Annotated in this window: 46 protein-coding genes and 2 pseudogenes (1 of these 48 cut by a window edge); 22 read left to right on the top strand and 26 right to left on the bottom strand. The window is 73.2% G+C overall.

Annotation, left to right across the window (positions count from 1 at the left end; all coding sequences use genetic code 11):
- Positions 1–768: the 3' portion of a bifunctional DNA primase/polymerase gene (locus ACFVYX_RS25505; RefSeq protein ID WP_389683797.1), read on the top strand. 12 nt of this gene lie to the left of the window's left edge; only the last 768 of its 780 coding nucleotides appear in the window; the start codon falls outside the window, past its left edge; the stop codon is at positions 766–768.
- A gap of 57 nt (positions 769–825) precedes the next feature.
- Here ACFVYX_RS25505 and ACFVYX_RS25500 read toward each other — a convergent pair whose 3' ends face one another.
- The 6 genes and pseudogenes from ACFVYX_RS25500 to ACFVYX_RS25475 all read right to left on the bottom strand — a co-directional run bounded on the left by ACFVYX_RS25500 (position 826) and on the right by ACFVYX_RS25475 (position 7,024).
- A complete protein-coding gene (locus tag ACFVYX_RS25500; RefSeq protein WP_389683796.1) occupies positions 826–1,848 on the bottom strand; it encodes a hypothetical protein in 1,023 nt (340 codons plus the stop codon).
- Positions 1,849–1,881: 33 nt separating this feature from the next.
- A pseudogene (gene efeU, locus ACFVYX_RS25495) lies at positions 1,882–2,632 on the bottom strand (iron uptake transporter permease EfeU); the annotation flags it as partial.
- Positions 2,610–3,774, bottom strand: a pseudogene (gene efeB / locus ACFVYX_RS25490) (iron uptake transporter deferrochelatase/peroxidase subunit); the annotation flags it as partial. The pseudogenes efeB and efeU, both read right to left, overlap by 23 nt.
- Before the next feature lie 168 nt (positions 3,775–3,942).
- Positions 3,943–4,830, bottom strand: coding sequence for a heme ABC transporter ATP-binding protein (locus tag ACFVYX_RS25485; RefSeq protein ID WP_389683795.1), 888 nt, complete (start codon positions 4,828–4,830; stop codon positions 3,943–3,945).
- Positions 4,827–6,026 (bottom strand): iron chelate uptake ABC transporter family permease subunit, encoded by a 1,200-nt coding sequence (locus ACFVYX_RS25480; protein WP_389683794.1) that lies wholly within the window; start codon positions 6,024–6,026, stop codon positions 4,827–4,829. The genes ACFVYX_RS25485 and ACFVYX_RS25480 overlap by 4 nt, the downstream gene beginning before the upstream one ends.
- A complete protein-coding gene (locus ACFVYX_RS25475; RefSeq protein ID WP_389683793.1) occupies positions 6,023–7,024 on the bottom strand; it encodes a hemin ABC transporter substrate-binding protein in 1,002 nt (333 codons plus the stop codon). Before ACFVYX_RS25475 ends, ACFVYX_RS25480 begins: the two co-directional genes overlap by 4 nt.
- 114 nt (positions 7,025–7,138) lie before the next feature.
- Between ACFVYX_RS25475 and ACFVYX_RS25470 the strand changes: the two genes are divergently transcribed.
- The 3 genes from ACFVYX_RS25470 (at position 7,139) to ACFVYX_RS25460 (ending at position 11,004) form a co-directional block, all read left to right on the top strand.
- Entirely contained in the window at positions 7,139–8,548 is a 1,410-nt protein-coding gene (locus ACFVYX_RS25470) for an HtaA domain-containing protein (protein WP_389683792.1), read from the top strand.
- Between the two features lie 56 nt (positions 8,549–8,604).
- Positions 8,605–10,242 (top strand): HtaA domain-containing protein, encoded by a 1,638-nt coding sequence (locus ACFVYX_RS25465; RefSeq protein WP_389683791.1) that lies wholly within the window; start codon positions 8,605–8,607, stop codon positions 10,240–10,242.
- Between the two features lie 81 nt (positions 10,243–10,323).
- Complete coding sequence (locus ACFVYX_RS25460; RefSeq protein ID WP_389683790.1) at positions 10,324–11,004, top strand: PhzF family phenazine biosynthesis protein; 681 nt, start codon at positions 10,324–10,326, stop codon at positions 11,002–11,004.
- Positions 11,005–11,097: 93 nt separating this feature from the next.
- On the opposite strand, the gene ACFVYX_RS25455 is transcribed toward ACFVYX_RS25460, so the two are convergent.
- Entirely contained in the window at positions 11,098–11,748 is a 651-nt protein-coding gene (locus ACFVYX_RS25455; RefSeq protein ID WP_389683789.1) for a heme oxygenase (biliverdin-producing), read from the bottom strand.
- A gap of 114 nt (positions 11,749–11,862) precedes the next feature.
- The gene (gene map / locus ACFVYX_RS25450; protein WP_389683788.1) at positions 11,863–12,720 is read right to left on the bottom strand and encodes a type I methionyl aminopeptidase; all 858 of its coding nucleotides are present in this window, start codon (positions 12,718–12,720) and stop codon (positions 11,863–11,865) included.
- Between the two features lie 61 nt (positions 12,721–12,781).
- Here map and ACFVYX_RS25445 point away from each other — a divergent pair, with 61 nt between their 5' ends.
- Positions 12,782–13,012: a hypothetical protein gene (locus ACFVYX_RS25445; protein ID WP_389683787.1), complete on the top strand. Its 231-nt coding sequence runs from the start codon at positions 12,782–12,784 to the stop codon at positions 13,010–13,012.
- Positions 13,013–13,179: 167 nt separating this feature from the next.
- On the opposite strand, the gene ACFVYX_RS25440 is transcribed toward ACFVYX_RS25445, so the two are convergent.
- Positions 13,180–14,547: an MFS transporter gene (locus tag ACFVYX_RS25440; protein ID WP_389683786.1), complete on the bottom strand. Its 1,368-nt coding sequence runs from the start codon at positions 14,545–14,547 to the stop codon at positions 13,180–13,182.
- A gap of 86 nt (positions 14,548–14,633) precedes the next feature.
- Positions 14,634–15,236, bottom strand: coding sequence for a hypothetical protein (locus tag ACFVYX_RS25435; RefSeq protein ID WP_389683785.1), 603 nt, complete (start codon positions 15,234–15,236; stop codon positions 14,634–14,636).
- 103 nt (positions 15,237–15,339) lie between these two features.
- On the opposite strand from ACFVYX_RS25435, the gene npdG reads away from it, so the two are divergent.
- Together npdG and ACFVYX_RS25425 are read left to right on the top strand one after the other, a co-directional pair.
- Positions 15,340–16,038 (top strand): NADPH-dependent F420 reductase, encoded by a 699-nt coding sequence (gene npdG, locus ACFVYX_RS25430; protein WP_389683784.1) that lies wholly within the window; start codon positions 15,340–15,342, stop codon positions 16,036–16,038.
- A gap of 77 nt (positions 16,039–16,115) precedes the next feature.
- Positions 16,116–16,301, top strand: coding sequence for a hypothetical protein (locus tag ACFVYX_RS25425; RefSeq protein ID WP_389683783.1), 186 nt, complete (start codon positions 16,116–16,118; stop codon positions 16,299–16,301).
- On the opposite strand, the gene ACFVYX_RS25420 is transcribed toward ACFVYX_RS25425, so the two are convergent.
- Positions 16,298–17,092, bottom strand: a complete 795-nt coding sequence (locus ACFVYX_RS25420; protein WP_389683782.1) for a site-2 protease family protein — start codon at positions 17,090–17,092, stop codon at positions 16,298–16,300. The two genes, ACFVYX_RS25425 and ACFVYX_RS25420, sit on opposite strands and share 4 nt — an antisense overlap.
- Positions 17,093–17,231: 139 nt before the next feature.
- On the opposite strand from ACFVYX_RS25420, the gene ACFVYX_RS25415 reads away from it, so the two are divergent.
- Positions 17,232–21,017, top strand: a complete 3,786-nt coding sequence (locus ACFVYX_RS25415) for a BTAD domain-containing putative transcriptional regulator (protein WP_389683781.1) — start codon at positions 17,232–17,234, stop codon at positions 21,015–21,017.
- A 14-nt stretch (positions 21,018–21,031) separates the two neighbouring features.
- On the opposite strand, the gene ACFVYX_RS25410 is transcribed toward ACFVYX_RS25415, so the two are convergent.
- The 3 genes from ACFVYX_RS25410 to panB all read right to left on the bottom strand — a co-directional run bounded on the left by ACFVYX_RS25410 (position 21,032) and on the right by panB (position 23,847).
- Positions 21,032–21,886, bottom strand: a complete 855-nt coding sequence (locus ACFVYX_RS25410; protein ID WP_389683780.1) for an ABC transporter permease — start codon at positions 21,884–21,886, stop codon at positions 21,032–21,034.
- Positions 21,883–22,875, bottom strand: coding sequence for an ATP-binding cassette domain-containing protein (locus tag ACFVYX_RS25405; protein WP_389683779.1), 993 nt, complete (start codon positions 22,873–22,875; stop codon positions 21,883–21,885). Before ACFVYX_RS25405 ends, ACFVYX_RS25410 begins: the two co-directional genes overlap by 4 nt.
- Positions 22,876–22,983: 108 nt before the next feature.
- Positions 22,984–23,847, bottom strand: coding sequence for a 3-methyl-2-oxobutanoate hydroxymethyltransferase (gene panB, locus ACFVYX_RS25400; protein WP_389683778.1), 864 nt, complete (start codon positions 23,845–23,847; stop codon positions 22,984–22,986).
- A 486-nt stretch (positions 23,848–24,333) separates the two neighbouring features.
- Between panB and ACFVYX_RS25395 the strand changes: the two genes are divergently transcribed.
- The gene (locus ACFVYX_RS25395) at positions 24,334–25,356 is read left to right on the top strand and encodes an endonuclease/exonuclease/phosphatase family protein (RefSeq protein ID WP_389683777.1); all 1,023 of its coding nucleotides are present in this window, start codon (positions 24,334–24,336) and stop codon (positions 25,354–25,356) included.
- A 28-nt stretch (positions 25,357–25,384) separates the two neighbouring features.
- Here ACFVYX_RS25395 and ACFVYX_RS25390 read toward each other — a convergent pair whose 3' ends face one another.
- Complete coding sequence (locus ACFVYX_RS25390) at positions 25,385–26,569, bottom strand: alkene reductase (protein WP_389683776.1); 1,185 nt, start codon at positions 26,567–26,569, stop codon at positions 25,385–25,387.
- A gap of 131 nt (positions 26,570–26,700) precedes the next feature.
- Between ACFVYX_RS25390 and ACFVYX_RS25385 the strand changes: the two genes are divergently transcribed.
- Positions 26,701–30,075, top strand: coding sequence for a BTAD domain-containing putative transcriptional regulator (locus ACFVYX_RS25385; RefSeq protein ID WP_389683774.1), 3,375 nt, complete (start codon positions 26,701–26,703; stop codon positions 30,073–30,075).
- Positions 30,076–30,221: 146 nt separating this feature from the next.
- Here ACFVYX_RS25385 and ACFVYX_RS25380 read toward each other — a convergent pair whose 3' ends face one another.
- Positions 30,222–31,985, bottom strand: coding sequence for an NAD+ synthase (locus ACFVYX_RS25380; RefSeq protein WP_389683773.1), 1,764 nt, complete (start codon positions 31,983–31,985; stop codon positions 30,222–30,224).
- Positions 31,986–32,206: 221 nt separating this feature from the next.
- On the opposite strand from ACFVYX_RS25380, the gene ACFVYX_RS25375 reads away from it, so the two are divergent.
- Positions 32,207–33,025 carry a DUF998 domain-containing protein gene (locus tag ACFVYX_RS25375; RefSeq protein WP_389683772.1) on the top strand — a complete coding sequence of 273 codons (819 nt, stop codon included), beginning with the start codon at positions 32,207–32,209 and terminating at the stop codon, positions 33,023–33,025.
- Positions 33,022–33,831 (top strand): alpha/beta fold hydrolase, encoded by an 810-nt coding sequence (locus ACFVYX_RS25370; RefSeq protein WP_389683771.1) that lies wholly within the window; start codon positions 33,022–33,024, stop codon positions 33,829–33,831. Before ACFVYX_RS25375 ends, ACFVYX_RS25370 begins: the two co-directional genes overlap by 4 nt.
- Here the strand turns inward: ACFVYX_RS25370 and ACFVYX_RS25365 are convergent.
- From ACFVYX_RS25365 to ACFVYX_RS25350, 4 genes are all read right to left on the bottom strand, one after another.
- Positions 33,816–34,235, bottom strand: coding sequence for a CBS domain-containing protein (locus ACFVYX_RS25365; protein ID WP_389683770.1), 420 nt, complete (start codon positions 34,233–34,235; stop codon positions 33,816–33,818). The two genes, ACFVYX_RS25370 and ACFVYX_RS25365, sit on opposite strands and share 16 nt — an antisense overlap.
- 120 nt (positions 34,236–34,355) lie before the next feature.
- Positions 34,356–35,006 (bottom strand): DUF305 domain-containing protein, encoded by a 651-nt coding sequence (locus ACFVYX_RS25360; protein ID WP_389683902.1) that lies wholly within the window; start codon positions 35,004–35,006, stop codon positions 34,356–34,358.
- Positions 35,007–35,023: 17 nt separating this feature from the next.
- Positions 35,024–35,671, bottom strand: a complete 648-nt coding sequence (locus ACFVYX_RS25355) for a DUF3105 domain-containing protein (RefSeq protein ID WP_389683769.1) — start codon at positions 35,669–35,671, stop codon at positions 35,024–35,026.
- Between the two features lie 73 nt (positions 35,672–35,744).
- On the bottom strand, positions 35,745–36,170 hold the full coding sequence (locus ACFVYX_RS25350) for a hypothetical protein (protein WP_389683768.1): 426 nt from the start codon (positions 36,168–36,170) through the stop codon (positions 35,745–35,747).
- A gap of 293 nt (positions 36,171–36,463) precedes the next feature.
- On the opposite strand from ACFVYX_RS25350, the gene ACFVYX_RS25345 reads away from it, so the two are divergent.
- From ACFVYX_RS25345 to ACFVYX_RS25335, 3 genes are all read left to right on the top strand, one after another.
- Positions 36,464–37,825 carry a glutamine synthetase family protein gene (locus ACFVYX_RS25345; protein WP_384109592.1) on the top strand — a complete coding sequence of 454 codons (1,362 nt, stop codon included), beginning with the start codon at positions 36,464–36,466 and terminating at the stop codon, positions 37,823–37,825.
- 76 nt (positions 37,826–37,901) lie between these two features.
- The gene (locus ACFVYX_RS25340; protein WP_389683767.1) at positions 37,902–38,546 is read left to right on the top strand and encodes a hypothetical protein; all 645 of its coding nucleotides are present in this window, start codon (positions 37,902–37,904) and stop codon (positions 38,544–38,546) included.
- Between the two features lie 49 nt (positions 38,547–38,595).
- Positions 38,596–39,084, top strand: a complete 489-nt coding sequence (locus ACFVYX_RS25335) for a GNAT family N-acetyltransferase (RefSeq protein ID WP_389683766.1) — start codon at positions 38,596–38,598, stop codon at positions 39,082–39,084.
- Positions 39,085–39,198: 114 nt separating this feature from the next.
- Here ACFVYX_RS25335 and ACFVYX_RS25330 read toward each other — a convergent pair whose 3' ends face one another.
- The 3 genes from ACFVYX_RS25330 to ACFVYX_RS25320 all read right to left on the bottom strand — a co-directional run bounded on the left by ACFVYX_RS25330 (position 39,199) and on the right by ACFVYX_RS25320 (position 42,359).
- Positions 39,199–39,630 (bottom strand): VOC family protein, encoded by a 432-nt coding sequence (locus tag ACFVYX_RS25330; RefSeq protein WP_389683765.1) that lies wholly within the window; start codon positions 39,628–39,630, stop codon positions 39,199–39,201.
- 10 nt (positions 39,631–39,640) lie between these two features.
- The gene (locus ACFVYX_RS25325) at positions 39,641–40,141 is read right to left on the bottom strand and encodes a pyridoxamine 5'-phosphate oxidase family protein (protein WP_389683764.1); all 501 of its coding nucleotides are present in this window, start codon (positions 40,139–40,141) and stop codon (positions 39,641–39,643) included.
- 73 nt (positions 40,142–40,214) lie between these two features.
- Positions 40,215–42,359 carry a PIG-L family deacetylase gene (locus ACFVYX_RS25320; protein ID WP_389683762.1) on the bottom strand — a complete coding sequence of 715 codons (2,145 nt, stop codon included), beginning with the start codon at positions 42,357–42,359 and terminating at the stop codon, positions 40,215–40,217.
- A 247-nt stretch (positions 42,360–42,606) separates the two neighbouring features.
- Between ACFVYX_RS25320 and ACFVYX_RS25315 the strand changes: the two genes are divergently transcribed.
- Positions 42,607–45,594: a bifunctional [glutamine synthetase] adenylyltransferase/[glutamine synthetase]-adenylyl-L-tyrosine phosphorylase gene (locus ACFVYX_RS25315; protein WP_389683761.1), complete on the top strand. Its 2,988-nt coding sequence runs from the start codon at positions 42,607–42,609 to the stop codon at positions 45,592–45,594.
- On the opposite strand, the gene ACFVYX_RS25310 is transcribed toward ACFVYX_RS25315, so the two are convergent.
- The gene (locus tag ACFVYX_RS25310) at positions 45,582–46,208 is read right to left on the bottom strand and encodes a TetR/AcrR family transcriptional regulator (protein ID WP_389683760.1); all 627 of its coding nucleotides are present in this window, start codon (positions 46,206–46,208) and stop codon (positions 45,582–45,584) included. The genes ACFVYX_RS25315 and ACFVYX_RS25310 overlap by 13 nt on opposite strands.
- Positions 46,209–46,324: 116 nt before the next feature.
- Here ACFVYX_RS25310 and ACFVYX_RS25305 point away from each other — a divergent pair, with 116 nt between their 5' ends.
- Both ACFVYX_RS25305 and ACFVYX_RS25300 read left to right on the top strand, forming a co-directional pair.
- Positions 46,325–47,863, top strand: a complete 1,539-nt coding sequence (locus ACFVYX_RS25305) for an APC family permease (RefSeq protein WP_389683759.1) — start codon at positions 46,325–46,327, stop codon at positions 47,861–47,863.
- Complete coding sequence (locus ACFVYX_RS25300; protein WP_389683758.1) at positions 47,773–49,341, top strand: amidohydrolase; 1,569 nt, start codon at positions 47,773–47,775, stop codon at positions 49,339–49,341. Before ACFVYX_RS25305 ends, ACFVYX_RS25300 begins: the two co-directional genes overlap by 91 nt.
- Here ACFVYX_RS25300 and ACFVYX_RS25295 read toward each other — a convergent pair.
- On the bottom strand, positions 49,325–50,287 hold the full coding sequence (locus tag ACFVYX_RS25295) for a phosphatase PAP2 family protein (RefSeq protein WP_389683757.1): 963 nt from the start codon (positions 50,285–50,287) through the stop codon (positions 49,325–49,327). The two genes, ACFVYX_RS25300 and ACFVYX_RS25295, sit on opposite strands and share 17 nt — an antisense overlap.
- A gap of 109 nt (positions 50,288–50,396) precedes the next feature.
- The gene (locus tag ACFVYX_RS25290) at positions 50,397–51,431 is read right to left on the bottom strand and encodes a LacI family DNA-binding transcriptional regulator (protein WP_389683756.1); all 1,035 of its coding nucleotides are present in this window, start codon (positions 51,429–51,431) and stop codon (positions 50,397–50,399) included.
- Between the two features lie 348 nt (positions 51,432–51,779).
- On the opposite strand from ACFVYX_RS25290, the gene ACFVYX_RS25285 reads away from it, so the two are divergent.
- Genes ACFVYX_RS25285 through ACFVYX_RS25270 form a run of 4 tightly spaced genes read left to right on the top strand, consistent with a single transcriptional unit; the run spans position 51,780 to position 56,689 of the window.
- Positions 51,780–53,057 (top strand): extracellular solute-binding protein, encoded by a 1,278-nt coding sequence (locus tag ACFVYX_RS25285; protein ID WP_389683754.1) that lies wholly within the window; start codon positions 51,780–51,782, stop codon positions 53,055–53,057.
- A 19-nt stretch (positions 53,058–53,076) separates the two neighbouring features.
- On the top strand, positions 53,077–54,093 hold the full coding sequence (locus ACFVYX_RS25280; RefSeq protein WP_389683753.1) for a carbohydrate ABC transporter permease: 1,017 nt from the start codon (positions 53,077–53,079) through the stop codon (positions 54,091–54,093).
- Positions 54,087–54,959 carry a sugar ABC transporter permease gene (locus ACFVYX_RS25275; protein WP_389683901.1) on the top strand — a complete coding sequence of 291 codons (873 nt, stop codon included), beginning with the start codon at positions 54,087–54,089 and terminating at the stop codon, positions 54,957–54,959. The genes ACFVYX_RS25280 and ACFVYX_RS25275 overlap by 7 nt, the downstream gene beginning before the upstream one ends.
- A gap of 50 nt (positions 54,960–55,009) precedes the next feature.
- A complete protein-coding gene (locus tag ACFVYX_RS25270; protein ID WP_389683752.1) occupies positions 55,010–56,689 on the top strand; it encodes a glycoside hydrolase family 13 protein in 1,680 nt (559 codons plus the stop codon).
- Positions 56,690–56,797: the final 108 nt, after the last annotated feature.

Below are 56,797 nucleotides of genomic sequence, written 5' to 3'. Positions count from 1 at the left end.
ATCGGCCGCTACCGCGGCACGGAGAGCAAACTCGCACAGTGGCTGCGCAGGCGCCCGAAACGCACCGCGGCCGACGACGAGAACGACCGCGAGAAACTGCTCCTGGCCACCGCTGCCGCCGGGCTGCCCCTGGCCCCCGCCGCGTACCCCGTCGGCTACAGCTGCTCCTGTGAGCGGATCGGCTGTCCCACCCCCGCCCGTCACCCCGTCTCCTTCGCCTGGCAGACGCAGTCGACCACCGACCGCGCCCAGATCGAGCGCTGGGCGCGCAACGAGCCCGAGGCGAACTTCATCACCGCCACCGGCATGGTCCACGACGTCCTCGATGTGCCGCTGGCCGCCGGCCGCGCCGCCCTGGAGCGTCTCCTCGCCGAGGGCGTCGAGGTCGGGCCCGTCGCCGAGTCCGCCGACGTCGACACCCTCGGCGGCCGGATGCTCTTCTTCACCGCGACCCGCGGCACCCCCGAGGACGAGGACGAGTGGTGGCCCTGTGAGCTCGACTGCCACCCGGAGACCATGGACGAGCACCCGGGCCTCCGCTGGCACTGCCGCGGCAGCTACGTCCTCGTGCCGCCCGCCCGGCTCCCCGGGGACGAGAGCGCCCATCCGGTCGTCGCCTGGGTCCGCGGCCCCGAGCACCCGCTGCCCGACCCGCTGAACCTCCTGGAGACCCTCCAGGACGCCTGCGCCCGCCACGCGGCGGAGCGCGAGGCGGACGGGGACGGCGAGCACACGGCCCACGAGATCGCCTGGCCCCTGACCCGCTGACGGGGACCCCCTGGGGGCGGGGCCCTGAGGGACCCCCTGACGGCTGCCCCCGTGGTTCTACGAGCCCTCCGCGCCCACCACGCCCTGGAGCCGGCCCTTGACCGAGACGCCGTCGCGGTCCGTGCCCGCCGGCTTCACCAGCGCCGCCTGGCTGGACACCCACTCCTTGGTGACCGTGTTCTTGATCTCGCCGGTCAGCAGCGCCTTGACGCCAGGGGCGACCTTCGGCCGGTAGCCCGGCGCCGCCGTCTGCCGCTCGAAGAACCGGGTGGCGAAGAAGACGAGCGCGCCGCCGTCCTTCGTCCGCAGCCCGAGCGGCGCGAAGTCGCCCTGGTCGGTGGCGCGGTCGAGGTACTGGGTGGCGAGCCCCGGCCGCTTGGCCGCCTTCTGCCGCTGCTCCCGCCACAGCGTCGTGTGCGGGCCGGCCCCGAACTGTCCGGGCTTCCCGTCCTTCAGGAACGAGGCGTACTGCTCGCCGAGGTCCTCGGGTGCGACCGCCAGCGTCCCGGTGTCCGCGGCGACCGGCACCGCGTACCCCTCCTCCTCGGCGAACTCCGGCACCTCGGCCGGGTCGAGGACCACCAGGTGGGCGACCTCCCACAGCTGCTCGGGTCCGTTGCGTACGAAGACCAGGAGCCAGCGCCGCTCGGCGGCGCCCCGGTTGGAGTCGGCGTCCGCGAGGAACCAGCGCGGCCAGCCCGCCTTCCGGGGCAGCACGAACCGCGCGTCCGAGAGTTCGAGGGGCTTGTGGTCCGGGTTGCCGCCGGGGTCGGTGACCGCCCGTGCCCGCAGACCCGCCTGGTTGATCTCCCCGAGCGGGCCGGTCACCCGGCCCGCGTCCAGGGCCGGGTCGTGGGCCTTGTCGGCCCGGTTGTAGGCGTTCGTGAAGTCCGCGAGCGCCCTCGCCGCCTCGGCCTCCGTCGCCGGCGGCAGCAGGGCGAGCTCGCCGTGCACCGTCACACAGCCGCTCGCCGTCAGCGCCAGGACGGTCGCCGCCGCCGTGGCCGCGAGGAACCTCGCCGGCCGTGCCGCCGGCCGCTCAAGCGGTCTCGGCGCTCGCCTCAGCCTCAGCCTTCTCATCGGTCGCCTTCTGCCTCTTCACCCGCACGGACGGACCCGACCCTATCGGGGCCAGGAACAGCGCGAGCGCCGGGACCAGATACAGCGCCCACACCGTGACCTGAAGGACCGTCGGGTTCGGCTGGAAGTCGAAGACGCCCTTGAGGAGCGTGCCGTACCAGCTGTCCGGCGGGATCGTCGCCGAGATGTCGAAGGCCTTGTCCGCGAGGCCGTCGAGGAAGCGGGCCTCCTGGAGGTCGTGCACGCCGTACGCGAGGACGCCCGCCGCCACGACCAGCATCCCGCCGGTCCACGTGAAGAACCTCGCCAGGTTGATCCTCAGCGCCCCCCGGTAGAACAGCCAGCCGAGCAGCACCGCCGTGAGCAGCCCGAGGAGGACCCCGGCCAGCGGCGCGTACGTGCCGTCCGTGCCGCCCGAGGACGCCGCCCGTACCGACGCCCACACGAAGAGCGCCGTCTCCAGGCCCTCCCGGCCCACCGCGAGGAAGGCGGTGGCGACCAGCGCGCCCGTGCCCGTCTCCAGAGCCGCGTCGAGCCTTCCGTGCAGCTCGGCCCTCAGGTTCCTGGCCGTCCGCTTCATCCAGAAGACCATCCAGGTCACCAGGACCACCGCGAGGACCGACAGCGAGCCGCCGAGCAGCTCCTGCGCCTCGAAGGTCAGCTCCTGCGAGCCGAACTCCAGGCCCGCGCCGAAGGCGAGGGCGATGCCGACGGCCACACCGATGCCGATCCAGACCGGCTTCAGCGCGTCCCGCCGACCGGTCTTCACCAGGTAGGCGATGAGAGGTCTGCACCAGCATGAAGCCGGTCCGCACGTCCTTCTGGTACGCCAGGAAGAACAGGCCCGCGTCGAGCCGCCCGAGCCCGTTCGTGCCGTCGGTGAAGGAGTAGCCGCGCCGCAGGAGCGTCGCCCCGCCGAGGGTGTCCGGGTGGGCGAGCCGGACGTGCGCGTCCGGCTTCATCGCCTTCAGGAACGGCTCGTCGTGTTCCGCCGCCCTGCCGACCGGGGCGCCCTCGCGCTTGTCGCGGCCGAAGATGCCCTCCTGCTCGGCGAGCGGCGTACGGTCCCAGGTCTCGACGTTCATCCGGATGCGCCGGGCGGCGAGGTACGAGCCGCCGTCCATCCAGGCGGCCGCGCCCTCGGCGTCCTTCCCCGAGACCCACACGTGCTTCGCGAGCCGCTCGGTCTCGGTGCCCGCGATGTTGCGGGTGCCGTCCTTGAAGCCGAAGAGGTTACGCGGGGTCTGGGCGTCCGGGGTCGTCGACGACGTCCTGCCGAAGCCCAGCTGCGACCAGCGCACCGCGACCTTGCCGAATCCGATCCGCGCCAGGTTCCGGACGGCGTGCACGGCGACCTGCGGGTCGTCCGCGCACGCCTGGACGCACAGGTCGCCGCCGCTGCGCGCCGGATCCAGGTTGTCGCCCGGGAACCTGGCAGCTCCATCAGGGCCCCGGGCCGCTTGTCCTTCAGCCCGAAGCGCCCGTCGAAGAGCGTGGGCCGAAGCCGATCGTGAGGGTGAGACGGGACGGCTTCAGACCCAGGGCCTCGCCGGTGTCGTCGGGCGGTGCCTCCGGCAGCCCGCCGTAGGCGCCGCCGCCGACCTCGGCGCCGGCCGTCAGACGCTCGGCGGCCCGCGTCCAGTCCTTGAGGAGCTGGACGAGCTCGGCGCGGTCCTCCGTCTTCACGTCGAAGGCCGCGAAGTGCAGCCGGTCCTGCACGGCGGTGGCGATGCCGGCCTGGTGCGGCCCGTAGAAGGGCACGGCCCCGCCGCTGTCGGCGACCGGCGCGGTGGTGTCCCCGCCGCGGGTCAGCGCGACGGCGCCGCCGGCCGCGGCGGCACCGAGCGCGATCCCCGCGCCGCCCAGGGCGATGACCGTACGGCGGGAGGGCGCGGCGGCCCCGGCTTCCCGGTTGTCCTCGGACATGTCCCCGTCCATGGCTGTCCCGACTGCCCGACTGCCCGACTGCCCGACTGCCCGACTGCCCGACGGCTGCCGAGGCTTACCTGAGTCGTACCCGTCCGTCCAGTGATCCGGCTCTCACCTCGAACGGCCCGGACACGGCGAGGTCACAGGGAGTCCAGGGGGCTCTCATCACCTGGTCAAGGGCCGGTCAAGGGCGGCGATTCGTCCCGTTCCGTGGCGCACCGGTACGACGAGGGGAACCCCGGTCCGTGGATGCGGGAACACGTCCACCGGCTGCCGGTACACCCGGCTCAGCAACTCCGCCCCGAGCACCTCGGCGGGCGGGCCGGCCACCGCGAGCCGGCCGTCGTGCAGCACCCCGACCCGGTCGGCGTGGGCCGCCGCGAGCCCCAGGTCGTGGAGCACCACCACCACGGCGTCCCCGGCGGCCGCCCGTTCCCGGCAGACCCGCAGGACCAGTTCCTGGTGGCGCAGGTCCAGGGCCGCCGTCGGCTCGTCGAGCAGCAGAAGCCCGGCCCGCTGGGCGAGTACGCGGGCCAGCGCGACCCGGGCCCGCTCGCCGCCGGAGAGAGCGGAGAAGGGGCGCCCGGCGAAGGCCTCGACCTCGGTGGCCGCCATCGCCCCGGCGACGGCCGCCTCGTCCTCGTCCTCCCGCTCCGTGCCCGCCCAGGGCGCCCTGCCCATCCGTACGACCTCGGCGACGGGGAACGGGAAGGAGAGCGCGGCGTCCTGCGGCAGCACCGCCCGCCTCAGGGCGAGTTCACCGGGCGCCCAGTCGTCGGCCGCCCGTCCCCCGATCCGTACCTCCCCCGCGCTCGGGGCGAGATCGGCGGCGAGGGCGGCGAGCAGCGTCGACTTCCCGGCCCCGTTGGGGCCCACCAGGGCCAGCACCTCCCCGGCCCGTACCTCGATGCCGACCTCGTCGAGCACCACCCGGCGCCCCCGGGCGATCCCGACCCCGACGGCTTCGGCGACCACGTCGCCGGGGGCCGCGGGGGAGGGCAGCGCGCGGGGGCGCCGGTTCGGGAGCAGCCCTCTGAGCCGTACGGACGTCATGCCCAACCACCTTGCCTGCGACGGGTCCTGCGCAGCAGCCAGAAGAAGAACGGGCTGCCGAGGAGGGCGGTGAGGACGCCCAGGGGAAGTTCGGCAGGGGCCGCGACCGTACGGGCCGCGAGGTCTCCGGCCATGAGGACCACCGCGCCGCCGAGCGCGCTGCCCGGCACGAGGAAGCGGTGACCCGGTCCGTTCGCCATCCGCAGCAGATGCGGGACGAGCAGTCCGACGAAGGTGATGATCCCGGCCACCGCGACCGCCGCCGCCGTGAGCAGCGCCACCACCAGGATCAGGGCGGTCCGCAGCCGCTCCACGTCCACGCCCAGATGACGCGCGGGCCGCTCGCCGAGCGTGAGCAGGTCGAGCCGGCGGGCGTAGCGGGGAGCGACGGCGAGGCCGAGGAGCGCGCACGGCAGCACGGCGAGGACCTTGGGCCAGGTGGCCTGGGCGAGCGAACCGAGCTGCCAGAAGGTGATCTGGGTGACCTGCGCGTTGTCGGCGAAGAAGAGAAAGAGGCCGATGAGCGCGCCCGCGAAGGCGTTCACCGCGATCCCGGTGAGGATCAGCGTCACCACCTCCGTGCGGCCGCCCGAGCGGGACATCGCGTACACGAGGAGCACGGTCCCGAGCCCGGCGGCGAAGGCGCAGACGGACACCGTCCAGGTGCCGAGGAAGGTGAGGCCGAGCACGATGGCGCCGACCGCGCCGACGGCCGCGCCCGCCGAGATGCCGATGACGCCCGGCTCGGCGAGCGGGTTGCCGAAGACGCCCTGCATGAGGGCGCCCGCGCAGCCGAGCGAGGCGCCGACGAGGACGGCGAGGACGACCCGGGGGAGCCGGATGTTCCACAGGACGCTCTCGGCGGTGCGGTCGAGCGCGTGGCCGCCGAGCCCGGCACGGTGCCGCACGGAGGCGAGGACGTCACCGAGCGGGATGTCGTACGCCCCGATGCCGGCGGAGAGCAGGGCGAGCAGGAGCAGGGCGGCGAGGAGGCACACGGTGAGGGCGGGGGCGGTGCCACGCCGGGGGGCCGCTTCGGCGGGGGTGGACGCGCCCGTCGGTTCCTGCTCGGCGGGGGTGGGCGCGCCCGTCGGTTCCTGCTCGGCGGGGGTGGACGCGCCCGTCGGGTCCTGCTCGGCGGGGGCGGACGCGTCTCTCGGTTCCTGCTCCGCCGGGGCCTGGTGGACGGCCGTCACTTCCCCTCCCCGTACAACTGGGTGACCAGGGACTTCAGTACCTGGTCGGTGCGCGGGCCGTAGTTGAGGAGGACGCCGTCGTCGACGGTGACGACCCGGCGGTCGGCGCCCGCCGGGGTCTCGGCGACGCCCGGGACCTTCACCAGTCCGTCGATCCCGCCGACCGAGGCGAGACCCTTGCTCATCACGAGGATCGCGTCCGGCGCGGCCTTCGCCAGGGCCTCGCTGGTGACCGGGGTGAAGTCCTTCGTCAGGCCCGACTCCTTGCCCGCGTCGACCGCTCCCGCCGCTTCGAGGAGGGAGCTCGCGCCGGACTCGGCCCCGCCGAGCAGATAGACGGCGGCCGAACCGCGTACGTACAGGAAGGCCACGCGCGGCTTCTTCCCACGGGCCGGAATCCCCTTCCGGACGGCGTCGATCCGCTCCTGGGTGCGCTTCCCGAGCGCCGTGCCGGAGTCCGGTACGCCGAGGGCCGCGGCGACCGTGTCGATCCGGGCGCCGACGTCGGCGAGCGTCTTCGCGGGCTTCACGACGAGGAGCGGGACGCCCGCGTCCCGGATCTGGGCGAGAGCCTCGGCGGGCCCCGTGGTGCTCTCGGCGAGGACGAGGGTGGGCCGGAGCGAGAGCACGCTCTCGGCCGAGACGTCGTGGGCGCGGGTCACCACCGGGAGCTTCCCGGCCTGTTCGAAGGTGGTGGTGATGTCGCGGGCAGCGACCTTCGCGCCGAGGCCGAGCGTGAAGACGATCTCGCTGAGGGAGCCGCTGAGGGGCACGATCCGCTCGGTGGAGGTGACGGTGACCGTGCGTCCGTCGGCGGAGGGGACGGTGACGGGCAGTCGGGGCGTGGCCGGGGCGGAGAGCGGCTCGACCCGGTCGGGGGTGGCGGCCGTCGTGCGGGCCGGGGTGCTCGTACCTCCGTTTCCTTCACCGCAGCCGGTCGCCGCGAGGGCGAGGGCGAGCACTGCTGTCAGCGCTCCCGCGAGGCGAGTTCTGCGCACCGGACACCGTCCTGTCGTTCGTTCTGCCGCGTTCACGAGCCGGAAGGGTTCCGACCGAAGCTCGATGTAGCTTAGGTTAGCCTTACCTTACTGACCACCCCCTGGAGGGGTTCCATGACGCTGCCCAGACCCGCCCGCGCGCTCGCCGTCACCCTCTTCGCGACCCTGCTCGCCACCCTCGTCCCGGCCGGCACCGCCCACGCGGAGACCCGCACGGTGCAGGGCGGACGGCTCGACTGGGGCATCAAGTCCTCCTTCCAGAGCTATGTCACCGGGCCCATCGCGCAAGGGAGTTACGGCCTCACCCGCGGAGCCGCCACGGTCGGCGGCAGCCAGTTCCGCTTCCACTCCGCGCAGGGCTCGTACGACCCGGCGAGCGGAACCTTCGAAGCCGCCTTCTCCGGCGGCGTCCACTTCACCGGCCACCGCACGGCGGACGGCACGTACGAGCTGGACCTCACCATCAGCCGCCCCCGGGTCCTCGTCCAGGGCGGAGACGGCACCCTCTACGCCGACATGGCGAGCAAGGCCAGGGGCAGCGGCCGCACGACCGTCACCGCCCGCGTGCCGCTCGCCACCCTGGACCTCCGCGGCGTCGACATGCGGGGCGGAGGCAGCCCCGTCTCGCTCTCCGGTGTGCCCGCCACGCTCACCGCGCAGGGCGCCACCGCCTTCGCCGGCTACTACCCGGCCGGCACCGCCCTCGACCCCGTCAGCCTCACCGTCGACGTCAGGGCGCCGAAGAAGGCCGCGCCGACCGCACCGCCGGCCACCGAGCCCTCCACCGCACGTTCCGCCGGCGCGCCAGCGCCCACCGTGAGGGCCGCCGCCGTCGACTGGGGCGTCCGCCGCACCTTCCGCGAGTACGTCACCGGGGCCGTCTCCCAGGGGAGATGGACGCTCTCCGGCGGCGCCCAGGACGGCGGCGCGCTCTTCCGCTTCCCCGGCGGCAAGGGCACATACGACCCGAAGCGGGGGACCCTCGACGCGGCCTTCGCGGGCAGCGTCCGTTTCACCGGTGCCCACCTCGACCTCACGCTCGACCGGGTCACCGTGAAGGTGAGCGGCGGCACCGGCACCCTCGGCGCCGATGTCACGAGCGCGGGGAAGACCGAGAAGGCCGTTCCGCTGGTCACCTTCGCCGCACGGGATTTCACCCCGAAGAACGGCCTCGCCGCCGTCACCGAGGCCCCCGCCACCCTCACCGAGAGCGGCGCCAAGGCCTTCGGCGGGATGTACGGGGCGGGGGCCGCGATGGACCCGGTGTCCCTGGCCGTCACCGTCGGCACCGAGGCCCGGCTGCCCGCGCTCCCGGACCTCGGCAGCGATGCCACCGCGTCCACTGCCACGCCGTCCGCCGCCGCTTCGGAGGCCGCCCCGCGGTCCTCCGCCACGCCGGCGGCCATCTCCACCACCTCCTCCATCGGCACGTACCTCGCGATCGGCGCGGGCGTACTCGTCCTCACCGCGCTCGCGGCCCTCACCGCCGTACGCCGTCGCCGTACCGGCACCCCCACGCACTGAACACTCCCCGCGCGCACCCCTCTTCGCGCCCGCGTCCCCCTCAGGAGAACCCCGTCATGGCCACCACATCGCGCCGTTCCGTCACCCTGACCGCCGCCGTCGCCACGGCGGCCGCCCTCGGCACGGGCGCCCTCGCCCTCGCCCTCCCCGCAGCGGCCGACACCGCGGCGCCGCCCCCGGCGACGCTGAGCGACGGCACGCTGGACTGGGGCATCAAGCAGTCCTTCCGCTCCTACCTCGCCCAGCCCTTCGCCCACGGGAGGACCACGGTCGAAGGCGGCGCCACCCAGGCCGCGGGCAACGGCGTTTTCACGTTCGTCGAGGGCACGGGTACGTACGACACGACCACCCACGCCACCGCCAACTCCTTCAAGGGCGGAGTCCACTTCGAGGCCCACTCGGGCGCGCTCGACATCCGGATCTCCGACGTCAGGCTGTCGACGAGGGGCACGGCGGCGCCGTCAGGCGAGATCACCGCCGACGTCGTCACCAAGGAGAAGGACGGCTCCTTCCGCACCCGTGAGGACATCGCCCTCGCCGCGCTCGACATGACCGGCATCCGGCCGGGCCAGGGGGCAGGCGGCGCCATGGTCTTCAAGGACATACCGGCGAAGCTGACCAAGGACGGCGCGGCGGCGTTCGCGGGCTTCTACAAGGAGGGCGACGCGCTCGACGCGGCCACGCTCACGGTGAAGGCGGGCAGCAGGCCGACGACGGCACCCCCGGCGACCACGCCCCCGCCGACGGCGACCACGACCACCCGGCCCCCGACGGTGCCCTCGACTGCGCCTACGACGACTGCGCCCTCGACTGTGCCTACGACGACTTCGCCGACCGCTACCGCCACCGCCACCGCCCCCGTCACCACCGCCACCGCGCCGACGGCCGGCCCCTCCGGTGTTCTCGACGGCAAGCTGACCTGGGGGGTGAAGCAGAGCTGGCAGAAGTACGTCGGCGACATCTGCGGCGGCACGGTCACCCCCTCCGGCGGTGCGGAGAGGAACGGCTCGTCCTACGACTTCGGCTTCGCCAAGGCCGACCTCGACGCGGACGCCCGCAAGGTGGAGGCGGCTTTCAGCGGCCGGCTCGCCTTCGTCTGCGCCGCGCACGGCATCCACTGGACCATCGGCGATGTGAAGGTGAAGGCGGCGGGTGCCACCGGCACCCTGACCGCCGACGTCACCACCGCCACCGGCACCCGGGACGACGTGGCCCTCGTCGGCCTGGACCTCTCGAACGCCGACTGGACGGCCGAGCGGGGCGTCGTCACCCTCACGGACGTTCCGGCGAGGCTGACGGCGGACGGCTCCGCCACCTTCGTCGCCCCGGGCGGTCAGGGCGGGTACGCCCCCGGCACCGTCATGGACCCGGTGACCCTCACGCTCGCGGCCGGCCGGGACGCCACGCTGCCCCCGGCCTCCGGCGGCCCGTCCGCGACGGTGGGCTCCGGCGGAACCGGCACGGCCGGAGGCTCCTCCACCACGGGCGGAGGCTCCTCCACCACGGGCGGAGGCTCCTCCACCACGGGCGGCGCGGGGACGGTCGGCGGAACCGGTACGGCCGGGGGCTCCGGCGCCCTCGCCGCGACCGGCTCGGGCACCCCGACGGGCCTCCTGCTCGGCGCCTCCGGGCTGTTCGCCGCCGCGGGCGGGGCCGTCGTCATCGCCGCCCGCCGCCGCGCGATGGATTCCTGAGCCACCCGGACCACGGCAGGGCCGCACCCGATCGGCGGATGCGGCCCTGCCGCCATGTCGCGGAATGGTTCAATTTCTGCCATGAACACGACCGCCACTGACATCGCCACCGACATCGACGTCCTCCGGGTCTTCTGCGCGGGCGACGGCCGGTACGGCAACGCGCTCGGAGTCGTACGGGACGCCCGTACCCACCCCGACGAGTCCTCCCGGCAGGCGCTCGCCAAGGAACTCGGCTTCAGCGAGACGGTGTTCGTGGACGACCCGGAGCGCGGGATCGTCGACATCTACACTCCCGGCCTCAGGCTCCCGTTCGCCGGACACCCGCTCGTCGGCGCCGCCTGGCTCCTCGACCTGGAGGTCGTGTGCCCGCCCGTCGGCGAGGTGTGGGTGCGCGGCGACGGGGAGTTCACCTGGATCGAGGCGCGCGCCGAGTGGGCCCCGCCGCGGACCCTCCGCCAGTACGGCTCCGCCGCCGAGGTGGACGCCCTCGACGTGCCCGAGCCCGGTGAGTGGATCTACGCCTGGGCCTGGGAGGAGGAGGCGGCGGGCCGCGTCAGGGCGCGGGCGTTCCCGGGGCGCGGGGACGGCATCGACGAGGACGAGGCGACCGGCGCGGCGGCGCTGCTGCTCACGGCAGAGCTGGGACGGGCCCTGAACATCACCCAGGGCCGCGGGTCGCAGCTGCTCACGGCCCCCGGCCCCGACGGCATCGTGGAGCTGGGCGGACGGGTCCGCCTCGAAGGAACGCTCACGCGCTGAACGCGCGCGCTCGGGAAGCGGGGGACGCACGCGCCCCGGAAGCGGGGGACACGCGCGCCCCGGAAGCGGGGGACGCACGCGCCCCGGAAGCCCTCACGCGCTGAGCGGGAACTCGCCTCCCAGCTGGTGGAAGACCGCGCTGTTGAAGGCGAAGGCGCGCTTGCACTCGTCGACGATCCGCTGCTTCTCCAGGTCGTCGGCGTTCACGCCGTCGAGCAGCTCCCGGTACGCCCGCTTGAACGCGGCCGGGTTGGCGATCTCCTCGAAGACGTAGAAGCGGACGCCGTCGCCCTTGCGGGAGAAGCCCCAGGCGCGCTCCGCCTTGTCGCGGATGATCTGACCGCCCGACAGGTCGCCCAGGTAACGCGTGTAGTGATGCGCCACGTACCCGGCGGGCCAGTCACGGGCGCACTCCGCGACCCGCTCGGCGTACGCGGTGGTGGCGGGCAGCGGCGTCAGCCCGGCCCGCCAGCCGGGGCCGCGCAGATGCGCGAGGTCCTGTTCCAGGGCGGCCGTGCGGAACAGCTCGGGCTGTACGAAGGGCCCGGCGACCGGGTCCTCGCGCAGCGCCTCCGCCCCCTCTTCGAGCGCCCGGTACACGAACCAGAGCTGCTCGGTGTAGCGGGCGTAGGCGTCGACCGCCAGGCGCCCGCCGAGCAGGTCGCTCATGAAGGACGAGGTCTCCGCCTCGGTGTGCTGCTCGTGCGAGGCCGTTCGGATCAGCGTGGAGAAGGGGGTGTCCAAGGCGTGCCTCCGAGACCGATGGGACGGGAACCAGTGACGATCCTGCCAAGTTAGGCTTACCTAAGTCAACTGGTTCCCGACGTCCTGTCGGTAAGACGGTACCCACCCTGGGGGTCAGGGCAACGTGAGGATCTCGGCCCCGCTCTCGGTCACGACGAGCGTGTGCTCGAACTGCGCCGTCCGCTTCCGGTCCTTGGTGACGACGGTCCAGCCGTCGTCCCACATGTCGTAGTCGTGCGACCCGAGCGTCAGCATCGGCTCGATCGTGAAGGTCATGCCGGTCTTGATCTCGGTGGTGTGGTGGGGCGAGTCGTAGTGCGGGACGATCAGGCCCGAGTGGAAGGACGAGTTGATGCCGTGCCCGGTGAAGTCACGGACCACGCCGTAGCCGAAGCGCTTGGCGTACGACTCGATGACCCGCCCGATGATGTTGATCTGACGGCCCGGCTTCACCGCCTTGATGGCCCGGTTCAGGGACTCCCGGGTCCGCTCGACGAGCAGCCGCGACTCCTCGTCGACGTCCCCGCAGAGGTAGGTGGCGTTGTTGTCGCCGTGGACGCCGTTGATGTACGCCGTGACGTCCAGGTTCACGATGTCGCCGTCCCGCAGGACGGTGGAGTCCGGGATGCCGTGGCAGATGACCTCGTTGACCGAGGCGCACAGCGACTTCGGGAACCCGCGGTAGCCGAGGGTGGACGGGTAGGCGCCGTGGTCGCACATGAACTCGTGCGCGACCCGGTCGAGCTCGTCGGTGGTGACACCCGGGGAGATGTGCTTGGCGGCCTCCTCCATCGCCTGAGCGGCGATGCGGCCGGCGATCCGCATCCGTTCGATGGTGTCGGAATCCTGCACCTCGGGCCCGGTGTACGGGGTCGGGGCGGGCTTCCCGACGTACTCGGGGCGGCGGATGGAGCCCGGAACGGAACGATGGGGGGAGAGCTCCCCCGGTACGAGAAGCGACTGGCCAGACATGTCAGCGAGTCTAACGACCGGGTCTGGGGCAGCATGGTCTCGGAGGAAGGAGCCGACGACGATGGCCCTGTTCAAGAAGCGCACGGTGGGCAAACCGGGCGAGTGGTACTACTGCCTGCAGCACAAGAAGGTCGAAGAGGGCCCCGAGTGCCCGGCGAAGAACCGCTTCGGCCCGTACACGACGCGCGAGGAGGCCACCCACGCCATGGAGACCGCCCGCGAGCGGAACCAGGAGTGGGAGACCGACCCGCGCTGGCACGACGATGCCCGGCCGCAGGAGCCGCCGGACTAGGTTCTGTCCGTCCCCCGGTCCCGGCCCGTCCGCGCACCGGCACCGGCCGGAAGCTCTGGCCGTGACCGGGTCCGACCACGCACCGGCCCACCCGGCTGCGGGGCCGAGGTCCGGCGCGTCAGCGCGCCGGCCCCGCTCCCGGCTGGCCGGCCGAGCCGGTGGCCCGGTCAAGAGCCCGCCGTCCGGCCCGTTTCCCGCGAGCCTTCCCGCGGCGCCGGATACCGCGGGGCTGTGTCCCGCAGGGCCGCCTCCCGCTGTGCCGCCTCCTGCTGGGCCTTGCGGCGCAGTGCGTCCTCGTCCGTCCCGGAGTCGTACGTCAGGAGCTTCGGCAGCGCCAGACAGAGCAGCCCCACCGAGGCCACACAGGCCACACCGCCCGTCCAGACCGCCGCCCGGGTCCCGGTCCAGCCGGCCGTCACGCCCGCCCGTACCTGGCCCAGCTGCGGGCCCACGCTGTACGACAGCACCTCGATGCCCGCGAGCCGCCCGCGCAGCTCCTCGGGGATCGTCTGGTTCCAGATCGTGGCCCGCCCGAGCCCGCTCAGCATGTCGCCGGCGCCCGCGAACGCCAGGCAGAGCAGGACCAGCCAGACGTTCCCGAACCAGCCCGCAGCCGCGATCGCGAGCCCCCAGACGGCCGCGCCCCCGACCACGAGCAGCCCGTGCCGCCGCACCTTGGACGTCCAGCCGCTCGTCAGCCCGAGCAACAGGGAGCCGACCGAGCCCACCGCGTACATCAGGCCGAGCGACCAGTCCGCGTCGAGGTCGTCCGCGAGGAACGGGAAGATCGTGTTCGGGAAGGCGAAGAACATCGCCGCGAGGTCGATCGCGTACGTGCCGAGCAGCACCGGCCGCGACCAGGCGAACCGTGCCCCCTCCGCGATGCCCCGCAGCGAGGGCTTCTCCGCTTCCCGCGCGGGTGGCGCGGGGGAGAGGCGGCGGCACAGCAGCACCGAGACGGCGAAACCGGCGATCGTCACCCCGTACGCGGGCGCGTGACCCGCGTACGCCACGACCAGACCGGCAAGGGCGGGACCCGCGATGGCGCCGATCTGCCACCGGAGTGAGTTCAGGGCGGCCGCCGCCGTCTGCTGCTCGTGCGGGACGATCCGGGCGAGCAGCGAGTCCAGGGCCGGACGCTGGAGCCCGGCGAGCGCCGAGACCCCGGCGGCGACCACGTACAGCGGCCACAGCAGAGGCTCCGGGAGCAGCGCGTTGAGCAGCAGGATCAGGGCGAGGAGCCCGAGGCCCGCCTCGGTCGCGAGGATCACCTTCCGCCGGTCGACCGCGTCGGCGAGCGCCCCGCCGTACAGCCCGAACACCACGAGCGGCACCAGCTCGACCGCGCCCATCGCGCCGACCGCGAGCGGCGAACCGGTCAGGTCCTTGATCTGCAGCGGCAGGGCGATCATCGCCATCGCGCTGCTGAAGTACGTGACGAGCCCCTGGATCCACAGGAGCCGGAAGTCCGGGGACGAGCGCCACGGTGCCAGGTCGGGGAGCAGGGCGGAGATCTTTGCGAGGGGGGAGGACACGAGGGGTCATGTTCCGGCGTGCGGGCACCGTGGGCAACCGAAATTGGCCGTACGCCCCCATGCCGTACGCCCCCCCGGGCCGGCCGCTACCAGCGCGGCGGCGGCGGGGCCGTCAGCCGGTCCGCGAGACCCAGGAGACGGTCCCGGAAGCGCCGGGCCCCGCGCGGCGACGGCAGGCTGTTCTCGCCGGCCGCCGCGCTCACCAGGTGCTGCACCGTGTCGAGGTCCACCCCCGCGCCCTCCGCCACCGTGAGCGTCTCGTGCGCGAGCCCCCGCACCTCCTCGTCGCCCCCGTCGAGCGACAGCACCGTCGCCCCCGCCCGACGGGCGTCGTGCACCCGCTGGAGCAGCCCCGCGCCCGGCCGCCGCGGCGCCACCATCAGCAGGGTCGCCCCGCGCCCGGCCACCTCCAGACGGCCGAGGCCGACCGCCAGATGCGCCGGATCGCCCGGCCGCACCCGGTGGCGCACCAGCGTCGGCGCCAGCTCCGGCAGCCCCGACCAGGCGGCCTCGTCGACGAGGTGCGCGGCCAGGTGCCAGGGTTCGTACTCCTCCGTACCGACCAGGAGCAGCCCCTCCCGGTGCGGGACGACCGAGGACCTGAGCGCTCCCGCGAACCTGCGGGCCGCCGCCGGCCACTCCGTCCCGGCGAGCACCTCCCGCAGCAACGCGACCCGTACGGCATCCATGGGCCCGCATCCTGCACCAGAAGAAGACGGGCGTGCGGCGGGTTGCGGCGGTTCCACCCGTACGGGAGTCCCCGCGGCCCGACCGCTCGGTAATGTCGGGTCCATGACTACGACTGACAGCAAGCCCGCCCCCAAGGACCCGTGGGACCTCCCCGACGTCTCCGGTCTCGTCGTCGGCGTCCTCGGCGGCACCGGCGAGCAGGGCCGCGGACTCGCCTACCGGCTCGCGAAGGCCGGCCAGAAGGTGGTCCTCGGCTCCCGCGCCGCCGACCGCGCGCGGGACGTGGCCGCGGAGATCGGCCACGGCGTCGAGGGCGCCGACAACGCCGAGTGCGCCCGCCGCAGCGACATCGTGATCGTCGCCGTGCCGTGGGACGGTCACGCCAAGACCCTGGAGTCGCTCCGCGAGGAGCTCGCCGGCAAGCTCGTCGTGGACTGCGTCAATCCGCTCGGCTTCGACAAGAAGGGCGCCTACGCCCTCAAGCCCGAAGAGGGCTCCGCCGCCGAGCAGGCCGCCGCGCTCCTCCCGGACTCCCGGATCGCCGCCGCCTTCCACCACCTCTCCGCCGTCCTCCTCCAGGACACCTCCCTCGAAGAGATCGACACGGACGTGATGGTCCTCGGCGAGGAGCGCGCCGACGTCGAGCTGGTGCAGGCCCTCGCCGGCCGCATCCCCGGCATGCGCGGCGTCTTCGCCGGCCGGCTGCGCAACGCCCACCAGGTCGAGTCGCTCGTCGCCAACCTGATCTCGGTGAACCGCCGCTACAAGGCCCACGCGGGGCTCCGCGTCACCGACATCTGAGCCGGTCCCGGCGGAGCTGCGGGCATGGGGGACACTGGACGGGCACAGCAGCCGCACCCGGACAGGAGCCGACCCCCATGCCCCGCCTCGCCCTCTACGCCCTCGTGGTCTGCGCCCTGGCCGTCACCGCGGCCGTCGTCTCCTTCGTCGAGGGCAGCTTCCTCGGCATCGTCTGGGTCCTGCTCGCCGGCCTCTCCTCCAACATGGCCTGGTACCAGATCCGCCGCGCGAAGGCGGAGAAGACCGCCGCCGCCCAGGGCTAGACCTGGCAGAACTCCGGTGTCTCCTGCCAGAACCGGAACAGCTGCGAACCGCAGTAGCGGAAGACGTCCGGCACCCCCAGCGACCGCAGCAGCGCGTCGATCGCGTCGAAGAAGGCCCCGTTGATCGCGGGCACGAACAGCAGCGCGATCACGATGAAGAAGCCGTACGGCGCGTACGGCTCGATCTGCCGCTTCACCTTGTACGACAGCCAGGGCTCCACGATGCCGTAGCCGTCGAGACCCGGCACCGGCAGCAGGTTCAGGAGCGCGGCCGTCACCTGGAGGAACGCCAGGAACGCCAGCGCGAACCGGAACGCCGGCGGCACGCCGTCCAGAGCGTCGAGCCAGAACGGGGCCGTGCACACCAGGGCGAAGAGCACGTTCGCCAGCGGACCCGCCGCCGAGACCAGACTGTGCTTCCAGCGGCCCTTGATCCGGCCCTGCTCGATGAAGACCGCGCCGCCCGGCAGACCGATCCCGCCCATGATCACGAAGAGCACCGGAAGCACGATGCTCAGGACGGCATGGGTGTACGCCAGCGGGTTCAGGGTCAGATAGCCCTTCGCGCCCACCGTGATGTCCCCGCCGTGCAGCGCCGTACGGGCGTGCGCGTACTCGTGCAGACAGAGCGACACCACCCAGGCCGAGGTCACGAAGAGGAAGACGGCCAGGCCGGGCGAGGCGGCGAAGTCCGTCCACACCGCCCAGCCGGTGACGGCCATGACGGCGAGGATCGCCAGGAAGACGGGACTGATCCGCCGTTCGTGGCGCCGGGTGGTGGCCGTGGTCATCGCGGGAGCTCCCAGGGGACGGGGGACGGAGGGCCGAGAGAGGTGTCTGACGGGGTGTTGCCGGTCCTGATGTGCGGGAAACGTACCGGGGGACGGGGCGAGTTCCGGAGACGGGGACCGTCTCACGGAGAATGGGCCCGTGCGCTACTCCGTCCTCGGCCCCACCCTCGCCCACGCCCCCGACGGCACCGACGTGGCCGTCGGCGGCCCCCGGGTCCGTGCGCTCCTGACCGTCCTCGCCCTGCGGGCCGGCCGGACCGTGCCCGTATCCGACCTGGTCGACGAGGTGTGGCACGGTGACCAGCCGCCCGCCGACGCCGTCGCCGCGCTCCAGGCCCTCGTCGGACGGCTCCGCAAGGCCATCGGCCGGGAGCGGGTGATCTCTGCCGAGGGCGGCTACCGGCTCGACGCCCGCCGGGAGGACGTGGACGCCCGCCGCTTCGAACGCCTCGCCGCCGAGGGCGTCGCCGCGCTCGGCGCCGGGGACCCGGCGAGGGCCGCCACCCTCCTCGACGAGGCCCTCGGACTCTGGCGCGGTCCCGCCCTCGCCGATCTGCCGGACCGGGACGCGGAGGCCGCCCGCTGGGAGGCCCGGCGGCTCGACGCCCGCCGCGCCCGGCTCGAAGCGGCCCTCGCGCTCGGCGACGCGGCCACGGCCCTCCCCGAGCTGACCGCCCTCTGCGCGGCCCACCCGCTCGACGAACCCCTCCAGGCCCTGCGGATCCGCGCACTCCGGGACACCGGACGCGCGGCCGAGGCCCTCGCCGCGTACGAAGCGGTCCGCCGAGCCTTCGCCACCCGCCTCGGCACGGACCCCTCACCGGCTCTCCGAGCCCTCCACGCGGAGCTGCTCACCCCGCCCCCGACGGCACCCGCCCCCGCACGGAGCCGGGTACGGGAATCCGAGCCCGCCCCGGCGCCGCCGCCCGAGCCCGCCCCGGCGCCGCAGCCGCCGCCCGGGCAGGGGCCGGTGCCACGGCCGACGGCCGGGCCGGGGTCCGCGTCGCGGCCGTCGTCGTGGCCGCCGTCCGCGTCGCCGCAGTCGGCGTCCGGGCAGGCGCCCCTGCCGGCGTCCGGGCAGGCGCCGAGCCCGGTGTCCGGCTCCGGGTCCGCCCCGCAGCCGTCGTCCTGGCCCGCGTCCGGACACCAGCCGACGTCGTGGCCCGCCTCCGCGCCGCGGCCGGCGCCCGGACCGGCGCCGAGCCCGACATCCGGGCAGGCCCCGGCTTCCGGGCAGGCGTCCGCTCCGGGGCAGGCCCCGGCTTCCGGGCAGCCGCCCGCCCCCGGGCAGGCCCCCGCCCCCGCACCCGTGCTCCCCGTGCCCGGCAACCTGCGCGCCCGGCTCACCAGCTTCGTCGGGCGGGACGAGGAGATCGCCGCTGTCCAGAAGGACCTGCGTACGGCCCGGCTCGTCACCCTCCTGGGGCCCGGGGGCGCCGGGAAGACGCGGCTCTCGCAGGAGGCGGCCGACCGCGGGGCCGGGGCGTGGCCCGACGGGATCTGGGTCGCCGAACTCGCGGCCGTCACCGATCCGGAGGCCGTCGCCGAGGCCGTCCTCGCGGCCGTCGGTGCTCGCGAGACCGTGCTGCGCGGCGCCGGAGCCGAGGAGCTGCGGTCCGGGGGCGACCCGCTCGCCCGGCTCGTCGAGCACTGCGCCGCGCGCCGGATGCTGCTGCTCCTCGACAACTGCGAGCACCTCGTCGCGGCCGCCGCCGAACTGGCCGAGACGCTGCTCGCCCGCTGCCCCGGGCTGCGGGTCCTGGCGACGAGCCGGGAGCCGCTGGGGGTGCCGGGGGAGAGGGTGCGGCCGGTGGGCCCGCTGCTGACCGAGACGGCCCTACGGCTGCTCGGCGAGCGCGGGGCCGCGGTCAGGCCCGGGTTCCGCGTCGAGGAGGACCCGGAGGCGGCCGCCGAGATCGTGCGTCGGCTGGACGGGTTGCCGCTGGCGATCGAGCTGGCGGCGGCCCGGCTGCGGATGCTGTCCCTGCGCCAGATCGCGGACCGGCTCGACGACCGCTTCCGCCTCCTCACGTCGGGCGCTCGGACGGTACTGCCCCGCCAGCAGACCCTGCGCGCGGTCGTCGACTGGTCCTGGGACCTCCTCGACGACGCCGAACGGGCCGTCCTGCGCCGCCTCTCGGTGTTCACCGGCGGCAGCGGCCTGGAGGCGGCGGAAGCGGTATGCGCCGAAGCCGAAGCCGAAGCCGAAGCCGACACGGCCCGACCCGTCCCCGCCCCCGCCGCCGTCCCGCCCGTCCACGTCCCCCCGGCCGACGTCCTCGACGTCCTCGGCTCCCTCGTCGACAAGTCGCTCGTCGTCGCCACCCCCGACGGGGCGGCCGGAATGCGTTACCGGCTCCTGGAGACCGTCGCCGAGTACGCGGGGGAGCGGCTCGACGAGGCCGGGGAACGGGGTGCGGCCGAGCGGCGGCATCTCACGTACTACCGGGAGCTGGCCCGCCGCACCGACCCCGAGCTGCGCGGCTCCGGACAGGTCGCCGCCATCGCCCGCTTCGGGACGGAGTACGGAAACATCCGTACCGCCCTGCGCCGGGCCCTCGACGGCCGTGACGAGGACGAGGCGCTCGTCCTCGTCCACTCCCTGCTCTGGTACTGGCAGATGCGCGACCTGCGCACCGACGCCCTGTACTGGGCCAGGGCCGCCGCCGCCCTCGGCCCCGACCCGTTCGTCCCGCCCGCCGCGCCCGTCGTCCCCCTGGACGAGCCGTGCACGGCCGCGCCGCCGCCGCTCTCCGAGGAGCAGCGCTGGGAGGCCCGGCGCGGGGTGCGGCTCGTCGAGCTGATCAACATGGACCACGAGACCGGCCGCTGGACCACCCCGGAAGGGGTGCGGCGGCTCCGTGAGATGACCGCCGTCTACGAGCCCGGCCTGCCGCAGACCTGCCGGCTGCCCGGTTCGTTCGCCGTCTTCGCGGTCCTCCTGACCGGCGAGGCCGGCCGGCTGCGGGAACTCCTGGACACGACCGTCGAGGCCTGCCGCCGCCATCGCTACGACTGGGAACTCGCCAACGCCCTCCAGCTGCGCGCCAACATGTTCGCCAACCGGACCGACCTCGCGGGCGAGGCGAGCGCCGACGCAGACGAGAGCCTGGAGATCTTCGTCCGTCTCGGCGACGCCTGGGGCGCGGCGGAGGCGCTCCAGTCCCGTGCGGAGGCCCGTGAGCGGCGGCTCGAATTCGACGGCGCGGCCGAGGACTTCGCCGCCGCGATCGGCTACGCGGAGAAGATCGGCGCCCAGTCGCAGATGGCGCTGCTCCGCGCCCGGTACGCCGGCATCCTCGTGGAGATCGGGCGGGGCGACGAGGGGGAGGCGATCCTGCGGGAGATCGTCGACGGGCGCCACGGCCGGGGCCATGAACCCCTCCTCGGAGCCCGGGTGTTCCTCGGTCTGACGCTCGGCCGCTCCGGCCGCACCGCCGAGGCCATGGAGCAGCTGAACGCGCTGCGGCGGGAGTTCCGCTCCGAGACCCTCTCCCTCTTCGAGGGCTTCACGCTCGGCAGCCTGGGCTGGCTGGACGATCTCGACGGACGGTACGACTCCGCGCTCGCCCTCGCGGCGCAGGCGTACGAGCTCTCCCTCGGCGCGCTGTCGATGATGGTCGCCCCGCAGATGCCGTCGAGCCACCTCGTCGTCGCGGCCTGGGCGCTCGCCGGGCTCGGCGGGCCCGAGGCGCGGACCGGGGCCGTGCTGCTCGGGGCCAGAGAGGGGCTGCTGCCGCCGGGGCACCTGGCGGCGCCGCTGGAGCGGGAGAACCTGGAGCGGGCGACGGAGCTGGCCCGGTCCGTCCTCGGCGAGGACGTGTTCACGGCGGCGTACGCCGAAGGCGACGGCCTCTCCTTGGAAGAGGCCGCCGCCCTGCTCGGTCGCGCCGCCGACGCGATCAGTGGACGCGCCGAGTCCTGATCCCCCTGCCGGACTCAGGTCTTCTTGCGGAACTTGGCCACCGCGAGCGGCGCCGTGACGATCGTGATGAGGAGCGCCCAGCCGAGGGTCATCCACACGGAGTGGGCGACCGGACCGCCGTTGATCAGGTTGCGGGCGGCGTCGGCGAGGTTCGACAGCGGGTTGTAGTCGGTGAAGGTCTTCAGCCAGTCGGGCATCGACGTCGGCGGGGCGAAGATCGACGAGCCGAACTGCAGCGGCATCAGGACGAGCATGGCCATGCCCTGGACGGCCTGGGCGGTCTTCAGGCTGAGACCCAGCAGGATGAAGATCCACATCAGTGAGGCGCCGAAGACCATCGAAAGACCGATCGCGGCGAACAGGTGGAGCACCGAGGTGTGGATCTCCAGGCCGAGCAGGAAGCCCATGCCGAGCAGGATCGCCGTGGCGATCAGCATCCGGCCGACCTCGACGACGATCTTCGCGATGAGGACGGAGGAGCGGGCGATCGGCATCGTCCGGAACCGGTCCATGACCCCCTTCTTGAAGTCGTCGTTGATGCCCACGCCGACGGCCATGGCGATGTTCATCCCCATCATCGCCATCAGGCCCGGGGTCACGTAGTTGACGTAGACGTCGTTGTTGCCCTTGCCCGAGATGGCGCCGCCGAAGACGTACACGAAGAGCAGGATGAAGATGATCGGCATCATCACGGCGTCGAACATCGACTCCGGGTCCTGCTTGATCTGCAGCGCGTTGCGCCGGGCGAGGGCGCCGATGTGGCGGAGGTTGGCCCGGAGGCCGATCCGTCCCTCGGCGACGGGCGCACGCCGCGCCGGCGCCGGGCCCGGGGTGCCGACGGGGGACTTGGTGACCGTGGTCGTGCTCACGCGGCGACCTCCTCGTTGATCTCGTCGGAAACGGCGGTCTTCTCGCCGGTGATCGCCAGGAACACCTCGTCCAGGCTGGGCAGGTGCGTGCCGATGTGGGCGATGCCGAAGCCCCGGGCGCCGAGCAGCGCCACGACGGCCGTCAGCTGCTGGTCGGTGAGGATCGGCACGTACAGCGCGCCCTCGTCGGGCACGACCGTCGAGCCGGCGACGCCGTCGAGGCCGGTCTCGCGGAGCGCGGCGGCCATCGCCGACAGCTGCCCCGGGTCCACCGGGCGGACCTTCAGGGTCCGGCCGCCGACCTTGGCCTTCAGTTCGTCGACCCCGCCCTTGGCGATGACCTTGCCCCGGTCGATGACGGTCAGCTCGCTCGCGAGCTGCTCCGCCTCCTCCATGTACTGCGTGGTGAGGAGGACGGTGACGCCCTCGGAGACCATCCGCTGGACCTCGTCCCACACCTCGTTGCGGGTGCGGGGGTCGAGGCCGGTCGTCGGCTCGTCCAGGTAGAGGACGGCCGGCCGGCCGATCATCGAGGCGGCGAGGTCGAGGCGGCGCCGCATGCCGCCGGAGTAGTTCATCGCGGGCCGCTTGGCCGCCTCGGTGAGGGAGAAGCGCTCCAGCATCTCGTCGGCCCGGCGTCGGGCGTCGGCGCGGGAGAGGTCGAGCAGCCGCCCGATCATGTACAGGTTCTCCCAGCCGGACAGCTTCTCGTCGACCGACGCGTACTGCCCGGTGAGCCCTATGGTGCGGCGCAGCTGGCGGGGGTGCTTCACCACGTCGTACCCGGCGACGACGGCGGTTCCGGCGTCGGGGACGAGAAGGGTGGAGAGGCAGCGGACGAGGGTGGTCTTCCCGGCGCCGTTGGGGCCGAGCACCCCGAGGACCGTGCCCTCCCGTACGTCGAGGTCGACCCCGTCGAGGGCCTTGGTGGCGCCGAAGTGCTTCACGAGGCCCCGGACCTCGACGGCGTTGGTGTGTGATCGCGTCATGGCCACCACTAGACCAGGTGCCACCGACAATCCCCCGACAGACGACCGACAGCCCGCCGATGGGGGATGTCGGCGGGCTGTCGGCCTCTTCGGTGGAACCGCGGTGGACTAGTGGAAGGTGTGCTCCTCGGCGGGGAACGCTCCGCCGCTGACGTCCTCGGCGAAGGCGCGCGCGGCGTCGCCGAGCGTCTCGCGGAGGTTGGCGTACTGCTTGGTGAAGCGCGGGACCTTGCCGCCGGTCAGTCCGGCCATGTCGGTCCAGACGAGGACCTGGGCGTCGGTGCCGGCGCCCGCCCCGATGCCGATGGTCGGGATGTGCAGGGAGCGGGTGACCTCGGCGGCCAGCTCGGCCGGTACGAGCTCCAGGACGACCGCGAAGGCGCCCGCGTCCTGCGCCGCCTTCGCGTCGCGGAGCAGCTTGTGCGCCGCCTCGTCGGAGCGGCCCTGCACCCGGTAGCCCATGGTGTTCACGGACTGCGGGGTGAGGCCCAGGTGGGACATGACGGGGATGCCGGCCTGGACGAGCAGTTCGGTCTGTGGCAGCGAGCGCTCGCCGCCCTCCAGCTTGATCGCGCCGACGCCCGCGTCCTTGACCAGCCGGGTGGCGTTGCGCAGGGCCTGGACGGGCCCCTCCTGGTACGAGCCGAAGGGCAGGTCGCCGACGACGAGGGCGCGCTTCGTGCCCCGGACGACGGCGGCGGAGAGCAGCGTCATCTCGTCCATCGTGACGGGCACGGTGGTGTCGTAGCCGAGGTGACAGTTGCCCATGGAGTCGCCGACGAGGATCACCGGGATGCCGGCCTCGTCGAAGACGGAGGCGGTCATCGCGTCGTAGGCGGTGAGCATGGGCCACTTCTCGCCGCGGGTCTTGGCGGCGGCGATGTCGTGGACGGTGATGCGGCGCGTGCCCTTGCCGCCGTACAGCGCCTTGCTGCTGTCGGCGGGAGTCTTCGGGGCAGGCTGAAGCGTCATGGTGAAGCTCCTTGTGTCATCTCGAGGCGCCCTGACGGCGTCCCCGGACCACATCCATGGTGGCACTTCGCCGGGCGAGCGGGGAAGTGGGCCGGAGTGGCGCTGTTCACACCGGCGCGGCGCGGGCGGTAACAGGCGAGGCGGCCGGTGCCTGGCGGGGACGGTGGTACGCCCGGCGGCCGGTGCCTGGCCTGGGCGGTGGTACGCCTGGCGGGGGCGGTCGTACGCCCGGCGGCCGGTGCCTGGCCTGGGCGGTCGTACGCCCCTCAGCCGGCCCCGGGCCGGACGGATCCGCGCCGGTGGCCGGAGCCGGCCAAATGTGCGCGTTCTGTCACAGCCCGCCCGACCGCGCCACCTGCAGGAACCCGCCACGCCGCCGGCGTCGTCCCTCCGGACGTACGACGGACCCGTCATCCCCTAGTGTCGATGCCGGGTCACGGAGCAGGACAGCAAGGCAGCAAGGCAGCAAGGCAGTGAGGACGGGCGATGGCGCGGGTGGACATGACGGAGACCGAGCAGGGCGGCGCGGGGCGGGAACACCCCGCCTCCCGCTTCCGGACCGCCCTCGACCGGCTCCGCCGCGACCGGGGGATCTGGCGCCGGGGCATCCTGATCGCCCTCTGCGCGGTGGCCCTCACCCTGCTGATGGTCTTCCGCGCCGACATCCCCAACAGGATCGGCAACCTGGGCAGCCTCACCGAGACCTTCCTGCCCTGGCTCGGCCTCTTCGTGCCGCTCCTGCTCGTCCTCGCCCTGCTGCGCCGCTCCGCCACGGCCCTGATCGCCCTGCTGCTGCCCGCCGTGGTGTGGCTCAATCTGTTCGGCGGGCTCGTCGCCGACAAGTCGGCAGCGGGCGGTGACCTGACCGTCGCCACCCACAACGTGAACGCCGACAACCCGGACCCCGAGGGCACGGCCCGCCAGCTCGCCGCGTCGGGCGCCGACGTCCTGGCCCTGGAGGAGCTGAAGGGCGACGTGGTCCCGGCGTACGAGCGCGGTCTCGCGGAGACGTACCCGTACCACTCCGTCCAGGGCACGGTCGGGCTGTGGAGCAAGCTGCCGCTGCGTGCCGCGCAGCCGGTCGACATCCGGATGGGCTGGACCCGTGCGATGCGGGCGAACGTCGTCACCCCGAAGGGCGAGGTGGCCGTGTACGTCGCCCACCTGCCGTCCGTCCGGGTCAAGCTGAACGCCGGCTTCACCGCCGCCCAGCGCGACGTCAGTGCCAACGCCCTCGGCGAGGCCATCTCCGACGACCCGCACGAGCGGGTCGTTCTCCTCGGCGACCTCAACGGCACCATGAACGACCGCGCGCTCAACGCCGTCACCTCGCAGCTCCGCTCCACCCAGGGCGCGGCCGGCGACGGCTTCGGCTTCAGTTGGCCGGCTTCCTTCCCGATGGCCCGCATCGACCAGATCATGGTCAAGAACGTCGAGCCGATGTCGTCCTGGACCCTCCCGGAGACGAACAGCGACCACCTCCCGATCGCCGCCCGCGTGAAGCTCTGAGGATCCGGGGCACTTCCCGTCCGGCGGTTCAGGCGAGCGTCGGATAGTCCGTGTAGCCCGTCTCGCCGCCCACGTACATCAGGTGGGCGTCCCGGATCGGATTGAGGGGAGCGCCGGTCCGCATCCGGGTGACCAGGTCGGGATTGGCGAGGAAGGAACGGCCCAGGGAGATCAGGTCGGCCCCGGCCGCCAGGAGGCGCTCACCGGCGGCCCGGCCGCCGTCGGCGGGCAGCGGGCCCGGCCATGGCAGGGCCGGGTTCGCGACGATCGTGCCGGGCCAGGCCGCGCGCAGGGTGCGGAAGAGCGAGGAGTCCGGGTCGGCGAAGACCACGTGCAGATACGCGAGGCCGAGGTCGCGCAGTTCGCCCACGAGCGCCGGATAGACCTCGTCGACGTCGTCCTCCCGCATGGCGTTGGCGGTGACGCCCGGGGCGATGCGCACCCCCACCCGCTCGGGGCCGATCGCCTCGGCGACGGCGCGGACGACCTCGACGGTGAAGCGGATGCGGTGGGCGACGGATCCCCCGTAGCCGTCGGTGCGGCGGTTGGTGGCGCCGGACAGGAACTGGTGCAGCAGATAGCCGTTCGCCGAGTGGACCTCGACCCCCGCGAAACCGGCGTCCACCGCCCGGCGCGCCGCGGCGGCGAAGTCCGCGACCGTGGCGTCGATCTGCTCCACCGTCATCTCCTTCGGGACGACGGACTCCTGATGCCCGGACGGGGTGAAGATCGTGTCCGGCAGCGGGACCGGCGAAGGAGCCAGCGGGTGGTGACCGCTGGTCTCCGGGTGCCCGACCCTGCCGCCGTGCTGCAACTGCAGGAACATCTGCCCGCCCGCCTCCCGCACGGCCTCGGTGACCCGTCGCCATCCCGCCGCATGCGTGTCGTCGTAGATCGCCGGGATGTTGGGGTAGGTGGCACCCACCGCGTTGGGCGTCGCCGCCTCCGCGATGATCAGCCCGGCCGAGGCGCGCTGGGCGTAGTACGTGGCCATGATCGGCTCAGGAACGCCCGTCGCACCCGCGCGGTTCCGCGTCATCGGGGCCATGACCAGCCGGTTCCGGAGCCGCAGGGAACCGAGACGGGCCGGCTGGAGGAGCGGGGAGGCGTCAGCCGTGGTCGCGTCGCTCCTGGACTCTTCGGAAGCCACCGTGTCGGACACCACCGTGTCGGAAGCCACCGGGTGGGAAACCACCGAGGTCGTGCTGCTCATGATCGTGCTCCTTCGTCCGTCTCTTCGCCGGGGCGGCGGGCCCCGCTGAACAGACTGTCGCGCGGCACGCTTCGGGTTCGCTGACGGTCCGCTGACGGCCGGATGATCACCGCTGTGTAGGGTCGATTCCCATGAGGTTCGGGGTGCTCGGTCCGGTGGCGGTGTGGGACGCCGACGGCGCACCGGTACGCGTACCCGAGACCAAGGTGCGGGCGCTCCTCGCCGACCTGCTGGCCCACGAGGGCCGCCCGGTGTCGACGGACCGCCTCGTCCACGACATCTGGGGCGACGCCGTCCCCGGCAACCCGGCCAACGCCCTCCAGGCCAAGGTCTCCCAGCTGCGCCGGGTCATCGGCCGCGACCGCGTGCTCCACCAGCCGGCCGGATACCGGCTGCGCCTCGACGGCGACCCGGCCGAGATCGACGCGCTGCGGTTCCGGTCCCTCGCGGCGCGGGCCCGGCTCGCCGCCGGCCCGCGGGCCAGGTCGGCTCTGCTCACCGAGGCCCTGGGGCTCTGGCGAGGACCTGCGTACGCGGACTTCGCCGACGAGGAGTTCGTACGTCCGGCGGCCCAGCGCCTGACCGAGGAGCGGCTCGCCCTCGTCGAGGAACAGGCCGAGGCCCGGCTGGAGCTCGGGGACCCCCTGCTGCTCGGCGAGACGGCCGGGCTCGTGGCCCGCCACCCCCTGCGCGAGCGGCTGCGCGCCGTGCGGATGCGGGCCCTGTACGGCGCCGGACGGCAGAGCGAGGCGGTCGCTACGTACACGGAACTCCGCACCCTGCTCGCCGACGAACTCGGCCTCGACCCGAGCCCCGCACTCGCGGCGCTGTACGAGGCGATACTGCGCCAGGACACCGGGCTGACACCCGCCACGGCGGCGCCCGACGGGCCACGCACCGCGGGGAGTTCACCGCCCGGTGCGGGTGCGGGTGCGGGTGCGGGTGCGGGTGCGACTGCGGGTGCGGGTGCCGGATCCGGCCCGGGTGCGGGTTCCGGCCCCGGCCCGGGTGCCCGTACCGCCGTTGTCGCCGGGGCCGCTGGGGAGGGGGCCCCGGCGACCGCCCCCGACCCGTACGGTCTCGTCTCCCGCCGTCAGGCCCTTCCCGCCCCGCCGACCTCACTGGTCGGACGCGGCCCCGCTCAGGAGGCCGTCGCCCGGCTCGTCCGCACCGAGCGGCTCGTCACGCTGACGGGGCCCGGCGGGGTGGGCAAGACCCGGCTGGCGCTCGCCGTCGCCGAGCGGTTCTCCCGCGAGACGGGCGACGGCCCGCCCCACGACGTATGGCTGGTGGAGCTCGGAGACCTGCGCTCCGACGCCGTCGATCTCGTCCAGGCGGTGTCCGCGGTACTCGGCGTCCGCGACACGGCGTCGCCGGCGTCCGCCGACGCGTCCGCCGTTCTGCACGCCGCCCTGCGGGACCGCCGCGCCCTCCTCGTCCTCGACAACTGCGAGCACGTGATCGAACCGGCCGCGGAGCTGACCGCGTCCCTGCTGCGTGCCGCGCCGGGGCTGCGTGTGCTCGCCACGAGCCGGGAGTCGCTCCGCCTCCCCGGCGAAGTGGTCCACGCGGTCGTGCCCCTGGACCCCGCCGACGCGGCCCGGCTGTTCACCGAGAGGGCCGCCGCGGCGGCACCCGACTTCGCCCCCGGGGCCGAGGACGGCGAGGTGTGGGCCGCCGTCCAGGAGATCTGCGGCCGACTCGACGGCATTCCCCTCGCCCTGGAGCTGGCCGCCACCCGCGTCCGGGCCCTGGGAGTGGGCGAGTTGGCCGCGCGGCTCGACAACCGGTTCCGGGTCCTCGCCTCCGGACAGCGCGGTCTCCCGGCCCGGCAGCAGACCCTCCGCGCGGTGATCGACTGGAGCTGGGACCTGCTCGCCCCCGCCGAGCGAACCGTGCTGCGCCGCCTCGCCGTACCCGTCGGCGGCTGCACCCTGGAGGCGGCGGAGGCGGTGTGCGCCGGCGACGGAGTCCACAGCGACGAAGTGCCCGACCTGGTGGGGCGACTCGTCGACCGCTCTCTTGTCTCCGCGGTGGGAACCGCCGACGGACCGCGCTACCGGCTGCTCGAATCGGTCGCCGCCTACGCGCGCGAACGGCTGCACGAGGCAGGGGAGTCCGGAGCCGTCGCGGACCGTCACGCCACCTACTACCGGCAGTTCGCGGAACGTGCCGAATCCCACCTGCGCGACGCGGGGCAACGGCTCTGGCTCGCCCGCCTCGACACCGAGGCGGCCAACACCCGCGCTGCCCTCGACCACACCCTCAGGACAGCCGCCCCGCGGGACGCCGCGCGCCTGGCCGCCGCCCTGTCCCCCTGGTGGCTGCTGCGGGGCCGCCTCCACGAGGCGCGACGCACCCTCGCCGCGGCCGTGGACGCCGTCCCGGCGGACACATCGGCCGAACTCCGTGTGCTCCACGGCGCCTTCTCCATGATGACGGGCCGCCGCGCACCGGAGGCGGACTGCCCCGAGGCGGACATCGCCGAGCCCGTACGGCGCGGGCGAGCGCTGTGGCTGTTCGCGTACGGCCTCCTCCACGCGGGCGACCCGGCGGCGGCACAGGCCGTCAACGCCCGCGCCCTCGAACGCTTCACCGAGGCCTGCGACCGGTGGGGCACCGCCGCCTCCCGCGCCCTGCGCGCCCATACCGCGCTCGCCGGCGGGGACCTGCCCACCGCGAGGAAGGACGGCCTCGCCGCCGCGGAGGCGTTCCGCGCACTGGGCGACGGATGGGGAGAGCTGCTGACCGTCCCGGTGCTCGCCACCCTCGCCGAGATCGAGGGCGACCACGCCACCGCCACCTCCCGCCAGACCGAAGGACTGCGCCTCGCCGAGGGCCTGGGTCTGGCCGCGGAAGCCTCCGCACGGCTCGCCGGCCTGGGCCGCCTCGCGCTCCTGGCCGGCGACTGGGAGCGGGCCCGCGTCCTCCACGAGCGGGCCCGGCGCGCGGCGGCGGAGCAGGGCCACATGTTCGGCGAGGTCTTCGCACTCATGGGACTCGCCCTCGGCGCGCGCCGCTCCGGTGACCTCGACGCCGCCGAGCGCCATCTGCGGACGATGCGCGACGCGTATCCGTCGTCGGTCGCGGGAAAGCATCTGATCCATGTGGAGCTCGGCTTCGTCGCGGAGCTCCGCGGTCAGGCGGAGCGGGCCTCCGCGTATCAGGCGCGCGGCCTGGAGTTCGCCGAGCGGCTGGCGGAACCCCGCGCCCTCGCGCTCTCCCTCGAAGGCGTCGCCGGCGCCGCCGCGGCCACCGGCGACACCCCCGAGCTCATGCGGGCCGCGCTGCTCCTGGGCGCGGCGGACGCGGCCCGGCGCGGCGTCGGCGCGCCCCTTCCGGAGGCCGAGAGCGCCGACGTGAACCGCGTCTCCGCGGTGGCCAGGTCCGCCCTCGGCGAGACCGCGTACGCCGCCGCCTTCCGCCGGGGCGCGACCCTGCCCCTCGCGACGGCGGTACGCAGGGCGGCCGGCGACCGGCCTGACCGATCCGAACGGCCCGACTGATCCGAGCGGCCCGACCCGAGCCGCCCGCCCAAGCCGCCTGATCCGAGCCGCCCGACCCGAGCCGCCCGCCCAAGCCGCCCGATCCGACCGGCCCCCGGGCGCGCCGACGACGCCGTCGCCCGGCGCCGGGCCGTCGGCGTCCACGGTCAGCCCGGCAGCGGCGTCTCCCGCCAGCGGTTCGTGATCGGCAGCCGCCGGTCCTTGCCGAAGCCCTTCGCCGAGATCTTGGTGCCCGGCGGGTACTGGCGCCGCTTGTACTCCGCCGCGTCCACCATCCGCAGCGTCCGGGTCACCAGCTCCTCGTCGAACCCGGCCGCCACGATCGCCTCCCTGCCCTGGTCCCGGTCCACGTACAGGGCGAGGATCGCGTCCAGGACCTCGTAGTCCGGCAGCGAGTCCGTGTCGACCTGGCCGGGCCGCAGCTCGGCGCTGGGCGGCTTGGTGATCGAGCTCTCCGGGATCGGCGGGACCTGGCCGCGCTCCTCGGCCGCCCGGTTCCGCCAGCGCGCGAGCCGGAACACGGTCGACTTGTACACGTCCTTGATGGGCCCGAACGCGCCGACGGAGTCGCCGTACAGAGTCGAATACCCCACCGCGAGCTCCGACTTGTTCCCCGGGGCAAGGACGATGTGGCCCTCCTGGTTGGAGATCGCCATCAGCGTCGTGCCGCGCAGCCGCGACTGGAGGTTCTCCTCCGCGAGACCCGTGAGGCCGAGCGCGCCCATGTACGCGTCGAACATCGGCTCGATCGACACGGTGCGGAAGTTGAGCCCGGTGCGGCGGGCCAGTTCGGCCGCGTCGCCGCGCGAGTGGTCGGAGGAGTACTTCGAGGGCATCGACACCCCGTACACGTTCTCCGCGCCGAGCGCGTCGCAGGCGATGGCCGCGACGAGCGCCGAGTCGATGCCGCCGGAGAGGCCGACGAGCACCGAGCGGAAACCGTTCTTCGCGACATACGCCCGCACCCCGATCACCAGGGCGGAGTACACCTCCTCGTCGTCGTCGAGCCGGTGCGCGTACCCTCCGGCCAGCTCCGGCTCGTACGCGGGCAGCGGCTTCTCGGAGAGCACCACCCGGTCGATCCGCAGCCCGTCGTCCACCAGGCCCTCGGGAGCGTCCTCCTCGGCCGCCGGCAGGTCCAGGTCCAGGATCACGCTGCCCTCGACGAACTGCGGGGCCCGTGCGATGACTTCGCCGGCCGCGTCCACGACGATCGAGTCGCCGTCGAAGACCAGATCGTCCTGACCCCCGGTCATCGCCAGATACGCGGTGACACAGCCGGCCTCCCGGGCCCGCGTGCTCACCAGCTCCAGCCGGGTGTCGTCCTTGTCCCGCTCGTACGGCGAGGCGTTGACGGAGAGGAGCAGTCCGGCCGCCGCGCTGCGCGCCGCCGGCACCCGGCCGCCGTCCTGCCACAGGTCCTCGCAGATCGCCAGGGCCACGTCGACGCCGTGGACCCGGACGACCGGCAGGGTGTCGCCCTGGACGAAGTAGCGGTACTCGTCGAAGACGCCGTAGTTCGGCAGGTGGTGCTTGGCGAAGCGCAGCACGACCTCGCCGCGGTGCAGCACCGCGGCGGCGTTCTCCGGGGAGCCGGCGGGCCTGCCGAGCCGGGGCTCGGCCCGCTCGGAGCGGTCCAGGTAGCCGACGACGACCGGCAGCTCCCCGAAGCCCTCGTCGGCGAGCCGGCGGGCCAGGGCGCGCAGGGCCGTCCGCGACGCCTCGACGAAGGAGGAGCGCAGCGCGAGGTCCTCGACGGGGTATCCGGTCAGCGCCATCTCGGGGAACGCGACGAGATGCGCGCCCTGTCCGGCGGCGTGCCGGGTCCAGTGCACGATCGCCTCGGCGTTCCCGGCGATGTCTCCGACGGTCGAGTCGATCTGATTCAGGGCGAGGCGTAGTTGAGGCACGCGCCCCAGTCTAATCGTCAGACCGACGTTATGTCCTGGGATCCGGCACCCGAGTCCCGGTCCGCCGACGTGCGGGCCCGCCCCGGCCCGCCGACCATGGCCCCATGACGCCCCCGCGACGTCCCCTGACGGCCCGACAGCGCCGACACGCACCGGAGACCCCGGCCGCACCCACCCCGACCACCGGGAACCCTCCGGCACGACGTAACGTCTGACCCACCATGCCCGGAACGGTGACGCGAGCCTCGGCCGCCCTGCTGGCCCTCGGTGCGCTCGTGTACACCGCCTGGGCCCTCGAAGTGCTCCTCACGACCGGGCTCGATCCGGTCCGGACGTACGTCTCCGAGCTCGCGGCGGCGGACCAGCCGTTCGGCGGCCTGTTCCGGGCGACGGACCTGGCGGCCGGACTCCTCGTCCTGGCGGGCGCGGTGACGGGCCTCGCGGGGCTACGACGGCACGCACCCGTGCCGGCCACGCGCGGGCCCCGGCCTCGGGAGTCCCGACTACGGGAGTTCCGTGGCCGGGAGCTTCGCCCCCGGGAGACCCGGCCCCAGGAGTCCCGGCCCCGCCCGCCCCGCCCCCGGGAGCCCCGGCCCCGTGAGCCCTGGTCAGTCGTCGGCTGGGTCGCGCTCGCCGTCTTCGGGGCCGCCACCGCCGTCGACTCGCGCCTCCCGCTCAGCTGCGCCCCGACCGCCGACCCCGCCTGCGCGGCCCGCGAGGCCGCAGGGCTCGTGCCCGCCACCCATACGGCCCACGCCGTCAGCTCCGGCCTCGCCATGACCGCCGCCGTCGCCGCCCTCGTCGCCCTGACCGTCGCCGCCCGCCGCCACCGCCGCTGGCGGCCCCTCGCCCGTACCGGACCGGTCCTCGTCGCCCTGGAACTCGCCGCCACCCTCTGGACGCTGGCGGCCGTCGCCTCCTTCGAGGCCGGGAAGGGCCTCTGGGCGCTCGGCGCCGGCCAGCGGCTCCAGGTGTTCCTGGTGGCGGTGTGGCTCGCCGTCCTCGCGTACTCCCTCGTCACCGCCGAGGAGGAACGATGAGCTCCTTCGTACGTCTCGGGGGAGTCGCCCACCACGTCGCCGTCGACGGCTCGGGACCCGTCTGCGTCCTGAGTGCCGGGCTCGGCCTGAGCTGGTTCGACTGGGACCAGGTCGTCCCGCTCCTCGCCCCGCACCGGACCGTCGTCCGCTTCGACCGCCCCGGGCACGGCCTCTCCGCGCCCGCCGCCGCCCCGCCCACCGCGGCCGGCGAGGCCCACCGGATCGCCGGCCTCCTCGACGCCCTCGGGCTCACCGGGCCCGTCACCGTCGTCGGACACTCCCTCGCCGGGTTCCACGCGGAGGCCTTCGCCCGGCTCCACCCCGCCAGGACCGCCGCCCTCGTGCTCGTCGACTCCTCGGTGGAGGAACGCCCCCGCCCCGGCAGCCCGACCGCCGCCGCCCGCCTCCTCGGCACCGTCCTCTGCGCCGCCGGGGTGCCCGCCGCGCTCGGCCCCGCGGTCCGCCGCGCGGCCGTGCGCCACGACCCGGCGCCCCCCGCACTCGTCCGCCGCGTCTACCGCACGTCACGCGTCCTGCGCGGCACCCTGCTGGAGAACGCCCGCTACGGAGCCGTCGCCGCCGAACTCCTCGCCCTGCGCGACCGGCACCCCTTGCCGCCCGGCCTCCCCGCCACCGTCCTCGCCGCGCCCGACGGCTCCGCCCGCTGGGAGCGGCGCCAACGCGCGCTGGCCCGGCGGCTCGGCGCCCACTACGAGGCGGCCGTGCCGTCGGGCCATCTGGTCATGCTGGACCGCCCGGACGCGGTGGCCCGTGCGGTGCTGCTCCCGGGTCAGGAAGCGGCGTAGACGCTCGTACAGAACGCCTTGATCTGCTCGTCCGACAGGTGCTGCGCCAGGTCGGCCTCGCTGATCATGCCGACGAGCCGCTTGTCCTCGATGACGGGGAGGCGCTTGATCTGATGGCTCTGCATCTCCTCGAGGACCGCGGCCACGTCCGCGTCCGCCTCGACCCAGCGCGGGGTGCCCTTCGCCATCTCGCCACACGTGACCTTCGCCGGGTCGTGCCCCATGGCCACACAGCCGACGACGATGTCGCGGTCCGTGAGGATGCCGCAGAGCCGCTCGTTCTCGTCGGCGATGGGCAGCGCGCCCACGTTGAGGTTGCGCATCAGCTGCGCGGCGCGGTCGAGCGTCTCGTGAGCCGGGATCCACTGGGCCCCGGGGTGCATGATGTCCTTCGCCGTGGTCATGAGGTGCGTACCTTTCGTCGAAACGCGGTCACCGTGATGTCCCCGAGCAGCCCCATTCTCGGCGCACGGCACGGCCCCCGCGACCGCAGCGGTCACGGGGGCCGGACCCCCTGGGCCTTTTCAGGCGCCGGCGCCTCGCTTCCTCAGCATGTCCGCCATCAGCAGGATCTCGGACTCCTGCGCGTCGACCATGCCCTGGGCGAGCTTGCGCTCGATGTCCACCGAGCACTTCTGGACACAGCCCTCGGCCATGTGGACCCCGCCCCTGTGGTGCTCGGTCATGAGCTTCAGGTACTGGATCTCGGCCTCACGGCCACTGGCCTTCCGCAACGCGTCCAGCTGCGCGCCGGTCGCCATGCCCGGCATGACCGCGCCGTCGAGCGGCCCGCTGTCACCGGAGCCGCCCATGCCCATCCACGTCATGGGCTCGACGCCGGACTCCAGCTTCGGCAGCCCCCACAGGTCGAGCCAGCCGAGCATCATGCCCCGCTGGTTGGCCTGGGTGTTGGCGATGTCGTACGCCAGGCGGCGGACCTCCTCGTCCTGGGTGCGGTCCCGGACGATGAACGACATCTCGACGGCCTGCTGGTGGTGGACGGCCATGTCGCGGGCGAAGCCGGCGTCCGCGGAGTCGGTGGAGGGCGTCGCCGGCGTCTCCTCCCGGTCGGCGGAGGCGACGGTGACGGCGCCCCCGGCGAAGAGCAGGGCGAGCGCCACGGCGGTGACCGCCGCCCACCGCGTCCGGTCCGGCCGCCGGGCCGGCGGCGTCAGGAGCTCCTCGTCGTCGCTCACTGGTCGAGTCCGCCGGTGCACGCGGCGCCGGGCTCGGGGGTCTGCGGACCCTGGACGTACTTCGTGAAGAAGGCGTCGATCCGGGGGTCCTCGGCGTTGTCCACCGTCACCTGCTTGCCCCAGGCCGACAGCATGATGGCCCCGGCCTGGTCGTCCACGGGGCTCATCAGCGTGTACTTGGTCCTGCCGACCTTCCCCTCCAGCGACTTCACGTCGTCGGCGTCGGCCTTCGTGTTGTAGGTCACCCAGACGGCGCCGTGCTCCAGGGAGTGCACGGCGTTCACCTCGGGGATGGCCTTCTTGTAGACCACGCCGTCGCAGTTCATCCAGACCGGGTTGTGGTCGCCGCCGACCGGCGGCTTCATGTCGTACTTCACGGCCGTCTCGACGTGGTTGCGGCCGAGCTTCTCGGCGTCCCAGGACTTCTCGGCGGAGATGGGCGCCTTCGCGGCGGCTTCCTTCCGGTCCTGCTCGTCGGACTTCTTCATCAGCACGAAGGTGCCGAAGCCGACGAGGCCGAGGACGACGACCCCGGAGACGCCGATGGTGATCAGACGGTTGCGGCGCTCACGGGCCTGCTCGGCGCGGCGCATCTCCTCTATTCGGGCGCGGCGGTCGGCGTTGGCGGAGCGGTTGGCGGCCATGGTGATGTCGTCCTTCTTCAGGGGTGGGGTGGAGTTCGGGGGTGGACGTGCGGGGGCGGGACGCCCGCCGCCGCTACGTCCGGAGAACTTGAAGGACGTGCAGGTCCGGCGCGCGCGGCTGGGCGCAGGCCCGGCGCGCCGGGCCGTCACAGGACGGCGGGTCCAGACGCGGCGGCCCGCCCTCCGCGGGCAGCGGCGGGTCGAGCGGCGGCGCGCTGAGCACCGCGGGGGAGAGGGAGGGGAAGAGGGAGCAGCCCCCGCGGTCGTACGGGCAGACGTACTCGCTCACGGCGTCGCCCGTCACGGCGGTGCCGTGCACGGCGGTCCGGCCCACGGAGGCGCCGGTCGTGGCGGTCCGGCTCACGGAGGCGCCGGTCGTGGCGGCGGCGGCCGTCCGCGCGTCCGGCTGCGCAACGGCCTCGTGATGGCCGTGGGGACCCGCCCCCAGACAGAAGAAGAGCGCGGCGAGGAGCGTCGCCACGGCACTCACCAGTGCCATGGGACGCGCGTGCCGGGACGGGCGTACGAGCCGTGGGGCCCCCATGGGCGCAGATCGTAGTGTGCGCGGGCCCGCCGTGGGCCGAACGGGGTACCACTCGGCCCCGACAAGGACGGACCCGCCGGGCGAACGGACACCCGGATCCGGCCGCTCCCGCGTTACCTGAGTCACACCGGAGCAGGCAGTATGGGTGTGCAACGTGCGCGAAACCATGTGGTGGGATGCTCAGGTGCCCCCCGATGTGCCCGAGGCGGTGGGAGCAGGCGGCCTGACCAGCGAGGATGGGTGTGGAAATGGACAAGCAGCAGGAATTTGTGCTCCGTACGCTCGAGGAGCGCGACATCCGCTTCGTACGTCTGTGGTTCACCGACGTGCTCGGCTTCCTCAAGTCGGTGGCCGTGGCGCCCGCCGAACTGGAGCAGGCCTTCGACGAGGGCATCGGCTTCGACGGCTCCGCGATCGAGGGCTTCGCCCGCGTCTACGAATCGGACATGATCGCCAAGCCGGACCCGGGAACCTTCCAGATCCTGCCGTGGCGCGCCGAGGCCCCCGGCACGGCGCGGATGTTCTGCGACATCCTGATGCCCGACGGCTCGCCGTCCTTCGCGGACCCGCGGTACGTACTGAAGCGGGCGCTCGCCAAGACCTCGGATCTGGGCTTTACCTTCTACACCCACCCCGAGATCGAGTTCTTCCTGCTGAAGGACAAGCCGCTGGACGGCTCACGGCCGACGCCCGCCGACAACTCGGGCTACTTCGACCACACCCCGCAGAACGTGGGCATGGACTTCCGCCGGCAGGCCATCACCATGCTCGAATCGATGGGCATCTCGGTGGAGTTCAGCCACCACGAGGGCGCCCCGGGCCAGCAGGAGATCGACCTCCGCTACGCCGACGCGCTGTCCACGGCGGACAACATCATGACCTTCCGTCTGGTCATGAAGCAGGTGGCCCTGGAGCAGGGCGTCCAGGCGACGTTCATGCCGAAGCCGTTCTCGGACTACCCGGGCTCGGGCATGCACACCCACCTCTCCCTCTTCGAGGGCGACCGGAACGCGTTCTACGAGTCGGGCGCCGAGTACCAGCTCTCGAAGGTCGGCCGCTCCTTCATCGCGGGCCTCCTGAAGCACGCCGGCGAGATCTCCGCCGTCACCAACCAGTGGGTCAACTCGTACAAGCGCATCTGGGGCGGCTCCTCCCGCACGGCCGGCTCGGGCGGCGAAGCCCCCTCGTACATCTGCTGGGGCCACAACAACCGCTCCGCCCTCATCCGCGTCCCCATGTACAAGCCGGGCAAGACGGGCTCGTCCCGCGTCGAGGTCCGCTCCATCGACTCGGGCGCCAACCCGTACCTGACCTACGCGGTGCTCCTCGCCGCCGGTCTCAAGGGCATCGAGGAGGGCTACGAACTCCCGGCGGGCGCCGACGACGACGTCTGGGCCCTCTCCGACTCGGAACGCCGCGCGATGGGCATCGAACCGCTCCCGCAGAACCTGGGCGAGGCGATCGCCCTGATGGAGAAGAGCGAACTGGTCGCGGAGACCCTCGGCGAGCACGTCTTCGACTTCTTCCTCCGCAACAAGAAGCAGGAGTGGGAGGAGTACCGCTCCGAGGTCACCGCCTTCGAGCTCCGCAAGAACCTGCCGGTGCTGTAGGCGCCACCCGCGTGCGGCCGGGGCCCGACGGTGTGCCACCGTCGGGCCCCGAGCCGTCCCGCGCCACAATGAGCGCGTGATCGACGGAATAGCGTGGCTCGCGGCCCCCCGGGCCATCGCGTACGGCGGCTACAGCGTGGTGCTCGCACGCGGCCTGGACGCCGGGGAGCTGGCGTCGAGGCTGGCCGGGGCCGTGTACGGGCCGCCGCGCACGGTGCTCCCGCTCGGCGAACTGACCTCCCGGGAGCTGATCGAGGCCCTGGACGAGGGGTACGGGGACCACCCCGGCGAGGCGGGCCTGCGCCTCTTCGAGGACGGCGAGTGGGCCGTCGCCGTCATGTACGGCCTCTGGCAGGGCGAGTTCGAAACTCTGGTGCCCGTCTCGCGCGGCGGCGCCCACGTCTTCCACCTGGAGTTCGAGGAGGAGAACGGCAAGCCGGTGCCGCCGCAGTTCGCGTACTTCCACGACGAGCGCGTCATGTGCTCCTTCAACCTCCACCTGGACCACTCGTGGGGCTACGACGGCGTGAGCGGGGAACCCGAAGTGGCGGGTCCCGTGCAGGAGTTGCTCACCGCCGCCGGCCTGCCCGACGAGAACCTCCCGGGGTCCGACGCCCACCGCACCTCGCTGGAGGTCCTCGAACGCCACTTCGGCCTCTCCCTGCCCCGTACGCGCATCCTGGACGAGGCGCTCCCCGCCGTGGTGCTGGAGACCGCCTGAGTCCGGGAATTGCGTTGCTCGGAGCCGGCGGGCCGTTCAGACTGCCCCGGTGAAGATCCCTTCCGCCGTCACCGAGCGGCTTCTGTTGCATCCGTTGAGCGTGGACGAGGCCGAGCGCGTCGTCGCCCGGGAACCCGGCGCCGATGACCGCTGGGCGGAGGGGTATCCGCAGGACGGCGACGTCCGCGGGGTCACCGGGTTCCTGCGGGGGATCGCCGAGCGCGGCGATCCCGGGGTGTTCCGGCCCTACGAGATACGGCTCGGCGGCGTCGCCGTCGGCGGCATCGGGTTCCACGGGCCGCCGGACGACCTCGGGGTCGTGACCGTCGGCTACGGGGTCGTGCCGGGGGAGCGGGGCAAGGGGTACGCCTCCGAGGCGCTGCGGGCGCTCGTCGAGATCGCCCGGGTGGCCGGCGTCGCCGGGGTGAAGGGCGACGCCGACCTGGACAACCCGGCCTCGCACCGCGTGATGGAGGCCGCCGGGATGTGGTGCGTGGCGGAGGACGAGAAGCTCCGCCACTTCTACCGGGGGTTCTGACCCTCGCCGGAAGCCGGAAGCCGGAAGCCGGAAGCCGGAAGCCGGAAGCCGGAAGCCGGAAGCCGGAAGCCGGAAGCCGGAAGCCGGAAGCCGGAAGCCGGAAGCCGGCCGCCCTCAGCGTTCCGACAGCTCCGACGGGGCCTCCTGGACGACCCACCCGTTGCCGTCCGGGTCCTCGAAGGCCATGAACGAGTTCCAGGTCTCGCCCTTGCCGTCCTCCCAGCCCGTCGCGCCGACATGCCGGACGGGCGTGACGTCGACACCCCGGTCGAGCAGTTCCCGCCGGGCCGCCTCGATGTCCGTCACGCAGAGCTGAAGCCCCTGGAGGCTGCCCGGCGCCATGTCCTTCGTGCCCGGCATCGGCGGCATCCCGCTCAGCATCGCGATCGAACAGCGCGAGCCCGGCGGGGTCGCCTGGATGATGCGCATGCCCGGCGCCACCTCGTCGTCCAGGTCGATCTTGAAGCCGCACTTGTCGCCGTAGAACTCCTTCGCCCGGTCCATGTCGGTGACAGGTACGGGGATGACTTCCAGGGTCCAGTTCATGGGGATCTCCTCAGAAACGCCAGCGGGTCTGGCCGAAGGGGGCGCCCTTGGCGAAGCCGAAGGCCGTGCGAGGCGCGACCGCGAACACCAGGGCCGTACCACCGTCGCCCACGAACGCCCCGTCACGCACCTCGAACCGCCAATCCGGCCCGTACTTCTCCACGTACGCCTCCGCGAGCGCCGTCAACCGGTCCTCGTCCGTCACCCGCGCCGCCTCACCCTCGACCACCAGGTCGAGGCCCTCCTCGAGGGTGGGCGTGCCCGTCGTGAGCACCACCGACGGGTTGCCCGCCAGATTGCGGGCCTTGCGCTCGTCGGGGCCGGTGCAGAAGTGGAGGGCGCCGTCCGCCCAGACGGCGATCAGCGGCGTCACATGGGGGCGGCCGTCGGGCCGTACGGTCGTCAGCCAGAAGACCTCGGCCGCCGCGAGCCGGGCGGCGGCGTCGGGCCAGGACGCCGGCGCCGCCTTCGGGTCGCTGAAGCGGGGGTCGAGGGAAGTCCGCGGGTCCATCGCCGATCCTTTCGCCGGGCCGGGGCCTACCGGTGTGGGCCTCCACCGGTACGACCCCTCGGCGAGCGCGAACTCATCGGCCCGCCGGCGTCCAGTGCAGCCTGCCGTCAAGACCGATCGCCGCCACGCCGTCCGTCCCGGCGTCCGGCGCCCCCGAGAACAGGAACTTCTCCAGGCGCCACACCGGCCGAGCTCCCGCCCTGCCGTGCGGCGCGGTCGCCAGGAAACCGGTCCGTGACCGGACCGCGAGCAGGCCGTCGCCTCCGCTCACCGGGCCGAAGCCCGCGACGCCGGTGCCCGCCAGCTCCGTGATCGGGGAGACCGGGCCCACGCCGGAGAAGTCGGCGCTGCGCAGCTCACCGGAGGCCGGCTTGCGGAACCAGAGCCGTACCCCGTCGCCGTCCGCCGCCGGGGTCGCGCTGAGCGCCAGCGTCGTCGCCGGAAGTCCGGTCCGCACCGGTCCCGTCAGCGGCCCGCCGGGACGCTGCTGCGCCCACACGAGGACGGTGTCAGGGGTGCTGGCGAAGACGTAGCCGCGCCCGGCGCCGTCCGTCGCCGCGACCGGGTCGCCGTGCACCTCCGTGCCGCCGAGCGCCCGCCATGGCCCCCAGCCGCCGTCCGGGAGCTGCTCGCGGGCCGTCAGGCGGTGGCCGCTGTCCCGCAGGACGAGGGTCGCCCGGCCGTCGCCGGCGACGGTCACGGCGGGCGCGCTGATGTCCGAGGTGCCCCCGGCGTCGTCCCGTTCGGGCGTCCCGAGCGAGAGCCACGGGCCGAAGGCGCCGCCGGGCTCCGTCTGCGCGGTGGTCACGACCTCGCGGTGGTAGCCGGCGGGGCCGCCCGTGAGCACCGTCCGGGTGCCGAAGACCGCGATGCGGCCGTCGGGCAGCGTGACGGACGTGACACCGCTGTCCAGGCCGCCGCCGGGCAGCAGCACCGGTCCGGCCCAGGTGGTGGCGGCCGCCGGCTTCCGCCAGGCCGCGAGCCGGCCGTCGAGCACGGAGAAGGCGTGCAGCCCGCCGTCCCGGTCGCGCTGCACCCAGGAGGTGGAGGTGCCCCGGGCGTACCGGATCGTCTGGGTCCAGCCCCGTCCGGCGGGCCGCGCGGCCACCTTGAGGTCGCCGCAGCCGGCGGCGGTCCCGCAGTCGTTGACGCCGTCCAGCCAGGCGTAGGTCTTCAGGGTCTTCAGCTTCGCGCCGGCCGTCTCGGGGTCGAGGGTGTGCGGCAGGACGCTGGTGGGGTAGCCGAGGTAGTTCTGCACGCCGACGTGCGGACGGCCGGGGACGCCGGCGTACCGGGCGAGCGCGGCCTGGGTGAACCTCGCCCCGTACAGGTGGTCCTGGTGGTCCCGGAACTTCCCGCTCTCCGGGTACGTGCCCGGGCTCGGGTCCTGCATCCGGACGAAGGTCGGCCGGAAGCGGTCGAGGATCCCCGTGATCGTGGCCACGACCTGGTCCTTCGTGTACGTGAAGTCGGCGCCGACCGGGGTGCCGGAGGAGCGCTGGGACTCGAGCGCGGTGATCCGGCCGTTCCAGAGGCCGTTGAGGCTGTGCGGCCGGTCGCCGTTGGTCGAACCGGCCTCGCGTATCTGCAGCCACACCAGCCTGACCTGCGGCTGCGCCCGCAGCGTGTCCAGCTCGGCCGTCGCGCCGCCGGCCGTGGGTATCGCGATCCGCTCCCAGGGGCTGGTGCGGCTGCCGGTCGCCATCTCGGCGTACGCGGCGCGGATGCCGTTCTGCCGGGCCTCGGCGTAGTCCGCCTTGTCGGGATCGGCCCCGGCGGCGTCGCGCGGGCGCGCGTTGACGCCGTCCGACTCGCCGGCCGTGAGGTAGACCGAGGTCAGGGGGTGGCCGGAGCGTATCGACTGGGATATGTCCGGGTTCATGAAGAACAGGTCGTCGTCCGGGTGCGCCACGATCTGCACGACGGACGTGAGGCCCTTCGACGACGGCGTGGACTCCACCGGCCTCGCGGCCGTGGGCGTCTCCGGTTTGGTGCGGGCCGCGCGGGCCTCCGGCGCCTTCCCCGCGGGGCGGGCCGCGCGGGCCTCTGAGCGGTCGGCGTGCGCCTCCGGACGGGCCGCGTGCGCGGCCGGCGTCCTCGGTGCTCCCGTCACCGAGAGCAGCCCGGCGAAGGTGGCGCCGGCCAGGACGGCCGTCACCGCCGTGGAGACGGTCGCGCGGCGGGACGGGAGGAGACGGCGGCGGGGACGGACGGGCATCTTCGACGGCGCGCTTTCGACGGGGGCGGACAGGAGGACGGGGCCCGCCCCGAGCGGGGTGGACCTCCGGAAAACAAGACGGACTTTCAAGAAATACGGTTCATTGGGTCCGAAAAGCGATCAATGTGCGAGACGTCACGTGTGATCCGCTGCGAACCGAAGGCCCGGCCGCCGCTGATCCCCGATCCGGATAGGCTCGGTCCGCCCGGGCCGACCCGGGGCGGATGTGCTCGGAGGGAGCGGCGGAATGACGGTGTCCGGACGTAGAAGCAGCACCTTCTCACGTCTGCTGCGGCACGGATTCACCGACCCCTCCGCTGCCGAACGGCTCCTGGACGTGCCCGAACTCGCGGCCGTGCGCGGCGATCCCGTCCTCCTCGACGCCCTCGGCGCCACCGCCGACCCCGACCTCGCCCTGCGCGGCCTGGTCCGCCTCGCCGAGGCGCAGCCCGCGACCGAGCGGCAGACCTTCACGACCACGCTGCTCTCCGCCAAACCGTTCCGTGACCGGCTCCTCGGCGTGCTCGGCGCGTCCGAGGCGCTCGCCGACCACCTGGCCCGCCACCCCCGCGACTGGGAGTCCCTCGTCACCTACGAGGCGGTGGACCTGCACCCGGGGGTCGCCGACTTCGAGCGGGGGCTCGCCGACGCCGCCGACGCCGTCTCGCTGCGGGTCGCCTACCGCCGCTGCCTCCTCGCCATCGCGGCCCGTGACGTGTGCGGCACCATCGACGTCGCCGAGACCGCCGCCGAGCTCGCCGACCTGGCGACGGCGACCCTGCGCGCCGCGCTCGCCCTCGCCCGCTCCGCCGCGCCGGCCGACGCCGCCCAGTGCCGGCTCGCCGTGATCGCGATGGGCAAGTGCGGCGGCAACGAGCTGAACTACGTCTCGGACGTGGACGTGATCTTCGTCGGCGAGCCCGCGGAGGGAGCCGACGAGGGGAAGGCGCTCCAGGCGGCGACCCGGCTGGCCTCCCACCTGATGCGGATCTGCTCGGAGACCACGGTCGAGGGCACCATCTGGCCGGTCGACGCCAACCTGCGCCCCGAGGGCCGCAACGGCCCCCTCGTCCGTACCCTCTCCTCCCACCTCGCCTACTACCAGCGGTGGGCGAAGACCTGGGAGTTCCAGGCCCTCCTCAAGGCCCGTGCGGTCGCGGGCGACCCGGAGCTCGGCGCCCAGTACATCGCCGCCGTCTCCCCGCTCGTCTGGCAGGCCGCCGAGCGGGAGAACTTCGTCCCCGACGTGCAGAAGATGCGCCGCCGGGTCGTCGACAACATCCCCGCCGCCCAGGTCGACCGCGAGCTGAAGCTCGGCCCCGGCGGTCTGCGGGACGTCGAGTTCGCCGTTCAGCTCCTCCAGCTCGTGCACGGCCGCAGCGACGCCGGACTGCACAGCGGCACCACCCTCGACGCGCTCGCCGCCCTCGCCGCCGGCGGCTACGTCGGCCGTGCCGACGCCGCCCAGCTCGACGAGGCGTACCGCTTCCTGCGGGCCATGGAGCACCGCATCCAGCTGTACCGGCTGCGCCGCACCCACCTCGTCCCCGAGGACGAGGCAGACCTCCGCCGCCTCGGCCGCTCGCTCGGCCTGCGCACCGACCCGGTCGCCGCGCTGAACAAGGAGTGGAAGCGGCATGCGGCCGTCGTCCGCCGCCTCCACGAGAAGATCTTCTACCGGCCGCTGCTCGACGCGGTCGCCCAGCTCGCCCCCGGCGAGATCCGGCTCAGCCCGAAGGCGGCCGGGCAGCGGCTCGAAGCACTGGGGTACGAGGACCCCGCCGCCGCCCTGCGGCACCTGGAGGCGCTGGCCTCCGGGGTGAGCCGGAAGGCCGCGATCCAGCGGACGCTGCTCCCGGTGCTGCTCGGCTGGTTCGCGGACTCGGCCGACCCGGACGCCGGCCTGCTCGGCTTCCGCAAGGTCTCGGACGCCCTCGGCAAGACCCCCTGGTACCTGCGGCTCCTGCGCGACGAGGGCGCCGCCGCCGAGAACCTCGCCCGGGTCCTCTCCGCCGGGCGGCTCGCCCCCGACCTGCTTCTGCGCGCCCCCGAGGCCGTCGCGCTGCTCGGCGACCCGGAGGGACTGAAGCCGCGCGGCCGGGACCATCTGGAGCAGGAGGTCCTGGCCGCGGTGGGCCGCGCGGGCGACGCCGAGCAGGCCGTGGCGGTGGCCCGCGGGGTGCGCCGCAGGGAGCTCTTCCGTACCGCCGCGGCCGACCTCATCGGCTCGTACGGCACCGAGGACAGCCCGCGCGAGCCCGATCCGGGGGCGCTGGTCGACCGGGTCGGGGAGGCCGTGACCGACCTCAACGCGGCGACGATCGCCGGCGCCCTGCGGGCCGCCGTGCGCGCCGAGTGGGGCGACGAGCTGCCGACCCGGTTCGCGGTCATCGGCATGGGCCGCTTCGGCGGTCACGAGCTGGGGTACGGCTCCGACGCCGACGTCCTGTTCGTGCACGAGCCGCGGGAGGGCGTCGACGAGCAGGAGGCGGCGCGGGCCGCGAACCGGGTGGTCACCGAGATGCGCCGGCTCCTCCAGCTGCCGACGGCCGACCCGCCGCTGCTGATCGACGCGGACCTCAGGCCGGAGGGCAAGAGCGGCCCCATGGTCCGCACCCTGAAGTCGTACGCGGCCTACTACCACCGCTGGTCGCTCGTCTGGGAGAGCCAGGCGCTGCTGCGCGCCGAGCCCATGGCGGGCGACCGGGAGCTGGCGGAGCGGTTCATCGCCCTCGTCGACCCGCTGCGCTATCCGGCCGAGGGGCTCGGCGAGGACGCGGTCCGCGAGATCCGCCGTCTCAAGGCCCGGATGGAGTCCGAGCGGCTGCCGCGCGGAGCCGACCCGACGCTCCACGCGAAGCTGGGGCGCGGCGGTCTCAGCGACGTCGAGTGGACGGTCCAGCTGCTGCAGATGCGGCACGGCTGGGCGGAGCCGGGGCTGCGGACGCCCCGCACCCGGGAGGCGCTCAGGGCGGCGCACGCGGCCGGTCTGATCGCGACGGAGGAGGCACAGACCCTGGAGGAGGCGTGGGTCCTGGCCACCCGGGTCCGCAACGGGGTCATGCTGGTACGCGGCCGGCCCGGCGACACCTTCCCCTCGGAGCCGCGTGAGCTCGCGGCGGTCGGCCGGTACCTGGGGTACGGGCCGGGCCATGTCGGCGAGATGGTCGACGACTACCGGCGCATCACCCGCCGCGCCAGGGCCGTCGTCGAGGAGCTGTTCTACGGGGCGTAGCCCTGCTCCGGGGCGTCGAGCAGCGTCCGGACGTGCCTCAGGTAGCCCGTGAGCGCCAGTTCGAAGGCCTGGTCCGCGCGCCCCTCGGGCACCGCGTCGAGCGCCCGGGCCAGGCGCGGGGTCGCGGTCTCGTCGGCGACCACCCACATGGCCTCCGGCGCCGCGAGGTCGATCGCCGATCCCAGGACCAGGTTCTCCAGGGCGATGATCACCGGCATGACGTGCGGCAGCGCGAAGCCCGCGTCGAGGAGGCGGCCGACGGCCAGCTCGTACTGGTCGAGGACCTTCGGGGCGCGCACCGGTGAGGTCATGAGCATCGGGATCGCGCGTGGGTGGGCGGCGAAGGCGGCCCGGTAGGAGCGGGCCCAGGCGGCCATGGCCGCGTCCCAGGGCTCCTGGTCCAGGGTCCCCGTGTCGATGGCGGAGCTCACCCGTGCGCGCAGGAGCTCCACGATCCCGTCCCGGCCGTCCACGTGGTGGTAGACGGACGCGGTCTGCACCCCGAGCCGCTTCGCGATCTGCGGGACGCTGAAATCCCCCTGCTCGTCGACGATTTCGAGCGCCGTGGTGGTGATCCGCTCCCGGTCGAGGAGGGGTCTGCGCGGCCGGCCCATGAATCGTCACTCCCCGTTCAGCTGCACGTCGGGTCTTCCCGAACCGTCGGAGCCGAGGCTACATTGCGCCAACCGAAAGCCTTTAGGTTTCCTGTCGCGGAAGGGCTTCCCCAGCCATGTCCCCACCCACGTCCGACGAGTCCCCAGGGCTGAGAACCGGCACCCTCACCACCGCCGACATCTCCTTCTTCGTCGTCTCCGCCGCCGCCCCGCTCACCGTCATGGCCGGCGTCGCCCCCATCGCCATCGTCCTCGGCGGTATCGGTGCCCCCGCCGGCTACCTCCTCGCCGGCATCACGCTCACGGTCTTCGCCGTCGGCTTCACCACCATGAGCCGCCACGTCAAGAGCGGCGGCGCCTTCTACGCGTACATCACGCGCGGCCTCGGCAAACCCCTCGGCATCGCCGCCGCCCTGCTCGCCATGCTCGGCTACAACGGTATGGAGATCGGCGTCTACGGCCTGCTCGGCACCGCCACCGCCGACACGGCCCACTCCCTGTGGGGCATGGACATCCCCTGGCTGCCCGTCTCTCTCGCCGGGCTCCTGCTCATCTGGTACGGCGGCTTCCGCTCCATCGACTTCGGCGCCAAACTCCTCGGTGTCCTGCTCCTCGCCGAGACCGGCATCCTCGTCCTCCTCGCGGGCGGCGTCCTGATCGAGGGCGGCGCGAACGGCCTCTCCCTGGCCTCCTTCACACCCGGCAACGTCCTGGTCCCGGGCAGCGCCGCCGTCCTCGCCTTCGCCTTCACCGCCTTCACCGGCTTCGAGTCGACCGTGATCTACCGCCGCGAGGCGCGCGACCCCGCCCGCACCGTGCCCCGCGCCACCTACATCGCCGTCTGCTTCCTCGGCCTCTTCTACGCCTTCATCGTCTGGACCGTCATCCAGGCCTTCGGCGACGACAAGGTCGTCGAGGCCGCCGCGGGCGACACCGGCGGGCTCTTCTTCGCCGCGATCACCACCTACGTCGGCGGCTGGGCGGCCGACCTGATGCACGTCTTCATCGTCACCAGCGTCCTCGCCTCCCTCCTCGCCTTCCACAACGCGATCAACCGCTACGGCCTCGCCCTCGCCGAGGAAGGCGTCCTGCCCCCCGTCTTCGGCAAGGTCCACCCCCGCCACCGCTCCCCGTACGTCGCGGGCACCGCCCAGACCGTCCTCGGTCTCGCCGTGGTCCTCGGCTTCGCGGCCGCCGGAGCCGACCCGTACACCCAGCTGCTGCTCTGGGTGAACACCCCCGGCGGCATCGCCCTGATGGCCCTCCAGTTGCTCGCGGCGCTCGCCATCCCCTTCTACTTCCGCCGCGTGCGCCACGACGAGGGCGTCCTGCGCACCGTCGTCGCGCCCGTGGTCGCCGCCGTGCTGCTCGCCGGCGCGATCGTCCTCGTCGTCTCCAAGATCGACGTCTTCACCGGCGCCTCGACCACCGTCAACACCGTCCTCGTCTCCCTCGTCCCCGGCGTCTTCCTCCTCGGGCTCCTCCTCGCGTACCGCCTCCGGCGCACCCGCCCCGAGGTCTACGCACGCTTCGCCGCCGAACCGTCCGACCCTGGAGAACTCACGTGTCCGCACCCGACCTCGTCCTCGTCAACGCCCGCGTCCGCGACCCCGAGCTCACCGGCGCCACCGCCGTCGCCGTCCATGGCGGACTGATCACCGCCCTCGGTACCGACGCCGAGGCCCGTACCTGGGCAGGACCCGGCACGGAGACCGTCGACCTCGCGGGCGCCACCCTCACCCCCGGCCTCACCGACGCCCACAGCCACCCCGTCTGGGGCCTGGAGATGTTCACCGGCACCGACCTGTCCGGCGTCACCGACCTCGAAGGCCTCCGCGCCGCCCTCACCGCCGCCGAGCGCCGCGACGGCTGGGTCCTCGGCTTCGGCCTCGACCACAACGTCTTCGGCGGCCGCCCCGTCCACCGCGACCTCGTCGAGGACGTCCTCGCCGGCGCCCCCGCCCACCTGCGTCTCTACGACGGACACTCGGCCCTGGTCAGCGGCACCGCCCTCAAGGCCGCGGGCATCGACGGGCCCCGCGCCTTCACCCAGCGCTCCGAGGTCGTGACCGGCACCGACGGCCGCCCCACCGGGCACCTGATCGAGCACGCCGCCATGGATCTGATGACCCCGGTCCTGCCCACCCAGCCGTACGCCGAGCGGCGTGCCCGGCTCGTCGGCCTGCTCGCCGCCATGGCCGCCACCGGCCTCACCTCCGCCCATGTCATGGACCTCGGCGGACACGACGTACCCGGACTGCTCACCTCCCTGGAGGAGGACGGCGACCTGCCGCTGCGCCTGCGGCTCGCGCCCTGGTGCATGCCGGGCGCCACCGATGAGGAGCTGGACGCGCTGGTACGGCTCCAGGGGCGGGCCGGCCGTCTGTGGCGGATCGGCGGCGTGAAGTTCTTCATGGACGGCACCGTCGAGGGCGGCACGGCCTGGCTGGAGCACGCCGACTGCCACGGCCAGGGCACCGACGCCTTCTGGCCCGACCCGGAGACGTACTCCGCCGCCGTACGCCGGCTCCACCGCGCCGGGGTCGGCACCGCCACCCACGCCATCGGCGACGCCGCCGTCCGGCACGTCCTCGACACCGTGGAGTCCCTGGGGTCCGGAGGCCCCCGCCACCGGATCGAGCACATCGAGACGGTCCCCGACGACCAGCTCGGCCGCTTCGCCGCGCTCGGGGTCGTCGCCTCCATGCAGCCGCCCCACACCGCGTACACCCGCGCCGACCACACCGACGAGTGGTCCAAGCGGCTCGGCGTGGAGCGGGCGGCCCGCGCCTGGCGCTGCCGCGACCTGCGGGAGGCCGGGGCGCACCTCGCGCTCGGCTCCGACTGGCCCATCGCCCACTACGACGCCCGTCAGGTCCTCGCCACCGCGCGGGCCCCGCGAGGAGCCGCCTCGGCCCGGCACGGGCTCACCGGTCCGATGGCCCTGGAGGGCATGACCACGCACGCGGCGGTCGCCGCGGGGGAGGAGACGGTCGCGGGCCGGATCGCCCCGGGCTACCGGGCCGACCTCACCGCCTTCGCCGTGGACCCGGTGGAGGCCCCGGCGGACGAGGCCGCGGAGGCCCCGGTCCGGCTCACCGTCGTCGGCGGCCGGGTCACTTACCGGCGCTGACGCGCGGCTGCTCCGTCGGCTCGTCGGCCGAGCCGGCCGGATCCCTCTCGTGGCCCGTCCCACCGGCCGTCTCGCGGTCCGTCCCCCGCTCCGGGGGCGGGCCGCTCCGCCGCGCGGTCGACGCCGCGGGCTCCACCAGCTTGGGCAGGTGGTGCGGCCGCGAGCCGTACCAGAAGTACGAGACGAGGAAGCCGAAGGCGAGGCAGATCATGCCGCCGACCGCGTCCAGCCAGAAGTGGTTCGCGGTGGCGACGATCACGACCAGCGTGGCCATCGGGTAGAGCAGGCCCAGGATCTTCGCCCAGGGTGCCTTCGCGAGCAGGAAGATGGTCAGACCGCACCAGAGCGACCAGCCGATGTGCATCGACGGCATCGCCGCGTACTGGTTCGACACGTGCTTCAGGTTGCCCGAGGCCATCGAGCCCCACGTCTCGTGCACGAGGACCGTGTCGATGAAGTTGTGGCCGGTCATGAGCCGGGGCGGCGCGAGCGGATACAGGTAGTAACCGACGAGGGCCACACCGGTGGTGGCGAACAGGACGGTACGGAACGCGGCGTAACGGCCCGGGTGCCACCGGTAGAGCCAGACGAGCACACCGATGGTCACGATGAAGTGCAGCGTCGCGTAGTAGTAGTTCATCGAGACGATCAGCCAGGTCACCGAGTTCACGGCGTGGTTGACGGCGTGCTCGAAGGCGAGGCCGAGGGACTGCTCGGCCTCCCAGATCCAGTCGGCGTTCTTGAACGCCTGGGCCTTCTGCTCCGGCACCGCGTTGCGGATGAGGGAGTACGTCCAGTAGCTCACCGCGATGAGCAGGATCTCGAACCAGATCGTGGGACGCCGGGGCGTGCCCGCGCGCAGACGCGCGAACCTGCCGTCGGCCACGACGGTGGGTGACGACGGGGTCGTCCGGTTGTCCAAACTCTTCACGGTCGTTTCACCCATAGGGAGAGAGTCTGCCAGATCCCGTCCCCCCGACCGATCATCCCCCGGGCGGGTTCGGGCCGCACCCGGTCCCCCTCAGGAAGGAGTCCCCGGGACGGATCAGGGAGGGTCAGGCAGAGGGGCGGACGGTGGTGGGGGCCGACGCGGTCGACCCGCGGACGACCAGCTCCGGCATGAAGACGAACTCCGAGTGCGGGGCCGGTGTGCCCCCGACCTCTTCGAGCAGCGCGCGGACCGCCGCCTGCCCCATCGCCTGCACCGGCTGCCGGATGGTGGTCAGCGGCGGATCGGTGAACGCTATGAGGGGGGAGTCGTCGAAACCGACGACGGAGACGTCCCGCGGCACGTCGAGCCCCTGCTGCCGGGCGGCCCGGATCGCGCCGAGCGCCATCATGTCGCTGGCGCAGACGACCGCCGTGCAGCCCCGGGAGATCAGTGCCCCGGCCGCGGCCTGGCCGCCCTCCAGGGTGTACAGGGAGTGCTGGATCAGTTCCTCGGACTCCGCGGGACCGAGGCCGAGCCGCTCGGCCATGCCCTGCTGGAAGCCCTCTATCTTGCGGAGCACCGGCACGAAGCGCTTCGGCCCGACGGCGAGCCCGATCCGGGTGTGCCCGAGCGCGGCCAGGTGCGTCACCGCGAGCCGCATCGCCGCCCGGTCGTCGGGAGAGACGAAGGGCGCCTGCACCTTGGGGGAGAAGCCGTTGAGGAGGACGTACGGGACACCCTTGCCGCGCAGCTGGTCGTAGCGCGTCATGTCGGCGGTGGTGTCGGCGTGCAGTCCGGAGACGAAGATGATGCCGGCGACACCGCGCTCGACGAGCATGTCGGTGAGCTCGTCCTCGGTGGACCCGCCGGGGGTCTGGGTGGCGAGGACCGGTGTGTAGCCCTGCCGGGTGAGGGCCTGCCCGATGACCTGCGCGAGCGCGGGGAAGATCGGGTTGTCCAGTTCGGGGGTGATGAGGCCGACGAGCCCCGCGCTGCGCTGGCGCAGTCGTACGGGCCGCTCGTAGCCGAGCACGTCGAGCGCGGCGAGGACGGATTCGCGGGTGGCGGTGGCCACGCCCGGCTTGCCGTTGAGTACGCGGCTGACTGTGGCCTCACTGACCCCCGCCTGGGCTGCGATGTCGGAGAGCCGCGCGGTCATGAAGAGGGACTGTACCGGTCACAGGGCGTATTGCCCACCGCACGGCTGATGCAAGCCACCTCGCAAGGTCTTGCAGGTTTTGCAGGGCGCGCGGGGCGCGCTCGGAGCGCGCGCGGAGGACCGCGCGCCCCTGAGGGGCGTGTGCCAGCTGCTGTCAAGCGATCCGATGGCAACCTTAGGGACACGCGAATGTAACGATCTCCGGACCTTGCAGAAAGTTCTCGCAAGGTCTTTCGGCTCGTTTTCAACCCTGTTACGTTCCTGGCAACCCGGAGCGCCGCGAGGGAGCGGTCGCATGAGGAAGGTTCCAGCCCCTCGTCCCCCCCGGGATCAGTTGAAGGAGTTCACATGCGGCGTGGCATAGCGGCCACCGCGCTGGTCGCGGCCCTGGGCGTGACCCTGGCGGCGTGCGGTAGTGACAGCGGTTCGAACGGCGGCGGCTCCAAGAGCTCGGGTGAGCTCTCCGGCACCGTGACCTGGTGGGACACCTCGACGGTCGGCTCCGAGGACAAGGTCTTCAAGAAGGTCGCCGAGGACTTCAAGAAGAAGCACCCCAAGGTCACCGTCAAGTACGTGAACGTGCCGTTCGGTGAGGCGCAGAACAAGTTCAAGAACGCCGCGCAGTCCGGCTCCGGCGCCCCCGACGTCATCCGCTCCGAGGTCGCCTGGACCCCCGAGTTCGCGGACCTCGGCTACCTGGCCCCGCTGGACGGCACCGCCGCCCTGAAGGAGTCGGACGACTTCCTGGAGCAGGCCGCCGCCTCCACCAAGTACAACGGCAAGACGTACGCGGTGCCGCAGGTCATCGACTCCATGGGCATCTTCTACAACAAGAAGATCTTCAAGGAGGCCGGTGTCGCGGTCCCCAAGACGATCGACGAGCTCAAGACCGTCTCCGCCAAGATCAAGCAGAAGACCGGCAACCCCGGCCTCTACCTGCGCGGCGACGACGCCTACTGGTTCCTCTCCTTCCTGTACGGCGAGGGCGGCGACCTCGTCGACGCCGAGAAGAAGACGGTCACCGTCGACAACGCCGCCGGTGTGAAGGGCTTCAAGGTCGTCAAGGACCTGGTGGACTCGGGCGCGGCCAAGACCGACGCGACCGACGGCTGGAACAACATGCAGACGGCCTTCAAGGACGGCAAGGTCGCCATGATGATCAACGGCCCGTGGGCCGTCGCCGACACCTACGCCGGCAAGGAGTTCACCGACAAGGCCAACCTGGGCATCGCCCCGGTCCCGGCCGGTTCGGCCGGCCAGGGCGCCCCGCAGGGCGGTCACAACCTCGCCGTCTACGCGGGCTCCAAGAACCTCGACGCCTCCTACGCCTTCGCCGAGTACATGACCTCGGCCGAGACGCAGGCGACGGTCGCGAAGGAGCTCAGCCTCCTCCCGACCCGTCAGTCCGTCTACATCAAGCCGGACGTGGCGACCAACGAGATGATCACCTTCTTCAAGCCGGTCGTCGACAAGGCCGTCGAGCGCCCCTGGATCCCGGAGACCGGCAGCCTCTTCGCGCCGCTCGTCACCGAGTACACCAAGGTCCTCACCGGCCAGACCACCCCGGAAAAGGGAGCCAAGGCGACGGGTGACTCCTACCGCAAGCTCCTGAAGGACTGGAAGTAACAGGAAGGCAGGCCGGCTGATGGCTGTGGACACCCCCAGCCAGTCGGTGGCGAAGGCCGCGGGCGACCACGTCGCCCGCGGCCGGAGCCGCGGAACTGGTAAGCCCCGGGGCGCGGCGAAGAAGCGCTCCCTCTCCACCCACTGGTACGCCTGGGCGATGGTCGCCCCGGTGACCGTCGTGATCGCCGTGATCATCGGCTACCCGCTGGTCCGCGGCATCTACCTGTCGCTGACGAACGCCAACGAGCGGAACGTCGCGCGGTCGATCGGTGTCAACGAGATCCCGGCCACCTACGAGTTCGTCGGTCTGGACAACTACGCCGACGCGATCACCGGCAACCAGTTCCTCGCGACGCTCGGCTGGACGGTCCTCTGGACCGTGTCCTGTGTGGCGATCACCTTCGCCCTCGGCCTGAGCCTCGCCAACATCCTCAACCGCAGGATCGCCGGCCGCTCCGTCTACCGGATGCTGCTCATCCTGCCCTGGGCCGTCCCGGGCTTCGTCTCCGTCTTCGCCTGGCGCTTCCTCTACAACCAGGACAACGGCCTTCTCAACAAGCTTCTCGCGGGCGGCGGCATCGACGCCGTCCCGTGGCTGAACGACCCCACCTGGGCCAAGTTCTCGGTCATCCTCGTCAACGTCTGGCTCGGCGTCCCGTTCATGATGGTCGCCCTCCTCGGCGGGCTCCAGTCCATCCCCGGCGAGCTGTACGAGGCCGCCGAGATGGACGGCGCCAACGCCTGGCAGCGCTTCCGGAACATCACCATGCCCGGCCTGAGCTCGGTGTCCACGACGGTGATCCTGCTCTCCACCATCTGGACCTTCAACATGTTCCCGGTGATCTTCCTGCTCACCCGGGGCGGACCCGGCGAGGCCACCCAGATCCTCGTCACCCAGGCGTACAAGTTCTCCTTCGAGATCAGCCCGCGCGACTTCGCCCAGTCGTCCACGTGGGGCGTCCTGATCCTGGTCCTCCTGATGATCTTCGCCGCGATCTACCAGCGCGTCCTCCGCAAGCAGGGAGAAGTCTGGTGACCACCACGACCCCCACCCCCCAGGCCGCGAACACCCCGCTCCGCGGACGCCGTTCGCCGCTCGCCTCGGCCGCGCTGCACCTCACGCTCATCGTGGCGTCCGTGATCGCCGTCTTCCCGGTGCTCTGGGTCCTGCTGACCTCGCTCAAGCCGGCGCAGTTCGCCACGACGACGGACTTCTTCAAGGAGACGACGCTCGCGAACTACACGAACCTCCTGAACGACACCCCGTTCCTCACCTGGTTCGCCAACTCGCTGCTCGTCGCCGGCCTCACCACCGTCGTCGGCGTCTTCATCTCCGCCACCACGGGGTACGCGGTCAGCCGCTTCCGCTTCCCCGGCAAGCGCGGCCTGATGTGGACGCTGCTCATCACCCAGATGTTCCCGGTCGCCGTCCTCATCGTGCCGATCTACAACATCATGGCCTCGATGGGCCTGCTCAACCAGCCGGTCGGCCTGGTCATCACGTACCTGACGATCGCCGTCCCGTTCTGCGCGTGGATGATGAAGGGCTTCTTCGACACCATCCCGCGCGAGATCGACGAGTCCGGCTACGTCGACGGCCTCACCCCCTTCGGCACCTTCTGGCGGCTGATCCTGCCGCTGGCCAAGCCGGGCATCGCCGTCACCGCCTTCTACTCCTTCATCACCGCCTGGGGCGAGGTGGCCTACGCCTCCGCCTTCATGGTCGGCGACGAGAACCTCACCCTGGCCGGCGGACTGCAGAAGTTCGTCAACCAGTACGGCGCCCAGTGGGGCCCGATGGCCGCGGCCTCCGTGCTCATCGCCGTCCCCGCCGCCCTGGTGTTCCTCTTCGCCCAGCGGCACCTGGTCACCGGCATGTCCGCCGGTGCCGTCAAGGGCTGAGCCCGACCACCGCCTCCGTACGCCGCCACTCCTTACCTCTCAGGGAAGACATGACCCAGCATCTCGCCGCCCCGGCCGACGCCCCGACCACCGGCACGCACACGGGCTGGTGGAGAGACGCCGTGATCTACCAGGTCTACCCGCGCAGCTTCGCCGACGGCAACGGCGACGGCATGGGTGACCTGGAGGGCGTCCGCAGCCGGCTGCCGTACCTCAAGGAGCTCGGCGTCGACGCCGTCTGGCTCTCGCCGTTCTACGCCTCGCCGCAGGCCGACGCCGGCTACGACGTCGCCGACTACCGGGCCATCGACCCCATGTTCGGCTCGCTCCTCGACGCCGACGCGGTGATCCGCGACGCCCACGAACTGGGTCTGCGGATCATCGTCGACCTGGTGCCCAACCACTCCTCCGACCAGCACGAGTGGTTCCAGCGCGCCCTGCGCGAGGGCCCCGGGTCCCCGCTGCGCGAGCGCTACCACTTCCTCCCCGGCAAGGGGAAGGACGGCGAACTGCCGCCCAACGACTGGGAGTCCATCTTCGGCGGCCCGGCCTGGACCCGCACCGAGAACCCGGACGGCACCCCCGGCGACTGGTACCTCCACCTCTTCGCCCCGGAGCAGCCCGACTTCAACTGGGAGCACCCCGCCGTACGGGACGAGTTCCGCTCGATCCTCCGCTTCTGGCTCGACATGGGCGTCGACGGCTTCCGCGTCGACGTCGCCCACGGCCTGGTCAAGGCCGAGGGCCTGCCCGACCTCGGCGCCCACGACCAGCTGAAGCTCCTCGGCAACGACGTCATGCCGTTCTTCGACCAGGACGGCGTCCACGAGATCTACCGCTCCTGGCGGAAGGTGCTCTCCGAGTACGACGGCGAGCGCGTCCTCGTCGCCGAGGCCTGGACCCCGACCGTCGACCGCACCGCGAACTACGTGCGCCCCGACGAGATGCACCAGGCCTTCAACTTCCAGTACCTGGGCACCCACTGGGACGCGGCCGAGCTGCGGACCGTCATCGACGCCTCGCTCGCCGCGATGCGCCCGGTCGGCGCCCCCACCACCTGGGTGCTGTCCAACCACGACGTCACCCGGCACGCCACCCGCTTCGCCAACCCGGCGGGCCTCGGCACCCAGCTGCGGACCCCCGGCGACCGCGCGCTCGGCCTGCGCAGGGCCCGCGCCGCGACCCTGCTCATGCTGGCGCTGCCCGGCTCGGCGTACGTCTACCAGGGCGAGGAACTCGGCCTGCCCGACGTCACCGACCTGCCCGACGAGGTCCGTCAGGACCCCTCGTTCTGGCGGGCCAGCGGCCAGGACGGCTTCCGCGACGGCTGCCGCGTGCCGATCCCGTGGACCGTCGAGGGCTCCTCGTACGGCTTCGGCGCCGGCGGCTCCTGGCTGCCGCAGCCCGCGGCCTGGGGCGGCCTGAGCGTCGAGGCGCAGACCGGCGACCCCGGCTCCACCCTGGAGCTGTACCGCAGCGCGCTCGCCGTACGGCGCGAGCGTCCCGAACTCGGTGCGGGCGATTCCGTCGAGTGGCTGGAGGCACCCGAGGGTGTGCTCTCCTTCCGCCGCGACGGATTCGTCTGCACCGCCAACACCACCGGCCGGGCCATCTCCGTCCCGCTGCCCGGCCGGTATCTCCTCTCCAACGAGGACGTCCAGATCGTCGCCGCCGACGGTGAGGGCACAGCGCTGGTGCCCGCCGACACCACCGTCTGGTGGGCGGTGTGACGATCCCCCTGCCGCGGGGGGGGGGGGGCGGCGCCCCCCCGCGCGCGGGCGGCGGGGCCCCCGGGGGGGGGGGCGGGGGCCCCCCCAGCCCCGGGGGCAACCGCCACG

It is taken from the genome of Streptomyces sp. NPDC058326 (genome assembly GCF_042879855.1).
Lineage (GTDB): Bacteria > Actinomycetota > Actinomycetes > Streptomycetales > Streptomycetaceae > Streptomyces.
The sequence above is the reverse complement of the archived record's forward strand: the minus strand, read 5'-3'. Positions and strand labels throughout refer to the sequence as shown.

Excerpts from the sequence above, each read along its gene's own strand:
- ACFVYX_RS25405 (WP_389683779.1), bottom strand. The coding sequence starts at position 22,875 with ATGACGCGATCACACACCAACGCCGTCGAGGTCCGGGGCCTCGTGAAG.
- ACFVYX_RS25370 (WP_389683771.1), top strand. The coding sequence starts at position 33,022 with ATGAGCTCCTTCGTACGTCTCGGGGGAGTCGCCCACCACGTCGCCGTC.
- ACFVYX_RS25385 (WP_389683774.1), top strand. The coding sequence starts at position 26,701 with ATGAGGTTCGGGGTGCTCGGTCCGGTGGCGGTGTGGGACGCCGACGGC.
- ACFVYX_RS25485 (WP_389683795.1), bottom strand. The coding sequence starts at position 4,830 with ATGACGTCCGTACGGCTCAGAGGGCTGCTCCCGAACCGGCGCCCCCGC.
- ACFVYX_RS25470 (WP_389683792.1), top strand. The coding sequence starts at position 7,139 with ATGACGCTGCCCAGACCCGCCCGCGCGCTCGCCGTCACCCTCTTCGCG.
- ACFVYX_RS25295 (WP_389683757.1), bottom strand. The coding sequence starts at position 50,287 with ATGGGTGAAACGACCGTGAAGAGTTTGGACAACCGGACGACCCCGTCG.
- ACFVYX_RS25365 (WP_389683770.1), bottom strand. The coding sequence starts at position 34,235 with ATGACCACGGCGAAGGACATCATGCACCCCGGGGCCCAGTGGATCCCG.
- ACFVYX_RS25345 (WP_384109592.1), top strand. The coding sequence starts at position 36,464 with ATGGACAAGCAGCAGGAATTTGTGCTCCGTACGCTCGAGGAGCGCGAC.
- map (WP_389683788.1), bottom strand. The coding sequence starts at position 12,720 with ATGTCTGGCCAGTCGCTTCTCGTACCGGGGGAGCTCTCCCCCCATCGT.
- npdG (WP_389683784.1), top strand. The coding sequence starts at position 15,340 with ATGACTACGACTGACAGCAAGCCCGCCCCCAAGGACCCGTGGGACCTC.
- ACFVYX_RS25375 (WP_389683772.1), top strand. The coding sequence starts at position 32,207 with ATGCCCGGAACGGTGACGCGAGCCTCGGCCGCCCTGCTGGCCCTCGGT.
- ACFVYX_RS25285 (WP_389683754.1), top strand. The coding sequence starts at position 51,780 with ATGCGGCGTGGCATAGCGGCCACCGCGCTGGTCGCGGCCCTGGGCGTG.
- ACFVYX_RS25330 (WP_389683765.1), bottom strand. The coding sequence starts at position 39,630 with ATGAACTGGACCCTGGAAGTCATCCCCGTACCTGTCACCGACATGGAC.
- ACFVYX_RS25460 (WP_389683790.1), top strand. The coding sequence starts at position 10,324 with ATGAACACGACCGCCACTGACATCGCCACCGACATCGACGTCCTCCGG.
- ACFVYX_RS25395 (WP_389683777.1), top strand. The coding sequence starts at position 24,334 with ATGGCGCGGGTGGACATGACGGAGACCGAGCAGGGCGGCGCGGGGCGG.
- ACFVYX_RS25280 (WP_389683753.1), top strand. The coding sequence starts at position 53,077 with ATGGCTGTGGACACCCCCAGCCAGTCGGTGGCGAAGGCCGCGGGCGAC.
- ACFVYX_RS25465 (WP_389683791.1), top strand. The coding sequence starts at position 8,605 with ATGGCCACCACATCGCGCCGTTCCGTCACCCTGACCGCCGCCGTCGCC.
- ACFVYX_RS25425 (WP_389683783.1), top strand. The coding sequence starts at position 16,116 with ATGCCCCGCCTCGCCCTCTACGCCCTCGTGGTCTGCGCCCTGGCCGTC.
- ACFVYX_RS25390 (WP_389683776.1), bottom strand. The coding sequence starts at position 26,569 with ATGAGCAGCACGACCTCGGTGGTTTCCCACCCGGTGGCTTCCGACACG.
- ACFVYX_RS25445 (WP_389683787.1), top strand. The coding sequence starts at position 12,782 with ATGGCCCTGTTCAAGAAGCGCACGGTGGGCAAACCGGGCGAGTGGTAC.
- ACFVYX_RS25270 (WP_389683752.1), top strand. The coding sequence starts at position 55,010 with ATGACCCAGCATCTCGCCGCCCCGGCCGACGCCCCGACCACCGGCACG.
- panB (WP_389683778.1), bottom strand. The coding sequence starts at position 23,847 with ATGACGCTTCAGCCTGCCCCGAAGACTCCCGCCGACAGCAGCAAGGCG.
- ACFVYX_RS25325 (WP_389683764.1), bottom strand. The coding sequence starts at position 40,141 with ATGGACCCGCGGACTTCCCTCGACCCCCGCTTCAGCGACCCGAAGGCG.
- ACFVYX_RS25435 (WP_389683785.1), bottom strand. The coding sequence starts at position 15,236 with ATGGATGCCGTACGGGTCGCGTTGCTGCGGGAGGTGCTCGCCGGGACG.
- ACFVYX_RS25420 (WP_389683782.1), bottom strand. The coding sequence starts at position 17,092 with ATGACCACGGCCACCACCCGGCGCCACGAACGGCGGATCAGTCCCGTC.
- ACFVYX_RS25355 (WP_389683769.1), bottom strand. The coding sequence starts at position 35,671 with ATGGCCGCCAACCGCTCCGCCAACGCCGACCGCCGCGCCCGAATAGAG.
- ACFVYX_RS25315 (WP_389683761.1), top strand. The coding sequence starts at position 42,607 with ATGACGGTGTCCGGACGTAGAAGCAGCACCTTCTCACGTCTGCTGCGG.
- ACFVYX_RS25500 (WP_389683796.1), bottom strand. The coding sequence starts at position 1,848 with ATGAGAAGGCTGAGGCTGAGGCGAGCGCCGAGACCGCTTGAGCGGCCG.
- ACFVYX_RS25305 (WP_389683759.1), top strand. The coding sequence starts at position 46,325 with ATGTCCCCACCCACGTCCGACGAGTCCCCAGGGCTGAGAACCGGCACC.
- ACFVYX_RS25290 (WP_389683756.1), bottom strand. The coding sequence starts at position 51,431 with ATGACCGCGCGGCTCTCCGACATCGCAGCCCAGGCGGGGGTCAGTGAG.
- ACFVYX_RS25350 (WP_389683768.1), bottom strand. The coding sequence starts at position 36,170 with ATGGCACTGGTGAGTGCCGTGGCGACGCTCCTCGCCGCGCTCTTCTTC.
- ACFVYX_RS25320 (WP_389683762.1), bottom strand. The coding sequence starts at position 42,359 with ATGCCCGTCCGTCCCCGCCGCCGTCTCCTCCCGTCCCGCCGCGCGACC.
- ACFVYX_RS25310 (WP_389683760.1), bottom strand. The coding sequence starts at position 46,208 with ATGGGCCGGCCGCGCAGACCCCTCCTCGACCGGGAGCGGATCACCACC.